The 57,671-nt window shown below is 56.3% G+C and carries 48 protein-coding genes and 1 tRNA gene (2 of these 49 cut by a window edge); 18 read left to right on the top strand and 31 right to left on the bottom strand.

Features of this window, described 5'->3' with window-relative positions; all coding sequences use genetic code 11:
• The 5 genes from B5D61_RS09185 to B5D61_RS09165 all read right to left on the bottom strand — a co-directional run.
• On the bottom strand, positions 1-125 hold the start of the coding sequence (locus B5D61_RS09185; RefSeq protein ID WP_078813047.1) for a GAF domain-containing protein. The gene continues 922 nt to the left of window position 1, outside the view; only the first 125 of its 1,047 coding nucleotides appear in the window; the start codon lies at positions 123-125; its stop codon lies beyond the left edge, outside the window.
• Complete coding sequence (locus B5D61_RS09180; RefSeq protein ID WP_078813046.1) at positions 122-574, bottom strand: response regulator; 453 nt, start codon at positions 572-574, stop codon at positions 122-124. Before B5D61_RS09180 ends, B5D61_RS09185 begins: the two co-directional genes overlap by 4 nt.
• 21 nt (positions 575-595) lie before the next feature.
• A complete protein-coding gene (locus B5D61_RS09175; RefSeq protein ID WP_176159322.1) occupies positions 596-2,527 on the bottom strand; it encodes a sensor histidine kinase in 1,932 nt (643 codons plus the stop codon).
• 206 nt (positions 2,528-2,733) lie between these two features.
• Entirely contained in the window at positions 2,734-4,488 is a 1,755-nt protein-coding gene (locus B5D61_RS09170) for a response regulator (RefSeq protein ID WP_078813044.1), read from the bottom strand.
• Positions 4,489-4,657: 169 nt separating this feature from the next.
• A complete protein-coding gene (locus B5D61_RS09165; RefSeq protein WP_217698949.1) occupies positions 4,658-6,634 on the bottom strand; it encodes an alpha-1,4-glucan--maltose-1-phosphate maltosyltransferase in 1,977 nt (658 codons plus the stop codon).
• 147 nt (positions 6,635-6,781) lie between these two features.
• Between B5D61_RS09165 and B5D61_RS25655 the strand changes: the two genes are divergently transcribed.
• The 3 genes from B5D61_RS25655 (at position 6,782) to lysA (ending at position 8,829) form a co-directional block, all read left to right on the top strand.
• Positions 6,782-6,994, top strand: coding sequence for a hypothetical protein (locus B5D61_RS25655; protein WP_139373156.1), 213 nt, complete (start codon positions 6,782-6,784; stop codon positions 6,992-6,994).
• On the top strand, positions 6,991-7,455 hold the full coding sequence (locus B5D61_RS09160) for a hypothetical protein (protein ID WP_078813043.1): 465 nt from the start codon (positions 6,991-6,993) through the stop codon (positions 7,453-7,455). Before B5D61_RS25655 ends, B5D61_RS09160 begins: the two co-directional genes overlap by 4 nt.
• 93 nt (positions 7,456-7,548) lie before the next feature.
• Positions 7,549-8,829: a diaminopimelate decarboxylase gene (gene lysA / locus B5D61_RS09155; RefSeq protein WP_078813042.1), complete on the top strand. Its 1,281-nt coding sequence runs from the start codon at positions 7,549-7,551 to the stop codon at positions 8,827-8,829.
• A gap of 132 nt (positions 8,830-8,961) precedes the next feature.
• Here lysA and B5D61_RS09150 read toward each other — a convergent pair whose 3' ends face one another.
• The 4 genes from B5D61_RS09150 to B5D61_RS09130 all read right to left on the bottom strand — a co-directional run bounded on the left by B5D61_RS09150 (position 8,962) and on the right by B5D61_RS09130 (position 12,860).
• Positions 8,962-10,110 carry a 6-phosphofructokinase gene (locus B5D61_RS09150; protein ID WP_078813041.1) on the bottom strand — a complete coding sequence of 383 codons (1,149 nt, stop codon included), beginning with the start codon at positions 10,108-10,110 and terminating at the stop codon, positions 8,962-8,964.
• Between the two features lie 216 nt (positions 10,111-10,326).
• A complete protein-coding gene (locus B5D61_RS26815) occupies positions 10,327-11,853 on the bottom strand; it encodes a histidinol-phosphatase HisJ family protein (RefSeq protein WP_245846514.1) in 1,527 nt (508 codons plus the stop codon).
• A gap of 3 nt (positions 11,854-11,856) precedes the next feature.
• Entirely contained in the window at positions 11,857-12,774 is a 918-nt protein-coding gene (locus tag B5D61_RS09135; protein ID WP_078813039.1) for a hypothetical protein, read from the bottom strand.
• An 11-nt stretch (positions 12,775-12,785) separates the two neighbouring features.
• Positions 12,786-12,860, bottom strand: a tRNA-Thr gene (locus B5D61_RS09130).
• 148 nt (positions 12,861-13,008) lie between these two features.
• On the opposite strand from B5D61_RS09130, the gene B5D61_RS09125 reads away from it, so the two are divergent.
• On the top strand, positions 13,009-13,218 hold the full coding sequence (locus tag B5D61_RS09125) for a DUF4032 domain-containing protein (RefSeq protein ID WP_078813038.1): 210 nt from the start codon (positions 13,009-13,011) through the stop codon (positions 13,216-13,218).
• A gap of 105 nt (positions 13,219-13,323) precedes the next feature.
• Positions 13,324-14,775 carry a sulfatase gene (locus tag B5D61_RS09120; protein ID WP_078813037.1) on the top strand — a complete coding sequence of 484 codons (1,452 nt, stop codon included), beginning with the start codon at positions 13,324-13,326 and terminating at the stop codon, positions 14,773-14,775.
• Positions 14,776-14,901: 126 nt separating this feature from the next.
• Here the strand turns inward: B5D61_RS09120 and B5D61_RS09115 are convergent, their stop codons facing one another.
• On the bottom strand, positions 14,902-16,953 hold the full coding sequence (locus B5D61_RS09115; RefSeq protein WP_078813036.1) for a sodium-translocating pyrophosphatase: 2,052 nt from the start codon (positions 16,951-16,953) through the stop codon (positions 14,902-14,904).
• A gap of 265 nt (positions 16,954-17,218) precedes the next feature.
• On the opposite strand from B5D61_RS09115, the gene B5D61_RS09110 reads away from it, so the two are divergent.
• Positions 17,219-17,659 (top strand): DUF5069 domain-containing protein, encoded by a 441-nt coding sequence (locus B5D61_RS09110; protein ID WP_078813035.1) that lies wholly within the window; start codon positions 17,219-17,221, stop codon positions 17,657-17,659.
• Positions 17,660-17,733: 74 nt separating this feature from the next.
• Here the strand turns inward: B5D61_RS09110 and B5D61_RS09105 are convergent, their stop codons facing one another.
• From B5D61_RS09105 to B5D61_RS25650, 12 genes are all read right to left on the bottom strand, one after another.
• Positions 17,734-18,510 (bottom strand): 3-keto-disaccharide hydrolase, encoded by a 777-nt coding sequence (locus tag B5D61_RS09105; RefSeq protein ID WP_217698948.1) that lies wholly within the window; start codon positions 18,508-18,510, stop codon positions 17,734-17,736.
• Positions 18,511-18,573: 63 nt separating this feature from the next.
• On the bottom strand, positions 18,574-19,638 hold the full coding sequence (locus B5D61_RS09100; protein WP_078813033.1) for a PA0069 family radical SAM protein: 1,065 nt from the start codon (positions 19,636-19,638) through the stop codon (positions 18,574-18,576).
• A gap of 41 nt (positions 19,639-19,679) precedes the next feature.
• Entirely contained in the window at positions 19,680-20,906 is a 1,227-nt protein-coding gene (locus B5D61_RS09095) for a type II secretion system F family protein (protein ID WP_078813032.1), read from the bottom strand.
• A gap of 15 nt (positions 20,907-20,921) precedes the next feature.
• A complete protein-coding gene (locus B5D61_RS09090; RefSeq protein ID WP_078813031.1) occupies positions 20,922-21,401 on the bottom strand; it encodes a type IV pilus modification PilV family protein in 480 nt (159 codons plus the stop codon).
• The gene (locus B5D61_RS09085; protein WP_078813030.1) at positions 21,401-22,951 is read right to left on the bottom strand and encodes a hypothetical protein; all 1,551 of its coding nucleotides are present in this window, start codon (positions 22,949-22,951) and stop codon (positions 21,401-21,403) included. The genes B5D61_RS09090 and B5D61_RS09085 overlap by 1 nt, the downstream gene beginning before the upstream one ends.
• A gap of 60 nt (positions 22,952-23,011) precedes the next feature.
• Positions 23,012-24,013 carry a hypothetical protein gene (locus B5D61_RS09080; RefSeq protein WP_078813029.1) on the bottom strand — a complete coding sequence of 334 codons (1,002 nt, stop codon included), beginning with the start codon at positions 24,011-24,013 and terminating at the stop codon, positions 23,012-23,014.
• Positions 24,010-24,741: a hypothetical protein gene (locus B5D61_RS09075; protein ID WP_078813028.1), complete on the bottom strand. Its 732-nt coding sequence runs from the start codon at positions 24,739-24,741 to the stop codon at positions 24,010-24,012. Before B5D61_RS09075 ends, B5D61_RS09080 begins: the two co-directional genes overlap by 4 nt.
• An 8-nt stretch (positions 24,742-24,749) precedes the next feature.
• Positions 24,750-25,328: a hypothetical protein gene (locus B5D61_RS09070; RefSeq protein ID WP_078813027.1), complete on the bottom strand. Its 579-nt coding sequence runs from the start codon at positions 25,326-25,328 to the stop codon at positions 24,750-24,752.
• 14 nt (positions 25,329-25,342) lie between these two features.
• Positions 25,343-25,894 carry a hypothetical protein gene (locus B5D61_RS09065; RefSeq protein ID WP_078813026.1) on the bottom strand — a complete coding sequence of 184 codons (552 nt, stop codon included), beginning with the start codon at positions 25,892-25,894 and terminating at the stop codon, positions 25,343-25,345.
• A 20-nt stretch (positions 25,895-25,914) separates the two neighbouring features.
• A complete protein-coding gene (locus B5D61_RS09060) occupies positions 25,915-26,784 on the bottom strand; it encodes a hypothetical protein (protein WP_078813025.1) in 870 nt (289 codons plus the stop codon).
• Positions 26,771-27,835, bottom strand: a complete 1,065-nt coding sequence (locus B5D61_RS09055) for a type IV pilus twitching motility protein PilT (RefSeq protein ID WP_078813024.1) — start codon at positions 27,833-27,835, stop codon at positions 26,771-26,773. The genes B5D61_RS09060 and B5D61_RS09055 overlap by 14 nt, the downstream gene beginning before the upstream one ends.
• Positions 27,836-27,849: 14 nt before the next feature.
• Complete coding sequence (locus tag B5D61_RS25650; protein WP_176159320.1) at positions 27,850-29,472, bottom strand: choice-of-anchor K domain-containing protein; 1,623 nt, start codon at positions 29,470-29,472, stop codon at positions 27,850-27,852.
• Positions 29,473-29,725: 253 nt separating this feature from the next.
• On the opposite strand from B5D61_RS25650, the gene B5D61_RS09040 reads away from it, so the two are divergent.
• On the top strand, positions 29,726-31,750 hold the full coding sequence (locus tag B5D61_RS09040) for a type II secretion system protein GspD (RefSeq protein WP_078813021.1): 2,025 nt from the start codon (positions 29,726-29,728) through the stop codon (positions 31,748-31,750).
• A 66-nt stretch (positions 31,751-31,816) separates the two neighbouring features.
• On the opposite strand, the gene B5D61_RS25645 is transcribed toward B5D61_RS09040, so the two are convergent.
• The gene (locus tag B5D61_RS25645) at positions 31,817-32,392 is read right to left on the bottom strand and encodes a hypothetical protein (protein ID WP_139373154.1); all 576 of its coding nucleotides are present in this window, start codon (positions 32,390-32,392) and stop codon (positions 31,817-31,819) included.
• Between the two features lie 258 nt (positions 32,393-32,650).
• Between B5D61_RS25645 and B5D61_RS09030 the strand changes: the two genes are divergently transcribed.
• The 3 genes from B5D61_RS09030 to B5D61_RS09020 all read left to right on the top strand — a co-directional run bounded on the left by B5D61_RS09030 (position 32,651) and on the right by B5D61_RS09020 (position 35,990).
• Positions 32,651-33,130 (top strand): peptidylprolyl isomerase, encoded by a 480-nt coding sequence (locus tag B5D61_RS09030; protein ID WP_217698961.1) that lies wholly within the window; start codon positions 32,651-32,653, stop codon positions 33,128-33,130.
• Positions 33,131-33,282: 152 nt separating this feature from the next.
• Positions 33,283-34,698: a Gfo/Idh/MocA family protein gene (locus B5D61_RS09025; protein ID WP_078813018.1), complete on the top strand. Its 1,416-nt coding sequence runs from the start codon at positions 33,283-33,285 to the stop codon at positions 34,696-34,698.
• Positions 34,674-35,990 (top strand): hypothetical protein, encoded by a 1,317-nt coding sequence (locus tag B5D61_RS09020; RefSeq protein WP_078813017.1) that lies wholly within the window; start codon positions 34,674-34,676, stop codon positions 35,988-35,990. Before B5D61_RS09025 ends, B5D61_RS09020 begins: the two co-directional genes overlap by 25 nt.
• 102 nt (positions 35,991-36,092) lie before the next feature.
• Here B5D61_RS09020 and B5D61_RS09015 read toward each other — a convergent pair whose 3' ends face one another.
• Positions 36,093-36,587, bottom strand: a complete 495-nt coding sequence (locus B5D61_RS09015) for a hypothetical protein (RefSeq protein ID WP_078813016.1) — start codon at positions 36,585-36,587, stop codon at positions 36,093-36,095.
• Positions 36,588-36,663: 76 nt separating this feature from the next.
• Positions 36,664-37,365 (bottom strand): YwaF family protein, encoded by a 702-nt coding sequence (locus B5D61_RS09010; protein ID WP_078813015.1) that lies wholly within the window; start codon positions 37,363-37,365, stop codon positions 36,664-36,666.
• Between the two features lie 146 nt (positions 37,366-37,511).
• On the opposite strand from B5D61_RS09010, the gene B5D61_RS09005 reads away from it, so the two are divergent.
• From B5D61_RS09005 to B5D61_RS08990, 4 genes are all read left to right on the top strand, one after another.
• Complete coding sequence (locus B5D61_RS09005; RefSeq protein ID WP_078813014.1) at positions 37,512-39,308, top strand: DUF3592 domain-containing protein; 1,797 nt, start codon at positions 37,512-37,514, stop codon at positions 39,306-39,308.
• A gap of 31 nt (positions 39,309-39,339) precedes the next feature.
• Positions 39,340-40,494 (top strand): M20 family metallopeptidase, encoded by a 1,155-nt coding sequence (locus B5D61_RS09000; RefSeq protein ID WP_078813013.1) that lies wholly within the window; start codon positions 39,340-39,342, stop codon positions 40,492-40,494.
• The gene (locus B5D61_RS08995; RefSeq protein ID WP_139373153.1) at positions 40,491-41,000 is read left to right on the top strand and encodes a hypothetical protein; all 510 of its coding nucleotides are present in this window, start codon (positions 40,491-40,493) and stop codon (positions 40,998-41,000) included. The genes B5D61_RS09000 and B5D61_RS08995 overlap by 4 nt, the downstream gene beginning before the upstream one ends.
• Positions 41,001-41,130: 130 nt before the next feature.
• Positions 41,131-43,476, top strand: a complete 2,346-nt coding sequence (locus B5D61_RS08990; protein ID WP_245846513.1) for an FAD-dependent oxidoreductase — start codon at positions 41,131-41,133, stop codon at positions 43,474-43,476.
• 173 nt (positions 43,477-43,649) lie between these two features.
• Here B5D61_RS08990 and B5D61_RS08985 read toward each other — a convergent pair whose 3' ends face one another.
• Entirely contained in the window at positions 43,650-46,079 is a 2,430-nt protein-coding gene (locus tag B5D61_RS08985) for a hypothetical protein (RefSeq protein ID WP_139373152.1), read from the bottom strand.
• Positions 46,080-46,267: 188 nt separating this feature from the next.
• Entirely contained in the window at positions 46,268-47,464 is a 1,197-nt protein-coding gene (locus tag B5D61_RS08980; protein WP_078813009.1) for a DegT/DnrJ/EryC1/StrS family aminotransferase, read from the bottom strand.
• 171 nt (positions 47,465-47,635) lie between these two features.
• On the opposite strand from B5D61_RS08980, the gene B5D61_RS08975 reads away from it, so the two are divergent.
• Together B5D61_RS08975 and rpiB are read left to right on the top strand one after the other, a co-directional pair.
• Positions 47,636-48,148: a low molecular weight protein arginine phosphatase gene (locus B5D61_RS08975; protein WP_176159319.1), complete on the top strand. Its 513-nt coding sequence runs from the start codon at positions 47,636-47,638 to the stop codon at positions 48,146-48,148.
• Positions 48,149-48,277: 129 nt separating this feature from the next.
• On the top strand, positions 48,278-49,987 hold the full coding sequence (gene rpiB, locus B5D61_RS08970; RefSeq protein ID WP_078813007.1) for a ribose 5-phosphate isomerase B: 1,710 nt from the start codon (positions 48,278-48,280) through the stop codon (positions 49,985-49,987).
• Between the two features lie 118 nt (positions 49,988-50,105).
• Here rpiB and B5D61_RS08965 read toward each other — a convergent pair whose 3' ends face one another.
• Positions 50,106-51,167, bottom strand: coding sequence for a zinc-binding metallopeptidase family protein (locus tag B5D61_RS08965; RefSeq protein ID WP_078813006.1), 1,062 nt, complete (start codon positions 51,165-51,167; stop codon positions 50,106-50,108).
• Between the two features lie 360 nt (positions 51,168-51,527).
• Between B5D61_RS08965 and B5D61_RS08960 the strand changes: the two genes are divergently transcribed.
• Positions 51,528-51,848 carry an RNA recognition motif domain-containing protein gene (locus tag B5D61_RS08960; protein ID WP_078813005.1) on the top strand — a complete coding sequence of 107 codons (321 nt, stop codon included), beginning with the start codon at positions 51,528-51,530 and terminating at the stop codon, positions 51,846-51,848.
• 80 nt (positions 51,849-51,928) lie between these two features.
• Positions 51,929-52,501 carry a sterol desaturase family protein gene (locus B5D61_RS08955; RefSeq protein ID WP_078813004.1) on the top strand — a complete coding sequence of 191 codons (573 nt, stop codon included), beginning with the start codon at positions 51,929-51,931 and terminating at the stop codon, positions 52,499-52,501.
• Positions 52,502-52,591: 90 nt separating this feature from the next.
• On the opposite strand, the gene ppk1 is transcribed toward B5D61_RS08955, so the two are convergent.
• The 3 genes from ppk1 to B5D61_RS08940 all read right to left on the bottom strand — a co-directional run.
• A complete protein-coding gene (gene ppk1, locus B5D61_RS08950) occupies positions 52,592-54,721 on the bottom strand; it encodes a polyphosphate kinase 1 (protein ID WP_078813003.1) in 2,130 nt (709 codons plus the stop codon).
• Positions 54,722-54,814: 93 nt separating this feature from the next.
• Positions 54,815-56,122, bottom strand: coding sequence for a glutamate--tRNA ligase (locus B5D61_RS08945; RefSeq protein WP_078813002.1), 1,308 nt, complete (start codon positions 56,120-56,122; stop codon positions 54,815-54,817).
• Between the two features lie 153 nt (positions 56,123-56,275).
• On the bottom strand, positions 56,276-57,671 hold the 3' portion of the coding sequence (locus tag B5D61_RS08940; RefSeq protein WP_078813001.1) for a vWA domain-containing protein. 608 nt of this gene lie beyond the right edge of the window; the window shows 1,396 of its 2,004 coding nt (coding positions 609-2,004); its start codon lies beyond the right edge, outside the window; it ends in the stop codon at positions 56,276-56,278.

Raw genomic sequence — 57,671 nt, 5'->3', positions numbered from 1 at the left:
TGCAGATCGAGGGCAGCCATCACCTGCTTGGCCACGCACTCGTAACCATGCCGCTCAAGACGCTGGAGGATCAATTGTGCATCATCATCTGAGTCTTCAGCCAGAAGAACGCGCAGAGGTTTCATGAGGTAAGCGGTTTGACAGGTGGTGATTCATTGAGCAGTAGCCAGTAAAGCCCGAGCTGACGAGTCGCCTCGACGAATTGGGCAAAGTCCACCGGCTTACGCACATAGCTATTGCAACCCAGAGAATAACTTTCGAGCAAGTCCCTTTCTTCGCGAGAAGATGTAAGAACCACCACGGGCAGCATGCGCGTCTGCTCCTCCGAGCGGATGCGTTTCAGCACCTCCAGCCCATCCACCCGTGGCAACTTCAAATCCAGCAGGATAATCGCGGGCACCACATGACGTTGTGCAAACGACTCTGGGCCATCACCGAATAAATACTCCAGAGCCTCCACCCCGTCGCGAGCGACCACGACTTCGTTCAGGATGTTATTCTTCGCCAGAGCCATGAGGGTCAGCTCTTCATCATCAGGATTGTCTTCAACCAGGAGAATGACTTTCGGGTGCATGAATTTCGGAAGTAAAAAGAGTTATACCACAAAGTAGAATGTCGAGCCTACATTTAACTTGGCATCCGCCCAAACACGCCCGCCATGACGACGAACCACGCGCTGAACAGTCGCTAGGCCGATGCCCGTTCCAGGATACTCCACCATGGAATGCAATCTCTGAAAGGCACCGAAGAGTTTCGAGGCATAACGCATGTCAAAACCCACGCCGTTGTCCCTCACATAACAGACCTGCTCGCTTTCAGTTCCTATCTGAGCGCCCAATTCGATCAACGCATCCGCCTTCTTGGAAGTAAATTTCCAGGCATTTTCCAACAAGTTTTCCAACAAGATGCGCATCAGAGCCGCGTCTGCATGCACTGTGACTTCTGGACTGATCTTCCACTTGATCTGCCGATCAGGCTCGCGCTGTTTCAATTGCGTGAGGATAGACTCGGCCATGTCACTGAGGTTCACTTTTTGAAGGTTCATTTCCGCCCGAGTCAGGCGGGATAACTTCAGCAGATCATCAATCAAATTTCCCATTCGGTCTGCGGCCCGCCTTACCCGCATAAGGTAACCTCGAGCAGTGTCATCCAAAGACGCGTCCGCATGCTCCTCCAGGGCCTGGGCAAATCCCGCAATGCCTCGCAGAGGTGCACGGAGATCATGCGAAACGGAATAGCTGAAGGCTTCCAATTCTTGATTCGTTGCGTCTAACTGCGCAGCTCTTTCTTCGAGCATGCGGTTCAGGCGGCGGATCTTTTCTTCCGCTTCTTTTTGTTCGGTGATGTCACGGGCAGTGGCATAGATCAGGCCGGTTTCCTCGAGATTACGCCCCTTCCACCACAGCCACTTCCAGGAACCGTCCTTGCAGAGATAGCGGTTCTCAAAATGATCCGAGGACTGCCCGCCGCTTACCTGCCCCGTCTCAGCCCGAGTGCGCTCCAGATCCTCGGGATGCACGAACTCGACAAAGGGCCGGGAGAGTAGCTCCTCCTCAGTATAGCCAAGTGTTTGGCTGAAAGCGGGATTGATCCGCTTGAAATAACCATCCTTGCTGGCGATGCACAGCATGTCGAGCGAGACGGTAAAAAAACCCTCAAGTTCTTTCTCGACCCGGATCCTTTGCTTGTGGGACCGGTGCAAGGATCGAGCACTCCACCAGATGAGACTGCTGACCATGGAGATCGTGGTAATAGTATAAAGGGTGGTGCCCATCTCGGCCTCAAAGTAGCCATGCCGCTCCCCTGCTAAGCGTGCCCAACCGAGCACGACCAAAACGGGAACCAATAGCGGGAAAAGATGCCTGACCAACGAGCCTCCCGGACTGTCGCTAATAATGAATGCCATCCAACCTCTCTCCGGTCTGACACACAGGAGGCCAACCGCCAGCACTTGAAACAACACGGCCGTGTGTAAGGCCATGGGAATGAAAGCTCCAAACTCATAGAGCCAAGTGACCCTGTAGAGATAGCCTAAAAGGGCGAGGAGCGAGATGGCCAGCACGGATGCCCCGCAGATCTCTGCGGGGCGAAAACCGCTGCGGGTGCGGAGATTCACAAGGGCTAAACCCGTTCCAAGAAAAGCAAACCCCAAAGCGGCATTCGGGGACATGCGGTTGTCTTGGCCGGATTGGTCATTCACCAGCTTGTCAGAAAACAGGATTTGATCCAATCCCCAAGACCAATCGAAGACATACCCGATCAAGCGGAGCCCCCCGATGATCAGAACGATGACCGCTGGAATCTCCGCCCACAAATTGTAACGTCCCAGTCCACTTTTTCTCTGTATTTCAAGGGAAACGGCCGCCAACAAAAAGGCAATGGCCGTAAGTGGATTCATCGAGACCAACCCGGGGAATACACGCTTCAACGATTCAATATCCAACGCCCAACCTACAAGCACGAGGCCAGCCGTCAGGATAGCGAGGCCGCTCGCTGCTGGCGAGATGCCCGGTAACAACGTGCGCATGGACCATGTCTGCCGCCTCGCCATGAGGAATACCAACAAGATAATTGCCTGCGGTCAAGACTTATGACCTAAATATTTGATAAAGACCAAGGTTTCTTACCTCAGATTATCTTTGATGTTTAAATTTATCAAACTGCTCAGGCCACCTGAAGAGCCCTTCATGGTTCAGGCGGCATGAGTTAAGTGATTGTATCCCCAACGTGCAATCAGCTTAAGCCATGGCTACGATGAGACATCAAAGCGCGGTTGGCCACAGCCAGGAGATCGTTCATCCCAAAAGGCTTGGGCAGGTAATTGGTCCCTACCTCCAATTCCGCAAACTGATGCACTGCACGGTGTCCGCTGGTGTAAATGACAGGCACGGAACCATCCTGCTCTTGGATGGCATGCCCCAACGCCACTCCATTGGCACCGCCGGGCATATTGATGTCGGTAATGAGCAGTTTGATGGAACTGCGATGCTTACACCACTGCTGCCATGCCTCGTCCGCGCTTTTTGCTGTCAGCACACGATGTTTCTCTGTCGCCAAAACTTGGCTCATGATCATGCAAATTGTGTCATCGTCATCCACCACCAATACGGTGGACGGCGGCACTTCTCCAGAGATGATCTCAGGGATAGGTGGGGAAGAGTGGGGAGCCGATTCTGCGACATCCCCTTCTTCCTGATGATCGGATGCCAAGGGGAATAACAACTGATAAAGCCTAACCATCCCAGGCAATAGAGTCACATTGAGCCCACCACCTGCAGCCTGGATCGTGCGCTGAATCCAGGCGAGTCGGTCATCGGCGGCACGCTGAACCGAAGGCGGTAGGGTGACGACCACCTGACTCGGATCTGTCACAGAGACTTCGTCGGATGGATTCGGGTCCTCAATGGTGAGCATGACATAGTCGCCATGAGCTGCTTCGGGAAACAATCGCGCAAATTTGCAGCCGGTCTGGTGGGAGATCTTGCTGGTGGAAATCTGGAGGCGGCCCCCGTCCGGCATACCATTGCGAGCATGCAAAGCAACGTTGATGATGAGTTGACTGATCGTCGAGGGATCCGCCCAAACTTTGGGCAGGTCGGCCGAATGACTGACCTCAAGGGTAAAGTGATCCCCTAACGTTTTATTCAGCAGCATGACTTCTTCCTTTAACGAAGCCGTCAAATCCACTGCCGCCGGAGAACTGCCTTCATCGGGAGTAAACGAGACCAGTTTGCGAGACAAGGTCGAAGCACTGCGGGCCGTCTCCATCACCTGAGTCAGGAGATTGAGTACGCCAGGCACCTCGCCAGCCTGCTTCATCGCCATGTCCATCTGGCTTTGAATCACGGTCAAAACGTTATTAAACTCATGGGCAATGCCTGCCGCCAGACTGCCTACGATCTCCAGATGCATCGGCGGAGCTTCCACGGGAACATCCGGCGCGAGATGCCCGCCTAAAGCAGCAGCCCCCGTTTCAGCGGCCTTATTAGCCGCAGGGTCAGCCAATCGACGCTGCGCATGCCAAGACATGAGCATGATTTTAACGATCTGGAAAATCTGCGGCAGAGTGCCGGGCATCTGCACGAAAGTGAGCCGGGGGCTGTGCGTGATCTGTTCCAAAAGTGTGGCCGAGAGTGACGCTCCTTCTCCCAACAAAACGATGACGCCGAGGGTGCCATCCGCGTGATACAGCGCATTGATCAACTGCTCTGCCGTGCTCTCCGTCCCTGGCTGTACATCCACAATCACCACCGCCACGGGTGTGTCGGCTTGAAAACTCCGCAGGACAATGTTCAGCACATTGTGCTCAAGGGGGTGAAAAACGAAACGCTGCCGTGGAAGCACGAAGAGCCCACCACTGTCCGTCACGCCCTCCGTCTGACCGATATGCTGGAGAGGCTGCAAAAGACGCGTGGTGCTCTCAGCGGCTGACGCGATCAGCACCTGGTATTTGGCGGGTAGCTTGCCGAGTGGCTGGGAGGTATGCATGCGAAAAAGCTAAGTTCATTATTTTTCCACACAAATAGAATTTTCATAATTACCAGGATATTTATCCTGACCCTATCTGTCATCCCACCAGAGGTTGGATACATGGTTTTACTTAGCTATTTCACTAATCAGGTGCCAATCCCCGCCTATTTTGTCCAGCAAGTCTCGCTTATTGCGGTTCCACCTTGAACACGTGCAGACTCGTTCCTGTAGGATGCAGCGAAACGTAGTTGTGGGAGCCCTGCCAAATGTAAACCGTGCCGTGCATCAGATCTCGCACACGGTAAGGCTGATCCGAGGATAACCCGAGCGCTGCCAGATCCAGATGCACCATGCCCGAGACCATATCATGGCCGTTCAGACTCACGACACAGAGCATCCGGTTGCTGAAATCTGGCGTGCATTTGCTGTAGCACATCATCTGGTCGTGATCCGCTCCGTGGAAGACGAGATTGTCATACAGATGCATGGCCGGATTATCCCGGCGGATGGAATTCAACCGAGCGATGAATCCTTTGATATTACCAGGAGCATCGTAGTCGCGCTGACGAAGTTGGAACTTTTCAGAGTCCAGATACTCCTCTTTCCCTGGAAGCGGCTCGTTTTCACAGATTTCATAGCCGGCATACATGCCCCAGGTGCTGGAAAGAGTTGCCGCCAGAGCAGCACGCAACCGGAAGATGCTCGCCGGGGCATTTTGCAGGTAGTAGGGGTGAATATCAGGTGTATTCGGCCAGAAGTTGCCTCGGTAAAACCAGCGCATCTCTCCCTGAGTCAGCTCCTTAGCGTAGTCTGTCAGGCTCCACTTATCCTCACGCCACGTGAAATAGGTGTAGCTCTGGGTGAACCCCACCTTACCCAGCACCTGCATCATCTTGGGTTTGGTGAAGGCTTCGGCCAAGAAGATCACCTCAGGATGCTTGCGCTGCACAGTGGAGATCAACTCTTCCCAGAAGGAAACCGGCTTCGTGTGGGGGTTATCGACACGGAAGACCTTCACTCCTTTGTCCACCCAGAAAAGCACCACGTCGATCAGTTCCTTCCAGAGGTTTTTCCAGTCTGCACAGTGGAAATTCAGGGGATAGATGTCCTGATACTTCTTCGGCGGATTTTCCGCATAGCGGATACTGCCATCAGGGCGCTGATAAAACCACTCGGGGTGATCCTTCACGTAGGGATGGTCAGGGGAGCAATTGATGGCAAAGTCCATGGCGATCTCCAGACCGCGATGGTTAGCTTCCTTCACCAGCCAGACGAAATCCTCAATCGTGCCGAGAGCGGGTTCCACAGCCCGGTGCCCCCCCGCTGGCCCACCGATGGCCCAAGGACTACCGACATCATTTTCATCGGCTATGAGGGTATTGTTCTTCCCTTTCCGCGCAGTGATCCCGATGGGATGAATCGGTGGGAAATAGATGGTATCAAAGCCCATCGCTTTGGCATCATCCAGCCGAGGCAAACAATCACGAAAAGTGCTGTGCTTATCCGCGCGCCCTTCCGCTCCACGTGGGAAGAACTCATACCACGCCGAGAACCGGGCTCGCTCCCGTTCCACAATGACTTTCAAAGGCTCAGAAGTGGTTGAGAGGCTGCGATCCGCATAGGCGTCCATCAGCTTCTGAAGATCTTCAGACAACAAAACCTCCATCACTTCCTGAGGAGGGAGCTTTTCCAGAAGCTCCGCCACTTCTTCGAGCTGACTCGCTGCATCAGCAGCGCCTGGACGCGCACGCAAAGCAGCTTCCTTCAGCAGGCGAGCCCCTTCGAGGGCTTCGATCGGCACATCTGGATCCGCAGCCTGCACACGCACCGCAAAGGTCTTCTTCCAGCCCCGGAAAGTATCGGCCCAAGCCTCAACGGTATATTCCCAGCGGCCAATGCTATCGAACTGGCACAGGCCCTGCCAGCGATCATTGTCCGTCGGGGTCATCCGGCTTTCATACCAGCGTCGGGTGCCGAGCTGACGCCACTTCAGCACGGCCGACATCACCACATGTCCATCCGTAAAGATGTCACACCATAGCTGTAGAGGCTCACCGACGATACGTTTGATCGGATGACGGCCCCCTTCGATGCAGGGATAGAAATTCTCGATGACGACAGTAGGAGCGTGAGCGGCTGTGGCGGGCATGAATCCTGCGAACATGAACAGGAAGCTCTCAGATGCAAACATCGGCTGAGTAGCTTTCCCACCGCACCTGCGGCCATCATTTTTGTCATGGACATCCTCAGCGTCTGTCATTAGTTTGATCCACCAGCTGTTTTTCCCTCTCCAGGAATAAGCCACACTCCTATGAACACACGCTTCGCTTCCCCTCGGTTTGCGTCATTGAAACAAGCCGTCCAAGTTGTGCTCGGTTGCCTGATCGCGGGGGCATTGATGGGCGAGCGTGAGCAATTCACCGAATCATGGCAGCGAGCCTTGGCCGCAGGTGCAGCCGCGATTTGTGTGGTGCTAGTGGGTCAAAAACTGCGAGAGAATAGAGCCGAGCGCAGCAGGTCATGAATCAGCTTCTGGAGCAACTCCCGGTGATCATCCCCTTGGCCACATTGTGGGCTGAGGAGCAAGAGAAGCATATCTTGGAACACGGTCACCTATTGTCCGACGAGCAGATCCAAGACGCCTACCTGATCGGAGTGAGCTGCCCTGAAAAAATCCGGCTCTTGCCAGTCTCCACCATCCCCAAGCCTGACAATCCTTTCCTTGACAGTGCAGGTAGGAGCGTCGGTCTGATTTCCGCTCACTCGACCGGCCTCACCGCAGGTCACGGCATCTACATCCGAGAGGACTGCTGGGGCAGCCGACAGCTTCTCGCACACGAATTCGCTCATGTTTGCCAGTATGAGAGGCTCGGGGGTATCGAACCCTTCCTGGAGGAATACTTGAAGCAGTGCATCGAAAACGGCTACGCGGCCGCTCCCTTCGAGCGAGAGGCCTTGGAAGCGGAAACCAAGGTGACGGATTAAAGCCGGTCCAGAACCAGCGCTTTCCAGGATCTGCCCACACAGAGCACTTGCGTATAACGACGGGGCAGACTATCCCACAGGCTCATTTTTTTCATGACCCCGACGACCGACCTCCTCCCTGCCCTGGCACAAAAAGTGGGCACACCGTTCTGGATTTACGATGCGGAACTGCTGCGCAAACGGATCGCGGACATCCAATACATCACCAGCACGCCCGGGGTGCACGCGCGCTTCGCCATGAAGTCCTGCCCCGCCACCAAGGTGCTGAAGGAAATGCACGCCGCAGGGATCGGCATTGATGCCGTCTCCGGCAATGAAGTGCTGCGCGCTCTGGCCGCAGGTTATCCTGGAGGACAAGAGCCCGCTCAGGTGTGCCTCACCTGCGATGTCTTCCGCGACAACGCTCTCGACGTCGTTCTCAAGCACAATGTCCTGCCGAACATCGGCAGCCCAGGACAGATTCAGGACTTGGCCAAAGCAGGCTACAAAGGCGGCATCTCCATCCGTCTGAATCCAGGCTTCGGCCATGGTCACGTCAATGCTTGCGATACAGGTGGCCCCAGCTCTAAGCATGGCATCTGGTTTGAAGACTTTACTAAAATTGCGGAGCAGGCCAAAGCAGCAGGCTTCCCCATCTACATGCTGCACGCGCACATCGGCAGTGGTCCGCAGTTTGATGAGTTGGTGGAAAACCTTACCCGTCTCGCCGAGGAATATGCGGAACTCGTCCCACAGCTTCCTGACCTGCGTGCAGTGAGCTTGGGCGGTGGTATCCCACACAATTACCGCGATCCTTCCGCCAAAGTCCCTCTGGATCGTCTGAAGGACTTGTTTGCCAACTGCCACGCCCTTCTCTGCAAAGCAGCGGGCCGCGAGATCCGTCTCGAGATCGAACCCGGACGCTACTATGTGGCGCCGACCTGCGATCTCGTCGCTCGTGTCACCGACATCAAAGAGACCCAGAATAACGAGAAGGGTTCTGGCGTGAAGTTCGCCATGGTGGATGCCGGCTTCGTGGATCTGGTCCGCCCCGCCATGTATGGTTCCTTTCATCGGATCACCGTCATCCCGCAGGATGGTGCTGATCGGCCTCTGGAACCTATTGTCGTCGCAGGCCCCCTTTGCGAGAGCGGCGACGTCTTCACCCGCGATGATCAGGAGCTTCTCCAGCCTCGGCAACTCCCCAGCCCCCAGGCGGGTGACCTTCTCGTGCTTCACGATGCCGGAGCTTATGGTTATGCCATGAGCAGCAATTACAACTCCATCGGCAAAGCTCCTCAACTCTGGTTAGAGAAAGATGGCACCGTCGAAATGATCTCCCGCCGTGAGACCCTGGAAGATCTGCTCAAAGCGGAATGCTCAGAGGCAGTCTAACCCCATCCTCATCCTTTCACATCCGGGTGCTAGTTCGATGCTGGCCCCGGATGTTTTTTTAGCCAAGAGCCCAAACCCCAACTCAACAATACGCCTGTCATTCCAAGAGAATGACAGGCTCTGATCAGTCCACTACCAAGATGCCAGATCGTCATGCAGACGATCCATCGCACTTGAGGTCTCGGCACGTTCAGGCATGTCTTCACAGCCGAAGGGCACGATGGTCACCTTGTTATGTTGCAGGGCAGTGATGCCGTTCTCGTTATCGTGGTTAAGGATCGATTTCCAGGCCTCTTCCGCAAAACGAGCCGCCAGAATACAATCTCCCGGAGTGGCGTGCCCCCCGCGCTGCAAGTGACCGAGCACAGAAGGACGAACTTCGAGGTCTTGGAAAGGAGCCCCTTCACGCTCAAAGTAGTTCTGGAAGGCATCTCGCAACACATAAGCTCCATTGCGGGTCTGAGGCGGATCAAACTTCACCCCTTCGGCAATGAGCACGATGGCATGACCGCGGCCACGGGTCATCGCACCTTCGATCTCCTCGGCATAAGCCGCCATCTTCTCTGCGGTAAGGGCCCCTATCTCAGGGGTAATCACCATTTCCGCTCCCGAAGCCAATGCGGCCATACGAGCAAGATCGCCGCTTTCACGCCCCATTGTTTCCAGGACCATCACACGGCGATGGCTGCGTGCTGTGTCGATGAAGTGATCCACGGCCCAGACCAACGTATGCACAGCCGTATCCACCCCCAGTGCCATTTCGGTAAACTGAAGGTCGTTATCAATCGTCGCCGGCACGCCGATGATGCGCAGATCACTCTCCTCAGCCAATAGGCGCGCGCCGGTCAGAGAGCCGTCACCACCCACCACCACCAGAGCGCGGACACCGAGGTCTTTCAGCAATTTCACCACACTGTCACGCACCTCGCGCTTGTGGAAATCCAAGCAGCGAGCGGAGCCTAAAATCGTGCCGCCTTTGCCCATGATGCCGCTGACGCTGGCGTGATCCATCTGGATGATGGACTGCTGAGAATCGATCAATCCCCGTTTGCCAGGATTGTTGGTGATTTCTTGCTTCAAACGCACCAGAGATTCGCTATCCACATTGGCCAACTTAGCTGCCCTGACGAGCCCGCGATAACCGTCTCGGATCCCCAAGACCGGGACATGATGGCGATTCAGGCCCAGGCGAACCACAGCGCGCAGAAAGGCGTTCATGCCAGGGGCATCACCGCCACTGCACAGGACGGCTACGGGGCTTTCAGGAAAAGAGGAAGTCATTTGGAAGCCTGCCTCATAGCGAGGGCGGGGCCCTCCCGCAAGCAGCGGCTACGACACTTTTTACACTTTCAAATCAACCCTAAAAACGGCCCTCGTAAGCACCCTCGCGATGGCCTGATAGCAACGTCAGTGATCAGTCACTTTCCGCTAGGTAGCCTCCGCCTTAAAAAGCTCCGGGGATACCCTGGAGCTTTTCATCGTGAGATTCGGTAGGAATCACCCATTTGCGTCAATCGCCTTGCGGATGCTGGCGAGCACATCATTGATCTTGAGATCAATCCTCTGACGCTTCTTAAAGTAACTCACGTTTTCGTAACCAGCTTCCGCCAGATTATTCAGCGCGGTGATGAAGTGTTCGCCGACTCGGACAGCTTTGTGGGAATCGCTTCCTAAGACGACAGGGATACCACGCTCCGCCATCATGCGCAGCATCTCGTTTCCAGGATTCATCTCCGGGTAGCTCTTGTTCAATCCGGACGTGTTCAACTCCATGGCCACACCGGTTTTGGCAATGCGGTCCAGCGCACCCGCCACGGTATCTTTAATGATAGCGAAGCACCAAGAATCGGGATGATAATTCTTCACCAAGTCTGGATGTGCTAAGCAATCATAAAGCCCCGTCTCTGCACTCTGAGCCAGATGCTCGAAGTAAATGCGGCGGAAGTTTTCAATCGTTCCGGTTTCAAACTTGGTTAGGTAGTCTTTCGACTGCCAATGCACGGCTCCGAGAATGTAATCAAAATCCGCGCGCTTATGCAGTTCGGAGATCCACTTTTCATGACCGGGGAAGAACTCGCTCTCCAACCCGAGACAGACATCGAGCCGCCCCGCATAAGCCTCCGCGGCGCGGCGGACGATTTCCACATAGGTATCGAACTCGCTGTTAGACATGCGCACACTGGGCCAGAAGCCATCCGGCATCGGGCAATGGCAGGTGAAGATGATGCCTTTGAGCCCTGACTTCAAAGCCTGGGCGGCATACTCTTCAGGCTCACCCCAAGCATGTTTGCATAGGGGAGTGTGCATGTGGGAATCGTAAAACAATGCGCCAGATTTATCCGCGACGGGTTTCTCGTCCGAGAGGACCGGCCGCTGGGGGGGAGGTAGCGAGACGTCGAGAGTCGCCGTCGGAGCCACCTTCTCTTTGCCTTTGGCCTTCGGCTTCTGAGCCACAGAGGCGGGAGCCGGAGGAGACTTGACTGCTGGGACTGGCGCAGGGGCGGGAGCGGCTTGAGCTTGAGCAGCCGCCGTGCTGACGACCTCTTGCTTAGCCACGGGCTCAGGTTTCTGAACGACAGCCTTTTTCACCGGTCCCTTGACCGCCACTTTCTTGACTAGCTGTTTGGTAGGCGCGGCTTTTTTAGCAGGAGCCACCTTTTTAGACGGAGTTACTTTCTTGGCGGGGATAGCCTTTTTCTCAGGGGGTGCCTGTTTCACCACGCCCTTTTTCGCAGGTGGGACTTTTCGAGCCGGACTGGTTTTCTTCCCAGGAGGGGCAGCCTTGGGAGAAGCGCTTTTCTTGGTCGGGGTGGGTGCGCTTTTTTTAGCGGCGACCTTTTTCTTCAAAGCAGCCGCTTTTTTGGCGGGGGGAGCTGACTTGGCCTTAGCAGGGGCTCCTTTTTTTGACGCCGTTTTTTTTGCCGCTGGCCTAGAAGCTGTCTTTTTCGAAGGGGGGATGGACTTGGCAGGGGCCGCTGCTTTTTTCTTGGCCACCTTGGACTTGGATGGGGGTGTCTTGCTCACTTGTTAACTCCTCCTGTCTGTTAGTATCAACCAGCCTTTACCTTCACTTCCTGCGATACAGGCCGCGTCAGATTCCGATTTGTGTTTCGAATAACACAGTCTCAGCGTTAGCGGAACTCTTTTCCATCCGCCTAACTGAAGTTGATCTAGCAAAGGCTGAAATTGTGGGTCTTTCCGGTCGAAAAAGGCCTTCAAGGCAAACTCCTGGCCGGGACAAATGAGTTCTAACCACTCATGGCTTCCATCAGCTCGGTTTTCATGCTTGGTGGCCAACACTCGGAAAAGTGTAGGCGTCTCGGGTTTTTGGCGAAGAAAATCACCCCATTCCATTTCATTGAATCTCACGAGGCTTTCCCAATCCGCCTGAATTTGGCCATCCTCCCCCTCCTCAATGATCAAGCTGACGCTGTCATCCGGACCAAAGAGGGCCTGCACGTAGCCCAAGCGGTGGCCTTTTTCCTGAACGGACACGCAAGATCCCACCCCGATTACCTTTTTGGCTGCCAAGCGATGCCGGCGATAATACTTCTGCATCAGCGGCCGAACCCGGAGAGGATCTCTGGACCAAGCTAGCTTGTCCTCGACATTTTTAGCTTCGAAAAAACCACGCAGGGCGACCTCAATGAGTGGGCGTTTGCTCTCGATGTCGGGAATGCCTTGCACCATCTCTTGAGGCTCGACGAGGGAAGAGGCCATCTTTCCCTCTGGTTGCTCGGGCTGGGCTTCCGCTGATTTCCGGTTTACATCATACTCCGGCTGCACCGGTGGGCTGCGCTCCAAACGGTGAATCAGCATGTAAAACAGCACTGCAATAGCGATCACAACGACTGCAGCACCAGAGAGTTTCTTCGCGACGAGACCCAATATGCCCTCCTGCCGACGGTTGCGGCTGGCGCGTGGCTTCTCGGAAACTGGAGTCATTGCCTGACGAGTGGAGCCGAAGGCGGGATTCGAACCCGCGACCCTCGCATTACGAATGCGATGCTCTACCACTGAGCTACTCCGGCGCGTGCTGCGTTTCGGTGAGTCAGCAAGATATAACTCGGGCCTCTGATTTGTCATTCCCTTTCTTTGCCCGGCTCAATTTTATCCCTAGTGAAGGCGTCCTTACACATTGCAAACCGCCTATGCTGCCCGAACGTATAGAAACTAGAAATGCCAATCTCCCAACCACCCAATGCCTACGCGGAATTTAAAGCGGAACTTGACCAGATCCTGCGTCACAAGTGGATCGTGAGTGAAAAGGAAGGCAAAGATGTGGGCTTCGAACGCGCCCTCAATGAATGGGCCCAGAACCACCGGGCTGAGTGGCGGCGGCATCGAAATGAGAAAATGGCTCGGGCAAAAGGTGCTGCCGCGAATTGAGACGCCACCCTGGCGTTGATCACAGCCCCGAAACATCACCAGCACCCATCAAGCTTTTGGCAATACGGCTGCCCTTTTGACGTTTGGGCTTCATTCAACCTAACGATGAAGCCGTTTTTCCTCTGTGCGCTGGCCCTCTACGCGGCCCTCTCCTCGGTCTCAGTCTCGGCAGACGAAACCAAGCCCAACATTCTTTTCATTTTGGTCGATGACTTCGGTGCTCGTGACCTCAGCGGCTACGGGTCAACTCTCTACGAAACCCCCAACATGGATAAACTGGCGGCCAGCGGCGCCAAGCTCACGCAAGCTTATGTGGCTTATCCACGCTGTGTGCCTTCACGTTATGCCATCATGACCGGGAAGTATCCGGCACGTGTCCAGGGCCTAAAAGATAGCCCGCATGTGGAGCCTGGGCGAGACAGCACTTTTGGCGCCGCTTTCCAAGCAGCCGGTTATCGCACCTTTTACTGCGGCAAGTGGCACCTGGGCGATGGTGAATCGAACCCAGACAAAGTCGGTTACGAAACCACTGTCGCAGCCGGTGCCGCCGGAGCCACGAGATCCCACTTCGCACCCTATACGAAATCAAGTACAGAGGGTGGGAGAGGCAAAGAAGAAAAGGATCCCATCGTTGGCCTCGATGATGCCCCCAAAGGTGAATATCTCACAGATCGCCTCACCAGCGAGACGATCAAATTCATCGAGAACAACGCGGATCAGCCCTTCTGTGCCGTACTGGCGCACTATGCGGTTCACACACCGATTGAAGCCAAGAAACATCTCACCAAGCGCTATCAAAGTAAGCTCGACGGTATGCCCAAGGCCGCGGCCGAATTTGAAAAAGAAAGCGCGGGGGAAAACTCCCTGGTGCAGAACAACGCCACCTATGCTGCCATGATTGAGAGTGTGGATCATGGGGTGGGACGTCTGTTAAACACCTTGGATCGGTTAGGTATCGCCGACAAGACCATCGTCATTTTGGCCAGCGATCATGGCGGACTTTCCGCTCGCGGAGGCAAACGCGAGGTGGCCACCTCAAATCGGCCGCTGCGTGCTGGAAAAGGACATCTTTACGAAGGTGGGCTACGCATTCCCCTGCTCGTCCGTTGGCCGGGCAAGACGAAAGCGGGCACTGAAATTGCCGTCCCAGTCATCACCACGGACCTTTACCCCACGCTTCTAGACATGGCAGGCCTGCCCTTGCGTCCTCAAGAGCATCTCGATGGGGTGAGCCTCACTCCCTTACTCCAAGGCGGCTCTGCTCCTGCACGCCAGACCTTCTACTGGCACAATCCGGCCCCGCGCCCGACCAGCACGGGAGACCTGTTTTCATCCGCCATTCGCGACGGTGATCTCAAGCTCGTTGAGTTTCCCGAGGAAAAACGCATCGAACTCTATGATTTGAAAACCGACGTAGAAGAGCGAACGAACCTTGCCAGCGAAAGGCCGGAAGACACTCAGCGCCTCTTGGATAAGCTTCACGCTTGGAAAAAAGAAGTGGGAGCCTCTGAAGTGAGCAAACCCAAGAAAAGCAAAGCGAAGGCGAAATCAGAGTGACCACAACGAGCCAAGGCCAGACGCCTGAAATGCCTTGGCCCTCTCTCACCAACCTCGCCACATAAGGGCATAAAAAAAGGCAGCCCTGCTCGGGCTGCCTTTCTCAAAAGAGCTTGTCGTCGCAGATTATTTGAAGAACAGCGGGATGACCAGGATGGCCAGGACGTTAACAACCTTGATCATCGGGTTCACGGCAGGGCCGGAGGTGTCTTTGTAGGGGTCACCCACAGTGTCACCTGTAACGGCTGCGGCGTGGGCAAAGCTGCCTTTGCCACCATGGTTGCCTTCTTCCACATACTTCTTAGCGTTATCCCAAGCACCGCCGGAGCTGGTCATCGCAATACCCACGAACAGACCGGTGACGATGGTGCCGATGAGCAGACCACCCAGTGCTTCTTTGCCCAGGAAAGCGACACCAACCACGAACACGATCGGCAAGAGAGCAGGCACGATCATCTGACGCAGAGCAGCCTTGGTCACGATGTCCACGCACTGACCGTATTCAGGAACGTCTTGGCCCGTCAGGATACCAGGCTTGGCAGCCACCTGGCGGCGCACTTCACGCACCACCGCACCGGCAGCGCTTCCCACAGCATCCATCCCAAAGGCCGTGAACAGGTAAGGCAGCAGACCGCCAATGAACATACCGATGATCACTTTCGGATTCATCAGGTCAAAGACCAACACCTCCAGGTTCAGGAAGGCTTTCACCTCTTCCACGTAGGAGCCGAAGAGCACCATGGCAGCGAGACCGGCGGAGGCGATGGCGTAACCTTTGGTCACGGCTTTCATCGTGTTCCCCACGGCATCCAGTTCGTCGGTGATCTTACGCACGTCTTCAGGCAGGCCGGACATCACAGCGATACCACCCGCGTTGTCGGTGATGGGACCAAAAGCATCGAGAGAAATAATGATGCCGCTCAGGCTGAGCATGGAAACCACCGCGATGGCGATGCCATATAGACCGCCCATTTCCCAGGTGCCCCAGATAGAGGCTGCAATGGCCAGCACAGGCAGCAAGGTGGCGTGGTGACCGACACTGATGCCCGCGATGATGTTGGTCGCGTGGCCAGTCTCGGAGGCTTTAGCGATACGACGCACCGGAGCATGAGCGGTGCTGGTGAAGTAGTTGGTGATCCACACCACGGCGAAGGTCATGACGATGCCGATCAATGCACAGTAAAACAGGTCATCCGCAGAGACAATCTTACCGGCCATCAGCACTGCTTCGGGGAACATGGCATCCGTTGCCCACTTGAAGAGTCCCGCAGAGACGATCCCAGCGACAACCACACCACTGACAAGAGAGGCGGTAGCTTTCTGCTTCACAAAATTCACCCACCCGATTCCGAGGAGAGAGGCGATGATGGCCAGACCGCAGAGCACGAAGGGATAAACCAACACAGCGTGGTTGTTTTCGGGCCCCGTCAGGTGGCCGACCAAGACACCACCGATCAGACTGACCGCATAGGTTTCAAACACGTCAGCAGCCATGCCCGCGCAGTCACCCACGTTATCACCCACGTTATCGGCGATGGTGGCTGGGTTACGGGGATCATCTTCGTTCAGGTTCTGCTCGATTTTGCCCACGAGGTCAGCACCTACGTCAGCGGCCTTGGTGTAGATGCCACCGCCGAGACGGGCGAAAACGGAAATCAGAGAGCTCCCCAACGCCAGACCCACCAGGGAATCAATCGCAGCTTTGGCACCCGCCATCTTTTCGACCACCAGGAAGAAACCACCGACGGAGAGCAGACCCAGAGCCACGACAAGCAAGCCCGTCACAGCACCGCCGTTGAAGGCCACCTTCAATGCCGGATGAGAACCGACGCTGGCCGCCCAAGCCGTGCGCACGTTGGCCCGCACCGCGATCATCATGCCGATGTAACCTGCGATCATGGAGCACACCGCGCCGATCACGAATCCAACGCTGGAGAGCCCGCCACGGGTCATAAAGACGATCACGAAAATGACCACCGCGATGAGACCCACTGCGCGGATCTGGCGGTTCAGGTAAGCTTTCGCTCCCTGCTGAATGGCACCGCCGATCTCGGCCATTTTTTCATTACCGGGAGAGGAGGCCAAAATTTGGCGGATGAGCAGGACGGCAAAGGCCAGGCCTACCACTGCCAGAGCAATGGAAACCAGGACGCCTTGATCGAGAAGGAGCGAGTTCATGGAGGTTGTCTGAAGAAACCGGCTGGTTGGAACCGGGGGAATAAAGGGCGCGAGTCTAGCGGTTGCGAAAAGTATGGCAACGCCTTTTCACGCCCAGAAAGCTAGCTACGGGCCCTGATCCGCATTTTTGCCTTTCCTTGCGTTCTTTATTCAGGCTTTTCTTGGATTCTTTGAGCCAACGACACCTTAACCGACGTTAAAATCCAAGCTGGCTTCGGCTGGCTTCATCACTCCGACCTTTCTCAACCTTAACTACCCCAACCCTATGAGCCAAATCGTTCCTCTCGTTTCCTCCGGCATCGCCGGCCCTCTCGGCGTGCTGCATCTCCCACGCCTCTGGCAGAAAGCCTCCCTGGCAGCCGCTGGTAAACTGCACTCCGACTACCCGGGCTGCGGCAAGGGCTACGATGGCATGACCCTGGGTCACCTCGGCATCAAGGAAGAAGATTTCCTTTCCTTCATCGCCACCAAGCCCACCTACGTGCAACTGGAAGCCTGGGTGCGTGACTATCCCGGCGTGAAGCTAACCGCAGCCGACATCTACAAACACAACCAGGCGGTCACGGGCTACATCCACACCGATGACGTGCGCAAGGGCATCCTGGAAGCCGTGGGGCTCCCTGATGATGGCGGTGTGAACCCCGGCGCGGTCGATCTAAACAATCTCGATGACTGGCAGACTTTCTGGGCCACGGAGATCAAGTAAGCCCCGCCTCTTGTTAGGCCTCTAAATCAAAACAAAAGGACGACTGCCCTCCAGTCGTCCTTTTTGTTTTTCGTTCACTTTTTCTTCGGTTTCCCGCCCTGGGGCACCACCTTCACGGCATCACTGGAGATCGAGGCCTGTTGGGCAGTCAAGAGCGGCAGATCATCTGGCAAGTCCTTCAAGAAAAAGTCCCGATACTGGATCTTCATGGCAGGTCCGACGTGCACTTGCACGGCGATGACGCCCTCCAGTGCCCGACCTTTTTCATCCAGGTCCACCACATCCACGGTCTGCACCCCATCGATCCAGTGACGGTGATGGTTTCCCTCCACCAGCACACGGTAGTCATGCCACTGGTCACCCGGGAACTCCTGCACAGGCATCTTTCCCACCACCCACGGCTGGCCTTGTGGATCAATGACCACCTTTTCTCCAGTGTGCGCTAGGATCCGGCGGCCACGCTCTTCATACAGCATGCCATTGTAGTCAGCGCGCTTGGGCACCACATCACACTGATAACCGGTCACCACCCATTCACCGAGATCAGGGCGCTCTTGACCGCGATATTGCAGACCGCTGTTGCCATCCGGAGTGACCTTCACCTTCACTCGCAGTTCGAAGTTCTTCACCTTGCCCTCTTTCCACGTGATGAAGCGATTGTAATCCAGCGTGCCATCCGCCACCCCGGTCAAGCAGCCATCCTCCACCGACCAGTATTTGTTACTGCCGCTCCAGCCGCTCAGATCTTTGCCATTGAAGATGGCTTTAAAACCTTCCGGTGGTTGGACCTCCTCCGCAGATAGGCACAGAGCAAAACACAAAAACAGCAGAGGCAAGGTGGGTCGGAACATATGCCCCATCCATACGATGAAGCCGAACGTTTGTTTCAGCAGCAAAACCCATCCTGCATATGCTCACCACAACTCCATCTGCCCACCAATCTCCCGAGGCCGACGAAAATTCGCATCGGTCACCTCGGCCCGACGATGCAGCAGTCCCTCACGCTTCAAGGAGACCTTAAAGATCTGTTCGATCTGCTGCGACCAGACTCCTACCCCTTTCAGCCGTTTCCCAAACTCAGGGTGCGAAAGCGTGCGACCTTGAGTTTCCTCAATGCGGTTGAGAACCTTGTCCTTCATCCCGGGAAAATGCTCCTGCAACCATGCGGCGAAGACATCCTTCACACTGAAAGGCAGGCGAACCACGGTGTAGCCTGCAAACATGGCCCCGGCATCCTTGGCTGCCTGCAGAATAGCTGGGATCTCGCTGTCATTGAGGCCGGGAATGATCGGTGCCACGGATACTCCCACAGGTATCCCCTGCCCTGCCAAGGCACGGATCGCCTCCAAGCGCATCTTGGGCGACGAAGCCCGCGGTTCCAGCTTACGTGCGAGATCAGCATCCAGTGAAGTGACGGAGATGTAAACCGACGTGGCCTGATGCCGGGCAAGTTCCGATAGATGATCCATGTCCCGCGTGATGAGGTGATTCTTCGTGATCATCACCACCGGATGCCGACACTCCGCCAGCACGGCTAGGCATCCGCGGGTGATTTGCAGCCGCTTTTCAGCAGGTTGATAACAATCCGTCACACCACTTAGCGACAGCCGCTCCGGTGTGTATTTGTCTCGCGCCAGTTCCTGCCGCAGCAAAGCCGGAGCATCCATCTTCACCAAGATACGCGACTCGAAATCCACACCAGCCGACCACCCCAACCATTCATGAGTCGGCCTTGCATAACAATAAGCGCAACCATGCTCGCACCCTCGATAGGGATTCAAACTGGCCTCGAACGGTAAGTCGGGGCTCTTGTGGTGACTGATGATGCTGCTGGAGTGATCGCGGAAAAACTTGGTGGCGACCTTTTCCGGTTCCTCTCCCGGATCATAACTCATCTGGAGCGCCGAGAACCGCTGTTCCGTATTCCCGAATGCTCCTCGGCCATGCGGACGATTCACGGGTAAATCATGTGTTCTCATGAACACATGATTTACCGAGCCGCCGTTTTTTCAAGTCCAACTTATTTCTTCTTCAGAATCACGTCGCCGAGGCTGAACATCGGACCATAGATCGCATAGATCAGGAAGCCCACCATGACACCGAGGATCAGCATCGTCAGAGGCTCGATCAGTTTATCGAGAGAGGCAGCCATGTTATCCAGCTCCTCTTCGTAATCGTCGGCAATCTCCGAAAGCATCTCTGTGCCGGAACCCGTTTCAGAAGCCAGCTCGATCAAACCACACAAGTTACGCCCATCCGAGCCGAGCCAATGCGATTCCATCAGGAAACCTTCATGCAAGGTGCGGCCGACGCTGATATGATCGCGCAAACGATTGAAAAACTCCTTGTAATGATAGTGCCAGGTGGCCGCTGAGGTAATTTCCAGAGCACTGGTAAGACGCACATTGGACTCCGTTAGCATGGCCATGGTGCGGAAGCCAGAAGCAGCAGCGGATTTACGCACCAAAAGCCCCACCACGGGAATCTTGAGCACCAAATCCTGCACCCACTTCAGGGACATGATTTTGCCGAAATTGGAGAACATAATGTAGAGTCCCAAAAGCGGAGCAGCGGCCATGTAAGGCTTATGCAGAAAGAGATCGGAAAGAGCGATTAGGGCTTTGGTGGCAAAGGGCAACTCAGTATTGAAGCTGGTGAACAGCTTTGACATGGCAGGCACGAGCGTGAAGCTCATGACGATCACGACAACCACCCCTAAAACGACGACGACTGCCGGGTAAATGAGCGCTCCCTTGAGCTTCTTCAATGTCTTAGACGATTTTTTCTTCGCTACCCCGATACGCTTGCACACGCGTGCGAGCTGACCAGCTTCCTCACCAGCGACGATCAGGGAGAGGATGTCCTCTGAAAACAAGTCGCGGAAGCGAGACATCGCATCACTAAACTTCTCCCCCATGGAAATGGCATAGATCACCTCAGCGATCATCCCTTTATAGCGAGCCGAGGTCACGCGATTGACCTGGAGCTTGAGACTCTTGGTCATGCTGATGTTTCGCTCCAAGCATCGCCCCAAGCCCGAAAAGAAAGCTCCGCAATCCTCCGTGCCCCCCTTGGGCGAAGTCAGTCTCTGAATCTTTTCATCCGCACCAGTGATATCCTCGATCGCCGCCGTTTCATTCGGTGCGATGCCTGAACCGATCAGGGCTTTTTCATGCGTGTCGGTATCCACCAGAGACACACTTTTGTGTCCGGTATTGACGTTGGTAATCGTGACCTTTTTGAGCATGACCGGGAGGGGGCGTTAGGGATTGGCGGCGCTGGTCCGCAGATTGATAGGCAAGAGAGGGCGATATCCATTCAGGCTAAAAGAACTACCTTGAATCTCCTTCGTTGCGTCACTGGAGACATTGACAGAGGCCTGAATAGTCGCGAGCTGCAAGGTGCCCAGGCCTTCCACGGTCGTCTTTCCCATCTCCATCAGATAGGGTTCGCCATTGATGGCTTCATTCAGCTTCGGGCTGTAGCTCTGGCGGGGCATCACCGCAGTGATGTTAGTGACTTCCTTGCTGAAGGAAGGACTCAGGCCGAGCTGCCAAAGCCGCATCGTGTTTTCCTGATAGTTGCGCGTGATGGCCGTGCGCCAAGCCAACTCTTCCTGGAGCATGAGAGAGCTCGTCAAACTCACGGCCGCCGCCATCCCCACAGACACGACAGCACCGGCGGCCAGCACTTCGATAAGAGTGTAACCTCGGCGACATAAACGTTGAAAAGAGGTTTTCATCAAGGCGGTGGTGGATCAGGCAGAAAGAAGGCCTCGAGCCAGACATCCCGTGGCAGGAGAGTGGCATAACTTAGCCCCACGATGGGCAGCGTGGGCATGGAGCCATCCGATCTGAAGATCAATCGCTCTGCTCGGGGGGCAGTCTTGATGTCTCTCCAGAAGGACCAGTTCGTCATGACGCCGCCGATCCAGTTGATCACACGGACGGTATTATCAGGCAGTCCGACAAAGACCGCATGACCTTCATTGATAAACGTCATGCGCCAGCGTGTGTCCTGCCCGAGAATGGGCGAACCTGCCCAACTCAGATCCATCTGATGCGGCTGTTCTTTTTTCTTGGAAGTCAGCGAATACTCGTCCTTCACCCCCAGGATAATGCGGCGGTTGTTATCGTGTTCGAAAGCGATGTTTTTAGCCCATTTCGAACCGGTATTCTCCAGCAGGATGATGACGGGAGACAGTGCTCCCGCAGCCTCATACTCTGCCGCAGTTGTCTGCCCCACGAAGACGATCTGATCCATCGCCGAACCATTGTTGGAGATGCGCAGGTGCTTGAGAGACGGGTTGGCTACGTTGATGTAAAGGGTTCTGAAGAGATTGTCATAACCACTCGGATAACTCGGGGGCAGAACACGCGGTTTGGCATCTCCGCTGTACTGGACCATATACCAGGGGTCAGTCTGGCTGCGGGATTTGGTAAAGACCTCGATATTGTCATACGCCTCCTCGACCATCTTATTCCACAGCGAGTTGTCTGGATAATCTTTGTTATGAACGACGTTAAGCTCACCCTCAAAAAGAGAGGGTGAAGCTTGGCTCTGAGGTCCCGTTGAGGAAGGCACCACCGGCATGTTCGACGGCAAAAGGACTTTCCCATCCAATGTTGTGCCAACGATGGGATATCGTGCAGCGGCATCATATGACTGGATGTAAAGTGACTTGCTCTGAATGGGCAGTGTGACCTTCGACGTCGTCTGCACGAACAAGGACGGTGGATGCCGCACCACCACCCGGCCATACACATTGAAACTCATGGCATTGTTATGCACGTTCAATTCGCCTGCATAGTTCGCTGGTTTCTTGTAAATGGTGATAAGGTCGCCATTCAAAATAGGGCAATGACTCTTGAGAAAGTTGTGGGCGAAAAAGCTATCCACCTTCTCCAAGGCGGGCGGCTTTAAGAAGGTCTGCCGATTCATGAAACTGGGTCCTGGGCGCAAGCCCGAGGGATTGTATGGAAAATCCGTTTTCAGCGTCTCTGGAGTATCCAGATTGACGTAGAGATTCAGGTCCTTCCATCCGCCGTTCGTGCTCAGTCCTCCCTCTTTTCCTCCGGTTAAAAGTGCTGTCTGCCCGGCGAAGTCATCATCTGGCTCGAAAGCGTGTTCCATCACGGTCTCCCATGATAGCATGCGGGAGTTTTCCAAGGCGATCCTACGCGACAAAGCATCTTCCAGCCAACTCACCTGAATGGAGCGCGTGCTCATGACCGTGACCCACCCCGCCAGAAAAAGCCCCGTCACCAACATGAGCAAGAGAGCAGCTCCCATAAGGGCGCCACGCTGGCTCGACGGAGGAAGACGAAAACGCAGTGTCATGAAAGAGAAACCTCAAAGGGTGGGAAACATCGGCACCGTGAACATGAATGAGGTGCGGCCTGCCATGTGGTTATAAGCTTGCTGAGGCAGGCTGGCGGCTGCCGTATTGGCCTGCTCACCGAGATGGCGGGCGGCGGGGTCCGGCCACCAGATGAAATAGAAGGGACGTTCAGCCGCCAGTTTGAAACGATCAATCGCCGTGGATTCACGTTGAGCGAGGCGCGTGTGTCTTTCAAAGGTCACAAACAGTGGCGTGAAACCGTCTTTGGCAAAATCGGTGGCCACACGGGCAGCAGGATTCGCTGGCGGATAAAAGACTGAGTAGTGTCCTGCCGGCACTAAGTTGTAAGTGGTGTTAGTGGGTAGCGGGTAAGGATCGGTGAAACGCTTCACACTGGCATGAAATCCCAGAGGTTGAGTGCCGCCCGTTGAGAAGCGAATGACATCGATGTCATAGATAGCTTGAACGCGCATCTTTTTGGCTTGAGCACTGAAGCTCAGAATGAAAATGCTCGCGTTTGTCGCAAGGGCGGTTGAAGTCACCCCGGGATTACGAAAATCCAAATACAGACTGGCCGATACACCTGCTACTCGAATGATGTGCTCACGGAACTTCTGAGGCGTATCCAATTCATCATCCACCTCAGGATCATAGCTAATATAAGCGGGTTTCCATGTGTTGTCATTGTTCCGAGGGAGACAATAAACGGCTGTCGCACTCAAAACATCATGATAAAACTGCTCCCGCAGCATCTCCGCACGCGCCAGACTGCCGTAACTCGGTGCCACCGGTGTGTCCTTGTAAGAAGAACTGGAGGTTCCGTAAAAATTAGTTAGCCGAGAATTCGCCAGAGGCACCTCCACCACGGAGGCTACTTGCGGTTGACTGCGCACCAGTGTGCCATAGCTGACCACCATGCCGCCAATCACGATCGCCGAAAGGGCTAGCACCGTCAGCAGCTCAATCGAACTGTAACCGAAGCGATCGACTCTGCTTGAACGGTCTCTTTTCATTTGGCCGCAGGGGCATGGTTACCGAACAACATGCGTAACACGGAGGCCTCCGGGACGTTGGCCGGCGCGGGAGGGGTAGAAGGCTTGGGCGCAGGCTTCGCCTCGGCAGGAGCTTCTTGGGGTTGTTGCACAGGCTCCGCTTTCGCCACCTGAGGTTTGGTGTCTACGGGTGCAGGTGTAAACGCCGAGACCTCAGGCCTGCGGATCGTCCCCATGCTACCGCCGGCTCCAGAGGGCCCACCGGCTGGCATTCGATAGCGGACGCTGGGGCCTCCATCCATGGGAATGACCAGGAGTTTAGGAGGCAGACCCGTGGCTCTTTTTTCCACCCAAACGAGCTCTATCGCTGAGGTGGTGATGTTTTTGACCCGCAGCTTCACCTGTTGATCAGGGATGATCTGAGGCACCTCCATCCCCGGCTCCAAACGCATGCCGCCCAGCATAACTCGCATGCCACGGGGTCCTGAGGCTGCACCACCGACTCGCATCCCTAACAACATGTCACGAACCTGATTTTCTTCCGTATCAGATTCATCGTTAACACGTCCGTCAGAGGCCGCTTCAAAGGGATTGTTTTCTTCGGGCTTGACTAGCTCTGGAGTTTTTTCGTCGGGCATGATGAGCACGTATTGCACGCGCTCGTTTTCATCGCCCGCCTCGGCTTGAGCATGCACCCTCGACTGGCAAAAACCAGCCAGCAAGGTCATGATGAAAAGAAGTCGTTTCATGAGCTAGATCAGGCTTTCTTTTTGGATTTCGTGTCCGTCGGATCAGCAGACAGGTTGATCAGAGGTGTCTCCAGAGAGACATCCAGACGTAATTGTCTAGCCGTGCTCCCCCCGGTGATACGGCAGGCTTTGACACGAGCCAAAGGCAAGCGCTTCTCCACGTCACCTAACCAATTCATCACCTTGGCATACTCATCTTCGATCACGATCGTGGTGAGGACCGCCCGGGGAATGAGTTTATTGTCACGGAAGCTTTTGATTTCAGTTTTACGAGTTCTCACCAGCGTGATCCCACGCTCACGAAGACTGAATTCAATGGCGCTTTCCACCTCTTGTTCTGTCTGTGAACGATCCACATGCGGCACCCAGGCCTGCAGGAAACGCCGGATGTCTTCGGTCTCAGCCTTCGTGCGAGCCGTGAGGATCTCTGCGGCTTGGCGTGCTCCTTCTGCGGTGATGGCATCCTGCTCAGCCAGGCTGGCGGACTTTTTCATAGCCGTCACTTTCTGGTGAACGATCTGACCAAAATAGGTGATGACACCGATGAACATCATCAGCACCACACAGGCGAGTTGCTTGGGATTCATTCGAGGGAAAAGAGTTATTGTTCCTGGCGAACCAGCGTGGATCGATATTCGATGATGTCGCCGTTCTTACTCTGCTGGGGTGAATAGGAGCGATAGTTCAGGCGGGTGATGCTGCTATCCACCAGCGCCACCTCTGTGGCTGAACCACCGTTGATACGCAGCGTCAGAGAGAGGTTGGCGGGAACCTGATCGCCACGCTCGATCGAGAGATCCGAGATACGCACCTCTGGTGGCATGGCTCGAGCAATGGCCACACTGATAGGCTGGATATTCCGTGCGCCTTCTACCCATTTGGCCACGACCTCGGCCTTGGCCGTTTCTGCGTCCAGTGCCATCTTCTCATTCATGAGCTGCTTGCTCACCCCTTCATGCTCCTTACGCACCTGCTCAAACTGCTGCTTGGCTTGTTGAGCTTTTTTATATGCCAGCCAATCCATGGTCATGAAATAAGTGCCGCCTACCAGGGCTAGGTAAAAGGCTAGAGGCACCAGCTTGAATGAATTCGGCAGCCGTTTGGAGGTATCCGTCCGTGGCGTCTTGAAGTCGTGACAAATGTATTCGGACATAGCTAAATTTTAAAGGTTGGTTAGTGGATACCGATGGCTCTCCAGAGGATGTCATCTTGTGTCATGTCCACAGCGCCGACACGTTCCAGATGCACAAAGAGGTCTGCCCGGAATTTGGCATCCTGACCTTCACTGATGAAATAGACCGGGCTGCCTTGAGGCACCTTCTGAAGCAGCGGGCTGATGATCTGGAGAGAGGTTTCCACCGCATCCGGTCCCAGACCACTTCGACAGCGCAACTCCTTCCACTGACCATCTTGCTGCACCAACACACCGATCGAACCTTCACATGCGGAGACGAGCACCATGTTGGGCGGCACGGAACCCCGTTGAGCGACATAGAGCTGATGCACCGCATACTCATTGAGGGCAAACAGCCCGCAGCAGACCCGCCCCGGACGGATGCCGATGGTCCGGAGCACATCTTCGGTCACTTTCACCATGCTCTCCTCACAAGCCAAGAGCATGCTGGCAGAGGTCTCCGGGTGGTGGCAAATGGCGTAACGTTTACCGCGATCAAACTTAGGCCCGAGCACGGCACGAGGATTCGTGCGCAGGAGATTCACGCAGTTGTCACCACGCATCATGTTATTCTCCAGGCTCATGATGAAGCGGTTGTTGATCGAGACCACACACCAGCCTCCATCGGCCATCATGCGCCACTCATCCGCCCGCTGGGGGGCGATGTCGGCAAACTCGCCCTCCATCACGCCACCATCATCGAAGCGGCCTTTTTTATTGATACCGCGCCAGCTCGTCTGGTTACGGCTCACATTGAGCAGCAGAGTCTTGCGGCCCTCGAAGCGCCGCCCCCAGGAAACACTCGCATCGTCCGCCTCCGGTTTGAAAGCGTCGAAGCTCAGAACAGATTTGATTTCATCCAACAGCATAAACGGAGGTCAGGTTTTCTCGTGAGAGGTAATCGTAAACTTCATGCTCGGCGTAGCCGGTCTTACGGGTCTGCGTCGGTCTCCAGCCATCTTGCTGGCGGAAGCTGAGGCAGCGCTCGAAGCTGATCATGCCGCGGGTAAAACCGGCTTCGAGTTCCTGCTCCAGGTTCTTAAACTCACCGCGACGGATCATGCCGCAGACGGAGTCATAGGGCAGTAGCAGCTCGTGAATTGGGAACCGCTTGCCGCGAGTCTCGTCAAAGAGCAGACGCTGGCAGAGAATCCCCCGGAAGCTATCCGCAAAGGAAAGCGTGGCGTTCTCCATACGATCACTGGGAATGAGCTTCAGATAACGCTGCACGGTCTGCGCTGCGCTGGAGGTGTGCAATGTAGCCACCACGACGTGACCGGTTTCAGCTGCTTGCAGAGCAATCTCCGCTGTTTCACCGTCACGAATCTCACCCACCAGAATCACATCTGGAGCCTGACGAAGAGCGGCCCGTAGGGATTTGCTGAAATCCAACTCGTCCGTGCCGATCTCACGCTGAGAGACGAGGGAAGGAATGCCCGGTGGATAAACGAACTCAATCGGATCCTCAAACGTGAGCACGTGCTCTTGACGGCGCTTGGCACGCTCCAAGATCATTGAGGCAATCGTGGTGGATTTACCGGAACCAGTAGCACCGCAGACCAAAAAGAGTCCGTTCTTCGCTTCCAGGAAGGCTTTGATGGCCGCAGGTGGCACCATGAGCTTGCTGATGTCGGGGATGCTCTCAGGCAGCAGCCGCATGACCCACCGCGGACGCCCCCGAGTCACCATGCGGTTCACACGATAACGGCGGTTCCCCAAAGTCAGGGCGTAGTCGACACATCCAGGTGTGAATTCGAGCGGGCGCTCGGGCTGATAGATGAAGGAATCAAAGAACAGCTTGCCATTCCGCTTGTAGGTCAGCGGCTCCCATGGGGTGATGTAAAAGTCACTCACCCCGGGATCCTTCGAGAGGTGAAGCATCCGGTAGCCGAGTTGACTTCTTTCGTTGATATCTTCCATGAATGACGTTGCGGTTAGTGATTGCTGACGAAGCGCCCTCTTAGAGCAGCGCTGGCGGAGGCCCCTTCGAACACGAGGAACTGATTTCCCTGCACGACGCCTGCACCGGGATCGAGCGTGGCCCAGCTCAATTCCAATCGGTATTCCACACCATCCACGGTGACCTTGAGATCGGTGGTGGGGTTACGCAGTTCCACGATGTCGGCACTGGAGAGGCGGTCGCTGGTATTGTCTGTGCTGATCAGCCCCAGGTTGACGTGCACCACCGCATTCTGAGCAGGCTGGGTGAGGTTCAGATTGATACTCAGTGTTACCCCATCCGCTTCACTGTTATAGAACGTGGTGCCATTGAACATGATCAACTCACCCAAATTGAACCACGTGTTAGGCACGATGGTCTCGAACTCGCCGGGAGTGAAGGTGAGCACGTTTTCCACCCCAGCATCAAGAAACTCGCCATTGCCCAGATCCAACTTGGTGTTGCCATGTTTAAAGGTGGAGCTTTCCTCACTATTCTCCACCGTGGTAACGAGGTTCGTTCCGCCCGTAGCGTTCCCCCAGGTGCTGGTGCCTGAGCCGCTGAAGCCTGTGGTTAGGCGATAATATGTGGCGGATGCATTGCCGCTGGTTTTATAAAGAGCCGTGTCCGTAGCGTAGTTACGCGCATCCAATTTATCGGACGAAGCGACGGTAATTGGGCTCCCTGTGTAAGGTGTCCAACCGCCATTATTGACCCGATACTCCAGTCGTGATCCCTGGCTGGGTGCGCCGTTGGGGCTGAGCGTGACATAGCCTGGAAAGCTGGCATAACTGAAGGTGCCTCCGGTCGGGCTGATCGTTGGCTTGGGCAGTTGAGTGACCAGCGGTGTTTCCGATCCATCGCCGCCATCACCACCATCCCCGCCGTCACCTCCGCCTCCCCCCCCATCGCCACCACCACTCCCCCCATCACCGGTGCCGGGGTTGCCAGCAGGCAACTCTTTCATAGGATCAAAAGGGCTCGATACTCCCGAGCCGCCTGTGCTGCCTGGAGTATTATAGGCGAAACCTGGTGAGCTGCTATTTCCCCACACCCAACCCCGGTTTTTCCCCGCCCCACTATTATAAGCCACCGCACGCTGAGTCGGGCGGGTTTCACTGCCAAAATCTTTGCTCCCCAGAGACGGATCCAGATAAAACTCACTCACAGCGGTGCCTCCGCCGCTCGTCAATTCGAAGCGTTGTTTCTGCGGGTCCCACTTCGCTCTTACCTTTCCGGCAGGATCCACGGAAGTCGTGACCCGAGCCGTCAGCCGGATGTCAAGCAGCCGACCTGAGGCGGGACCGGTATGCTTGGCCCAGTCAGATTGAGGTAGGGTGCGCTTCAGTTTATCCAAGACCGCTTGCGGGCTGGTAATCCCCGAGAGGGATCCGCCATCCGACGTGTAGATCGCGATCATCTGATTCAGCGTTGCCACGTCGGAAGTGATCTTGGTATCCTTAAGAGCGACATTCTGGCGGGTAATCACCCCCGTCACCACGGTCACCAACACGCCTAGGATGGCAATCAGAATGACCAACTCCATCACGGAAAAGCCGGATCGGGACCGAAGGTCCGACCTGCCGTGAGAGAAGGGATCTGGCAGTGCAACATCCATGATGTTTATGGTAAATATTTAAAGATAGCGAAATTTGTGGGTTAAATCAACCTTAAGGATGAGATTTCCCATATTTTCCATATTTTGATATTGCTGAAGTCTGAGTTGGAGGCGTCCGTTGACCATGAGCGATCCCAGCTTGTCCAGGGAGACAGATATTTTGGTATTACTGAAAATATTATCATCATGGAGATAAATAGCATTTGAGTGAATTAACCAAATCCACTATATTTTTTATAATCCCCTGTTTTCAATGCACACCTCGCGCCTCACTCTCCTGGTCCTCTTTATCGGCGCCAGCCTTGCTTTCCCACTGAGGCAGGCCCGAGCGCAGTTGGGGGGATCCCCTTTTAATTTCTCTTCCAGCCTATATGAGGCTGAGGCCTCGAAACTGCGGGATGCCCCCCCACAGCAGTATGACTTCTCGAACGCCATTCTCTCCGATGTGCTCCGCTTTTTAGCCACGGATGCGGGCATCTCTTTCTTCTCGCTGCCAAACGACAGCCCAGAAGGCTCACGCCAGATCACCTTCTCCATTCGCTCCAGCCCTTTTCGCGTGCTGGAAACTTTGTGCAAGGCTAACGAACTGGCTATCATCCCCGATAATGGCATCTGGTATATCCGTCCGGCTGACGACAAGGAACTGATCGGCAAGTCCTACCAAATTCGCTACAACTCTCTTGAAAAGGTGGATCGAGTCAGCTCGGGGTCAGGCTTGGGCCTGACTCCTGTCGGTGGTTCGGGAGGCAGTTCCGGCGGAGGCGGCGTGAATCTCCAAGGCAACCAGGAGACTTTCTCCGTACGGCGCAGCGAGATCATCAATGCGATTCGTGACCTGCTCAGCCTGCCCAAAGAAGAGTCTGAGACTGGCGGACAAGGCGGAGATGTTGCAGCCGCAGCGGCGGCTCTGGGAGGAGTCGGCGGAGATCAAACGAAAGCCCTAAACTCCAATGAACTCAGTGCTTACCGCAAGCCCAAGGTCATCTGGATGTCAGACTCCAACACCCTCTATGTGGTGGCCACCCGCTTGCAGCATCTATGGGTGGAAGGTTATCTCGAAGCTGCTGATAAACCGCAGACGCTCATCGCCATCGAAGTGAAGTTCATCGAAACCACCCGCGACCCAAAACGTGAGTTCGGGATTGATTGGACCGGCACCTTTGATACCGGTAACTTCCGCGCGGTGGACAGTGTGACCACCGAAACCGACTCCACCACTGGTCAGGAAAAAGTGATTGTGGAGTACAACAATACAGCCACGAATGGGGGGTATCGTGCGGACTTAACCAACCTGCTCACCGGGGCCAACCTCAACGCGGCTGGAGGAGGATTAGCCTGGCCTGCGCTCGGCATCCTAAGCTCACAAGACATCAATGTGAAGCTGCGCGCCATGCTCCGAGATGAAGAGACGCAAATGACCTCCTACCCACGCATGGTCACGCTGAATAACAGCGAGGTGTCCTTCCGCAGTGTGGTCAACCAACCCGTGCTGGATGGCACCGCCTCTGCCACCGTCGGTGCGGGTGCCACGACGACCTCTTCCATCGCTTATCTACCGATCGGCACCGTGCTCAACATCCTGCCCAAACGGATGAACGACGATAAAATTCTGCTGAACATGGCCGTCACCGTTTCCAGCATCATCAGTACCGAGGTGATCAATGGCAATCCCTACCCCGTCGCCTCATCGCGCATCTACAATGCGCCTGTGGAGGTGAACTCAGGTTACACCGTCGCCGTGGGCGGCTTGGATGAAGCGCGTGAGCGTGAGGGGAAAGCCGGCGTGCCTTTCCTGCACAGCATCCCACTGCTCGGCAAGGCCTTCAAATACGACAGCAAGAGCAAGAACCATAAAAACCTCATGCTCTTCATCACACCACAGATCATCGATGCGCGTGACGGCGGCTTACCACCAGAGCCTCAGTCTGTCATTCCCCAGAAGCCTAACCAATTCCAACCCAAAATCCCTCAGGTGGACCAGAACTCCGGAGCTCTGCTCGGCGGTCCGAAGTCGCTGCCCAACGCAGTCGCCTACCTGACCCGTGAGACGGATATCCTTCATCACACCATCCATGAAGGGCGCATCACCCCTGATGAGAGCCGCAAGCTGAAAGAACTCAAGATCGCCGTGGAACAGCTTGATGGACAATGTGAGGTGCTCAAGCAGCAGTATCCCAACGACTACGCCACCATCTATGAGCATCAGCAAAAGCTGAAAGGCCTGCTGGATCGCAATCAGCAAATGGCCCGGCTGTTGTTCTCCAAGAAATACTTCTGAAGAACGACAGTCAGGCCATCGCAACTCCTGCTCTCAGAAAAGTCTCCGCGAGGACCTAAACCAAGATCAACGACTGCGGCGGGTATCCCGGGAAGAGCCAGACGAAGACGACGAACGCGTCGAGGAAGCTGTGGTCACGCGAGTTGGACGTGAACTGGAGGAAGGACGCGACTCAACCCGCGGCGTGGGGCGCACGGAAGGACGTGCCGAACTGGTCGAGGGGCGAGAAATACCGCTACGAGGTGAGGCACTGATCGAAGGTCGGCTCAGGGAACGCGGTGTCGAAACAGACGGGATACGAGGTGCTGTCACGCTAGTGCTGCCGCGGGCAGAGCTTGGCCGAGCAACACGCGAGGCGTAAGAGCGGCTACCGGAAGAGGAGCGATGGCTATAGTGATCATCGTGATGATGATGGTGATAATCACGCCCGTAATAACGGTAAGGATAGCCACCGCCAAAGCCGAAGAACGAAACGGAGGAATAAGCCGGATAGGCGGGAGCGTAGCCATAATCATAGCCATCCACGTAGGCCGGGCCGCCAACGGGGGCATCGTAGTAGCCGTATTCATCATACACCGCGCAGGAACTCAATGCTGCCACGCAGGCCGCGAGCCCTGCCAAAGAAAGGAATTTGGTTTTCATGTTACTTACCTCAGACTCCGATAGCCGGACAACTATTCAAAACCAGTGCCGATCGCGCCTTTTGCAGCGGTGAGTGCATTTTGCTTGCGCACATTCTTCTTGGCAAACACGAACGCTCATGTCTCATTGCTATCCCCAACTATGAAATTCAATCTTCCGCTTCTTGCCGCTCTTGCATTGACTTTTGTCGGCTCGACCGGTCAAACCCAAGCCCAGGAAACTGCCCCCGTGAGCGAAACCAAACCCGTGAAAGTTGTGATGGAAACCTCCAAAGGTGACATCGAAATCGAACTCGACGCCGCTAAAGCCCCCGGCACCGTGGCCAACTTTGTGAAATATGTGAAAAAAGGTCACTATGATGGCCTCGTGTTTCACCGTGTGATCCCAGACTTCATGATTCAGGGGGGAGGCTTCACCCCAGACATGGAGCAGAAGGAAACCGAAGCCCCGATCCAGAACGAAGCCAAAAACGGCTTGAAAAACGTCCGTGGCTCCCTGGCCATGGCCCGCACGCCGAATCCCCACAGCGCTTCCAGCCAGTTCTTCGTGAACCTGAAGGATAACACCTTCCTCGACTATCCTGGTCAAGACGGCTGGGGCTACTGCGTCTTTGGCAAAGTGAGCAAAGGCATGGAAGTGGTGGACCAAATCGCCGCCGTGAAAACCGGTAATAAAGGCCCCCATCAAAACGTGCCTGCCGAGCCTGTCGTCATCAAGAGCGCCAAAGTGGTGGAGTAATCCCTCCCTTCCCTGCGTTTTTCTAAAGGCCAGTCATCGATGAGGTGACTGGCTTTTTTGTGCCCTCCGGCCAATCCTCGCGGATAAATTCTGGGAGGGTGCCTGACTTCACTATTGCCGCCCGTAGGCAGTGCCCACTACAATCACACTTCATGAACCCTCAGTTTTCACGCCGTCGATTCCTTGCCACCAGTGCCGCGGCGCTGGGCTTCCCAACCATCGTCCCTAACAGTGTTTTTGGAAAACCGGGACGTCCCGCACCCTCCGAGCGCATCACCGTCGGTTGCATCGGCTGGGGCACTATCGCAGGCGACTGGACACCGAGCTTTCTGAACAATGAAAAGTGTCAGGTCATCGCCGTGGCGGACCCGATGAAAGAATACGGTCATTATGGCTACGACGGTAAAGAAACCGGAGGCCGGGAAGCAGGACGTAAAATCATCGACCAGCACTACTCTCAAGCCGCTAACAAAAGCGTGAAGACCTGCACCGCCTATGTGGACTTCCGAGAGATGATGGAGAAAGAGGATTTAGATGCCGTGCAGGTCTCCACCCCCGATCACTGGCACGCCTACATGGCGGTGTATGCCGCACGGAAAGGCAAACACATCTATGGGCAAAAGCCCTTGGCTCTCACCATCGGCGAAGGACGCCTGATGTCTGACGAAGTGGCCAAAGCCGGAGTCACATGGCAGACGGGCAGCCAGCAGCGCAGTGACATCTACTTCCGCCTCGCCTGCGAGCTGGTGCGCAATGAACGACTGGGTAAGCTCAAACGTGTGCGTGTCGGCCTCCCGGGTGGTCATAGCAACTGGAATGGCATGGCCGAGCTGACGGCTCCAGCTCCGATCCCCGATGATTTCGACTATGAGCTGTGGCTAGGCCCTGCCGAGCAGATGGACTACCGTCCTGCCCTGCTCCCCCTGAACTGGCGGCATAACTTTAACTTCAGTGGAGGGATGATTACCGACTTCGGTGCCCACCACATCGACATCGCCCAGTGGGGCCTCGGCACCCAGCATACCGGTCCGCTCGAGCTACGGGAGGTCTCTGGAACCTTGAACAAAGATGCGCTCTATAACACCGCCACCGACTTCAAGTTTGAGTGTGTGTATGAAAATGGCGTCGTCATGCAGGTGGCCAGCCCAGAACACAAACTGATGCCCGAGGTGGAAGCCTCGTTGCAAAATAGTAACAGCAAGAAGCCCTTCGACCATGTCGGCATCCTTTTCGAAGGCGATGCTGGCAAGTGGATCTATGTGAATCGTGGGAAGATCAGCGCCAGTGATCCGGCCATCCTGCGTGAGAAGATCGGCCCCGATGAAATCCACCTCTATGAGAGCAAGGACCACACGGACAACTTCCTGAATTGCATCTACGATGGTAAACCGACCGCCGCTCCGGTGGAGGTCAGCCATCGCAGCATCACCATCGCCCATTTGGCCAACATCGCCCTGCGCACCGGCAGCACCGGGCTGAAGTGGAATCCACAAACCGAGAAGATCGATGGCAACGAAGCGGCTTCCAAACTGCTCTCGAAAGAATGGAGAAAACCGTGGGTGCTGTAAATTCCCTCTGCGCATGCCGCCAGCATCGGCTGAAGATGATCTCGCTGAAGATCATCTTCACAGCTTGTATTCTGGTCTTACTGTCCAGCCCCGGGCTGGGGCAGTCCTTGCAGCTTGATCCCTCACGGATTCTCGGTCAAGCCGCTCCCAAGCAGATGGACCCCGAACCTCCTGCGGAGCCCATTTTCCAAGGTTACCTCTATCTGGAGCCTAACCAAATGCGCTTCGAAGCACTCTTCGATGCGCAGACGGCGCTGAATTGGGCGCAACTCCCCAGCACTCAGTTTCTCAACGCTGATGAACAAAAAGCTCTGACAGATGCGCTGGCGGCGAAATCGGCCGACTGGTGCCGTCTCGGCATCGAGAAAGCTGGCGAGGCGAGCTTCCGTGGAGCCTCCATCATCAAGGGCAAGCCCGGTGCTACCTTGCCTCTCGAAGAAGGAGCTACAGTTCCTCTCCGCGAAGCCATGGTCGGCCTCATGTGGGAGGCACCCCTGCCGCCCATGCCCGAACAAGTCCTCATTGAATGGACCGGATACATTCACGATCAAAAACGGCTGCCCATTCGCGTCTTCTACGGCAGCCAAAGTGAAACCACGGAAGCCATTCAAGGCCTCAAAGAAGTGCGCTGGCGCAGCCGAGGCCGCCTGCCGATGCCGGCCCCTCTGGCCTCAGTGCCCAAGCTAGAGCAATCCGCCCCCTGGCGGCTGCCTGTCGCCAGCTTAATCTGGTTTAGCTGCGGGCTCGTTTTCTTCCTCCTGTTCAAGGGACGCCGCCTACCGGGTGGCACAGTCGCCTTCCTCGGGGCTTGGCTTTTGGGAGCCCTGCTCACCTGGCCCCTCTTCGTCATCGAGATCACAGGCAACACCCGGGTGCCTGATATCAAAACCGCTCACGATGCCGAGTCCATCCTGACTCCTCTTCTGCGCAATGTTTACCGGGCTTTCGATCACCGAACCGAATCGGACATCTACGATACCCTCGCCCGCAGTGTGGATGGTGAACTGCTGCGCCAGCTTTATCTGGAGACCCTGCAAGCACTGACCCTGGAAGGCCGTGAAGGAACGCGGGTCACCATCACGGAATTCAGCACGGAGGTCATGGATGTGAAACCCAACCCCGACGGCTCAGGCTTTATTGCCCACTGTCAATGGACCGCCTTAGGCACCGTGGGCCACTGGGGCCACGCCCATACACGTGTGAACCGCTACACCGCTCAAGTGGTCATCTCCCCTGTTCAATCCGAGTGGAAAGTGACCAAGCTGGATGTCAGCGAAGCACGCCGGATTTGAGCCCCGGCCGATTAAAAGCTATCTGGGTGTGCTATTCCCTTACCCACGAATGAAAAAGGCGAGAGGAAAACCTCTCGCCTGATGAAACGGATTGAAGTGCGATTACAGTTTGATCGCCTCGGTCTTCTCCATGGCCGTCGTGAGGCCTGCCCAGCCTTCCGGGCGCTGAATCTGGAACATGTGGAGATAGAGAGCCACCTGCTGTGGACCGTAGTCTTTGAGCAGGGCATCAATACCAGCTTGGGCTTTCTCTTCGCTGATTTCTTCAGGGAGTTCATCCACCTGACCTTTACCGTCGTGCGTGATACCCACCGCATCGAGGAAAGTGATCAGCATGGCACCCTGAGATTTCAGCAACCAGATCTGCAGGAGTTGTTCAGCCACAGGATCGTTGCTCTTCAGATAGAGCTGATTCAGCAGCCACTCGGCCTGCTGGGCGCGGGACTTTTCTAGGATGAACTGAGGACGCAGCTTGCGGGCCTGAGCCAGGGACTGAATCAGGGCGCGATAGGCAGGGCGCTCATCGGTCTGGATGTAAGTGAGGATCTGCTGACGCAGTTCGGGTCCGATGGCCTGGAGGATCTGTTGCGCTTTCATTCGCCGGTTCAAAAAAGTGGGTTGGAAATGGGGCGTGCTTGCTAACACGCGTGTCCGCCGGTGGCAACAGGCAATGTCATACCTCCCTGGAGGCTGGTTTCAGACGCCGGGCGATGAAGAACGGCGCGTCTAGCACGCTGTAAAACACCCCACAGAGGAGGACGAGGCTACCGATATACCACGGCCAAGGCCCCAAAGCATCCATGAGACTGGCCTGGGCGGGTTTTTGACACAGGAAGGCAAAGTTACTGTTCAGGGACAGATTCACCGCGCCCACCGCAAAGGCATAAGCAATGGTCAGGCCCACCATACGTGGCACGGCCCAGGGGCGTGGACGGCATTTCAGTGAGGTGACCAGATGCAACGCTGTCACCACCACTCCGCCATGGAGAACGAAGAACATGATGAAACGTGGATCTGGGAAATCCACATCCAGGTTGGGGGTGATGAGGCCTTGTAGCGTGCCGGCCATGCCAAAGAAATAAACGATCTCTGCGGCCAACCGATGATGGGTCAAAAGGGCGATGCCTCCGGCAATGCCTGCAATATCACACAGGTGAAATGGCAGACCTGTATCCCAAGTCAGCGTGCCTGATCGCCAGTGAGAGAAGGCAGCTAGCGGCCAATCAAGCAACAGCAGGCAGGCGAGCACGCACTCCGCGATACGGGCTGAGGCGGGGTGAAACCGCCGCAGGAGCGCGAGGATGAGAAGAATGCTTCCACAAACACCGAGGACGGCGAAATGGCTGGGACCAAAGGCATGAAAGGGAGAGGGCATGAGGAAGGGAGAACGCTGCGGTTTACAACAAGCTCAAGAGGCGGCTCTGAGTAAATGCGTAATTTTATCAGGCAAACGGATCATCATTACGTGGAAAGTCCATCGGTTGACGAACAGTCGCTGTGGTATTTCGGTCTTGATCTCTCATGTCGTACAGTCGCACATCCTCCGGAGATACGTTTCTCATTCCCTTCGGTCTCGTGTTCATCCTCGCGGGGCTCGGCGTGGGTATCTTTTACTTCAGCATGGTCTCCGGCTGGTATGCAGCCCGGTCCTGGGTGAAGGTGCCGTGCATCATTGAGTCCAGTTCTCTGGAGGATCATGTGAGTCATGACAGTGACTCTGGCACCAGTGTCACCTATTCGGCAGTGGCGACCTATCGTTATGAATTCGAGGGGCGCAGTTATCAGGGCCGTGAGGTGTCTTTGAGTTCGGGGTCGGATAACTTTGGGGATTTTCAGCAGCAAGCCGCCTCCATTTTGCAGCAGCACGAAGAGTCGGGTCAGCCGTTCCGCTGCTTTGTGAATCCTGAGCGCCCGGAAGAAGCCGTTATCTTCCGGGAAGGTCGTTGGACACTGCTTTTGTTCCTCAGTTTGTTCCCGGTCGCGTTTCCTCTGGCCGGTGGGTTTGTCATGTCCATGGGACTGAGTGAGCGGCGGCAGAAGAAGGAACGAGAGCTGGCCAAGAGCCAGCATCCTGAGGCCCCTTGGCGCTGGCAAACCCGCTGGCAGGACGAGTGGATACGACCGAAGAATGCAGGCTTCTTCAAAGGCTGGCTCATGGTCGCGATCTGGCTGACCATCGTTTGGGGCCCTATTATCTATGCCACCCTGATCGGGGGAGATGGTGAGCTTGAAGACACTTTTTCCTGGGTGGTTTTGATCCTGACGGTGCCTCTTCTTTTTATTTGGCGGGCTGCTATCCGCCGTGTGTTGGATCAGCGGCAGGGATTACCTCAAATCCACGTGCAGCCAATGCCTGCTAGCCCTGGGGCATCCCTGGACATTCAGGTGGCCATCCCACCACGGCGTTCGGTGAGTATGCGTGACCACCTGCATGCCGAAGTCCGCTGTGTGAAGCAGGTGACGACCCACTCGGGTAAAAGCACGACGACTCGTGAGGAAACTCTTTGGTCAGATACGATCTCCGCTTCCTTCAGTGATGCGGTGCGTGAAGATCGTGGCAGCCGACTGCCTCTGCGCATCGACCTTCCGGCCGAGTTGCCAGCTTCTCCGCTCGATTCCGAGGGTGGTTCTCACGGAGAGAGATACGACTGGGAGCTACGAGTGAAGATGCCCAAACTGCGTCATCCCGTGGTATTTGACCTGCCTGTTTTTGAGAGTGCTGAGACAACGGTTTCGACCGATCCATTAGCCCCCCCAAAATCCGCTCGAAAGGCTAGGCCCTCAGTGGAATCCATACTCGCTTTGGATGCCGATGAGCTGACGATGCATTTAGCCAAGCATCACATCACGGCCGTGTTTGATCGGCACAATCTACCGATGAGTTTTGACCTCAGTCCCCGGCGCTATGCCTCCGCGCGGTTGTTTTTGACGATCTTCAATACGATTTGGACCGGTGTCTTTTTCCTGCTGGTGACTCTCGATGCCCCCTTCATTTTTCCTCTCATCTGGGGTGTCACGTCGGCCTTGTTCTGGTGGGTGATCATCCGTCAGTTTGAACACCGGCACATTGATCTGGATGCCGCAGCTCTGGAGATCCGTCAGACGCTAGGCCCGTGGTCCAGCAAGAAGCGTTTTGAGCGCCGACACTTGCTGGAGTTTAGCAGCCGCATGCACATGAGCTCAGGCAGCACGAGCTACTATGAGGTCCGGGCTGACACCACCTTTGGTAAACGGGTGACTCTCATGGACGGAATTCCAAGTAAACTGGTGGCGGATAACCTGGTTCCTTTGCTTGAGCAATGGCGTAAGCAAGCTTGATCCCACGGCGGGCTTGTGGCTTGATGGGCTCATGAAAACTCTCCCAGGCAATGTCATCGAACTCTGTCAGGCTTTGGTCCGCATTCCTTCGGTGAATCCTGATGGCGATCCTGGCTGTGACCAGACGGGAGAGCTGGCCTGTGCGGGATACATTGGCGAGTTTTTACGAGCTTCTGGCGCGGCTGTTGAACTGGATGAAGTGGAACCGGGCCGCCCCAATGTGATCGGGCGTTTCCCCACCGCTCCGAGTGCGGACGGTCAGCCGAAACCGCGAATCGTCTTTGCACCCCACACGGATACGGTGAGTGTCGGCGGCATGACCATCGAACCCTTCAGCGGAGAGCTGCGGGATGGCCGGATCTGGGGCCGGGGAGCCAGTGATACCAAAGGCCCGATGGCGGCCATGCTCTGGGCGCTGCATGAGCTGCGCGAAGTGATCCCGCAGTTGCCCGTGGAGGTGCACTTCGTCGGTTTCATGTCGGAGGAATCGGCCCAGCTTGGCTCCCAACACTTTGCCCTTCATCACGGCCCGTATGACTTCGCTCTCATCGGTGAACCGACCGATCTGAAAACGGTATATAAACACAAGGGCTGTCTGTGGGCGGATGTGCATACCACGGGTGTGGCTGTCCATGGCTCCATCCCTGAAAAAGGCGTGAATGCCATTGTTAAAATGGCGGCGCTGGTGCAGGCCCTGGATACGGAATTCCGTGCCTTGCTGAAGGAACACGGTGGTCCAGATGATTTGTTAGGCCCGAGCAGCATCAACCTCGGCATGATCCGCGGCGGCACGCGTTCCAACATCGTGGCGGATCATTGTGTGCTGCGTGTAGATATGCGCACCACTCCAGGAATCAATCGTGCAGGTGGCGCTTTGGCCCTGCTCGAGGACTTTGTGAAGAGCCAAGACGCTGAGGCCTGGGTGGAGCCCCTGCCAGAGACTTTCCCTCTGGATACCGATGCGCAGAATCCCTTTGTGCAACGTCTGGTGGAATGTGGGTCGGAACTGACCGGAGCCCCGTGGTTCTGTGATGCTGCTTTCCTCGCGGCTAAAGGCACGCCATCCATCGCCATTGGCCCAGGCACCATCGCTCAAGCCCACACCAAGGATGAGCACATCAAGACGGACGACCTCGAAGCCGGGGCCGCCTTCTTCATCAAGTTCCTCAAGAGCTGGCAGTCGTGAATCACTCCCAGCAACCAGTATTGACTCAAGCCTCGCGTCTGCTGACTGGGGCCTTGCTGCTGATGCTGGTGTCTTGTGTATCACCCCGGTATGTAAAGCCGACCCCAGTCCTGCGAGAGAAGGCGGTGTATCACCCCGCTCAACCACCACCTGGGGGCACTCAGAAATGGAATCCCGCTTGGTGGATCGGCAACGCGGATGATCCGCAGCCGCCGGAGTGGTATCGCCCTGGGCAGCGTCTGCGTGGCCCGTTGTGGCAGTTCCGCAATCCACTGCACAATTTCACCTTCTACATGATCGGCATTCATGATAAGGAGTTTGTTAGGCGTGGACGCTCGCCAAGTGCGGTCTTTCATCCTGAAGGCGGCTGGAATTGGGCCGTGGCGGAGCGTGGTTTTCTGCGACTGCCCTTTGTCAGTTATCAGGGCCGGTATGTGCGCTGGTATGCTCTGTGGCGCGAGAAAGGCAACTTTGGTCTGAAATTTCAAAGGTCGCCGAAGAAGTAATCCACCGTGGGTTTCTTCTATTTCGAAGGAAGATGTTCTGTTACCGTAACAGAACTTCCTTGATTGTCATTGCCCTGGAATGGCGTTTATGACAGGCTCGGAAAATCCCAACCTTCGTATGGTATTGAACATGATGTTACGTCGAACCCTCTATGCCGCCTTGGCGGCTACTGCACTCTCTGCCCCTGCTCAGCAAGTCTGGGTGGAAGCCGAGTCTTTTGCTAATCATGGTGGCTGGATGCTGGATACCCAGTTCATCGACATCATGGGCTCTCCTTACCTGCTGGCTCATGGCATGGGAACACCTGTGAAAAATGCGGAGACTGAAGTGGCTGTGCCTGAAGCAGGCAGCTACAAAGTGTGGGTGCGCACGAAGAACTGGGTCGGCCCCTGGGACGCTCCAGGAGCACCTGGGAAATTCCAAGTGAGCGTGAACGGCAAGGTGCTGGATAAAGTGCTAGGCACCGAAGGCAAAGATTGGCTGTGGGAAGAGGTCGGCACGGTGGAGCTCAAAGATGCCGCTAAGCTGGCTCTCGTGGACAACACCGGCTTTGAAGGTCGCGTGGATGCCATCCTGCTGAGCAAAGATGCGGCTTTCACCCCGCCCGCCGATTTTGCAGCCACGAACAGTTTGCGCAAGAAGTTGTTAGGCTTGCCCGAAGTTGCCCCTGAGACCGAAGAGTATGACCTCGTCGTTGTCGGTGGTGGTTACTCCGGCATGGGCGCTGCGATCTCCGGTGCTCGCCAGGGCCTGAAAGTGGCCTTCATCCAAAACCGCCCTGTGTTGGGCGGTAACGGCTCCAGCGAGGTGCAGGTGTGGGCCATGGGCGGCACCCGTCGCGGTCTATATCCGCATCTAGGTGAGATTGTGGAAGAGTTCGCGGATCGCGCCAGCAACAGTCCTGCGGCATCCCCTGCGGAGTATAACGATCAATTGAAAGAGGATGTGGTGCGTGCGGAGAAGACCCTGGATCTTTTCCTCAACACTCACGTCTATGCCGTGGAGATGGAAAAAGGTGAGGACACCAAGATTCGCAGCGTCACCGGTCTGGATACTCGCACCGGAAAAGAGACTCGCTTCCGTGGTAAGTTCTTCAGTGATTGCACCGGCCACGGCAGTGTCGGTTTCCTCGCGGGAGCCACCATCATGCAGGAAGAAAAAGGCCGCATGGGCATGAGTAACATGTGGGTGCTGAAGAAAGTCGAGAATCCGAAAGCTTGGCCGGAAACCCCCTGGGCGCTGGATCTCAAGCTGGAAGACTTCCCCGCTCCGAAGGTGATGGAACCTGTAGGCGTGAAGAATAAGCCGAACATGCTTGGCTACGATCTCGGTTACACTCCCGTGGAAAATGCCGAGGACTATGTGCATGGTGAGTGGTTCTGGGAGAGCGGTTTCGATCAAGACCCGATCAATGGCCTGGAGCGCATTCGTGACTGGAACTTCCGTGCCGTGTATGGTGCCGTCAGCGCGCTGAAGAAGTATTCTCCCGAGCAATACAAGAACTACGACATGACCTGGCTGGCCTACGTGGGCGGCACGCGTGAGTCCCGTCGTATTGTCGGTGATTTCATTCTGCCCGGTGAGGACATGGTGAATGGCGTAATCCAGCCCGACGCCTGTGTGCCCACCACCTGGGATCAGGACCTGCATTATCCGAAAGAGCAGTATGCCGGGAAGTTCCCTGAAAATCCTTTCATCTCCCGCGCTCAATTCGGCAAACACACGGATCGTAAAAATGGTTATCCGGTGCCTTACCGCTGCTTGTATTCCAAAGACATTGCCAACCTGTTTATGGCGGGCCGTAACATTAGTGTGGATCGCTTCGCCCTCGGCAGCACACGCGTGATGCGCACCTGCGGCATGTTCGGTGAAGTGGTAGGGAAAGCCGCCTGGATCAGCGTGCGCCATCACACCACGCCACGCGGTGTCTATGAGCAGTATCTGGACATCCTAAAGGATCTCATGAGCCAGCCGGGTGCCATGCGTCGTGACAGCCTGGAAGGCGCTCTCTACCTGCCAGCCAATGCTAAGAAGCTGCCCGAAGTGGTGAATGATTCCATCGATCCGAAAAAACTGGAAGGCATCGTGATCGACGATGCAGATGCGGAGTTGACGGGCAAGTGGGCCTCGGGTGAAGGACTGAAGCCCCATGTGGGCGATCACTACAGCTACGGCCAAGATAAGGGTGCCTCGGCGAGGTTCTCCTTCGCGGTGAAAGAGAGCGGCTCCTACGAGGTGCGCGTCTATTGGCAGCCGCACGCCAACCGTGGTAAGACCGTGCCTATCACAGTCTTGGGCGCGGATGGTGAAAAGACAGTGCAAGTGGACCAGACCAAACCTGCCAGCGGCCCGAATGGCTCGGAGAGCATCGGCGTCTTCAAGTTCAACGCCGGTGAAGAAGCTTCAGTCACCTTCCGCACGGAAGGCTCCAATGGCAATGTGCACCTGGATGCCGTGCAAGTGGTGAAGCAGTAGGCGCTTTTTATCCAGTTCGTTGGTCAATTGACTCAGCCCCTCACGTTGGTTTGTGCATGGCACGGCTAGCTTGAGGGGCTTTTGTTTGGGAAGCGTTCTGCTATCGGTATCAGTCATCCGTATCTGGAGCACTGTGCTCCCTGAAGAACGCGGAACTGAAACAGTCTCCTCGGTTAGCTCCGCGTAATGCGCTTCCAGAAGAAATCCAGCTCGCGGGCCAGGACGGTCATTACCTGAGTTGGCTCCGCCTGCACGGTGCCGGTTTCAGCGTCCTTGATGATCCGCTGCATGGCATACAAGGCGGCCACGCTGCGGCTATCCAGATGCACCGCATCGAGATGTGGCTTCAACGGGTCAGGGATGGTTTCATCGGCCACCAGATTTTGCCACGCATTTTGTTCGCGATCGGATTTGAAGGTCACCAGCTTGAACTTGGCGGGAGCGACTCCATCGCGCTCGGCATCGTTATGGATATCGGTCAGGCGACCTGCCGCAAAACCTGCCAGGACACGCCAGTAAGCCGTATCAGCAAAGGAAGCGAGACCGAAGAGGAGCTCCACGCCCTGAAGTGACCACACCAACGTGTGACGGCCGGTCATGCCAGGCAGTTCATGCTCCGTAAGTCTGACGAGCGGGAAACGACGTCCCGCCAGACGCACCAGATCTCCCAAACGGGTGTAATCCAGGGCCTGAGACTCCGCCTGTGGGATCATTTGCAGACGCAAGGCCTCAAAGCGTCCCAACAAGGCATCCCCAGGGCGACTCGGAGGCACAGGCGTAGGCGCTGGAGGTTGTGGAGCCACAGGTGCTGAGCCAGATGCAGACGCGGCGACAGTCGGGGCTGTCACAGGGAGATTCAGGCGTTCCGGTGGGATATCCGCCGGGTCATCCACGATCTTGGCACGACCTCCCGGCTGCCGGAGGTGATGCAGCATCTCGCGCAGTTTCACAAAGGCGTCCGCACCCGGAGTCGGGGCATTTTTGGCTGTGCTCGAAGAAGCCTCTTCATCGCTCGGTTCTGCGGCTTGCCAATCGGTTGCGGCTGGAGGTGAGGTGACTTCCTCCCGCTCAGGAAATGGATCAGGCGCCGAAGTCGAGACTGGCGGAGGTAGCTCATCTTGAGGGAGCGCGGGTTTGGGGTCCGCCAGAGTTTCCGCCATCTGCTGAAGTTCCGTGGCGGTCTCAGCATCGAAGATGGAGGGGATCTTAGGAGCAGGCTCCTCTTCCGCGACTGTTTCCGTCATTAGAGGAGGCACAGCACTGGTCATCGGCTCCACCGCTGGGAGAGGCGGAGGCATGGATGTGGGGGGAGGAACCACCGCTGCGGCTTCTGCGACAGAGGATGATGCAGCACCGCTTGTCGGGACGGGCACGGAGTTTTGGAAGATCTCCCACTGGCGTGCGCAATGGCGCAGAAACACACGAGCGGAAACCGACCCAACCGGGCGCCCCAGGAAGTATTGGCGCACATCCACAAAGGACTCGAACTCTCGCACCTCGCTTTTAGAGACCCGCCCTTGTTCCAGGCGCAAGCGTAGGAGGGACATGGCATCCGCCTCACGCAATCCGCGCAGCAGCATCTGGCTGGCAGTCAGACGATCCTCCAAGGCACTCGGCAAGTGTTGACCAAAAGTCGCCTGCCAGACATCCTGATTCAGGCTGAGCAAGACATGCAGCCCCTGACTATCCACGAGGTCCATCAGCATGGCCGCGATGGTGACTCCGGCATCGGGATTGCGGTAGTAACCGTCCAGGTGATCCACCAGCAGCACCACAGGCCGCCAGATGGAAAGCAGCCGCAGCCATAGAGGTGACCCAGTGCAGCTATCCTTGGCCGTAAGGTCCAGCATGGCAGCCAGTCCCTCGGTGCCTCCAGCAAAGGCTTGACCGATCATCAGCGAAAGCCATTCATCCGCCACCTCGGGACGCAGCGGCAGCTCGCGCGTGACACGTCGGGCCAAGATCGGCCGCAGACCACTCGAGTGCTTGCGTAGCCACTCCCCGATCATGTGTGCGCTACCTTCCTTCTGAAAAACCTCCACGGGTGAGCCCTTCAAAACGCGCAGGGCCTGCTCGGGGTTGGCACTGGGCACGAGTCCCTCCTTGATCAAATCATGCAGCAGATGCGCCACCAGCCCGGCACACAACTCACGTAGGCGGGACCAGTTTTCAGCTTCTCCCTTGGCCAGATGAAGAGACTCCAGGCTGCGGCGGCTCGTGGTGCTGAGATTTAGCGTATCTCCCGTGCGGAAGGCCAGCGGCACCATGATGACCTGCGGCCCTGCGGCGGCCACAACGCGCCCCAGCAAATGAGTTTTGCCATAACCTGCACGAGGAGCCGTCAGCAGCATCAAGGGCCTGCCGGTACGGTTTTCCACCGATTCGAGAAGCTGATCCAGAACGTCTTCATTGAGCGCACCGACTGAACCGTCTTCCGTCACCCCCAGCGGGCTCGGACAGACATCCGAGGCGAAGGGATTTCCCCGCACCGGAACAAAGCCAGTTTCGGCCGGAGTAGGAGCGTTAGAAGAGTCTGGACTGCCCACGAGATTCACCTGTTCGATTTCTGCTACGCAGTAGCAACTATTGAAACTATTCTCCAATACAAAAAATTAAACAAGCGAGTTCGTTAATTTGCGAACGTTTGCAGTTTCGCAAAGTTGAGACTCTCGCTTTTGATTGAAGACCATGGTTTTTCACAACATCCAGCACCTTATTAACATACGTGCATGGACATCCATCCAGCCTTCCTGGCTGGTAAAAAAGTGAATCCGCTGAGGCTACAGCATGATTATCCTAGCTTCAGCCACTCGCCGATGGCGCTGATCACCTCGTTGCGCTGGGCTTCGGTCAGTTCGCCATAGATTGGCAGGCTGAGGACTTCCTCTGCCATGCGGTGAGAGACCTCGCAGCCCGTGAGGGAAGCGGCAGGCAGGTGGGCAAAGCACGGCTGCTGATCCAATGTCAGTGGGTAATAGATCTCGCAGCCGATGCCTGCTTTTTGTAGATGATCGCGCAGAGAATCGCGCTGACCAGCTCCGATGACGCGGAGGGTGTATTGATTCCAGATGTGTGTGTTGTGTTCGTAACCCACGGGCAGGACGATGCGGGCGTTGTTAGCCGCCAGCCAGGCATCCTGAGAGCTCAGGCACTTGCAGTGGGCCGGATTGGCCTGAACCACCCCGGAGAGTTGGGACAGAGCCTCTGTATAGTGGGCGGCATTCGTCTGGCGCTGGGTGGTGTAGTCGGCGTAGTGCTTCAGCTTCACGCTCAGCAAGGCACACTGGATCGTGTCCATGCGGAAGTTACCCCCGACATAGTGATGGTAGTATTTCGGCTTGGAGCCGTGGACGCGCAGGACTTTGGCAAATTCGGCCAGGGCATCGTCATTGGTGACGAGCATACCGCCATCACCGAAACCGCCGAGGTTTTTGCTGGGGAAGAAGCTGTAAGTGCCGAAGTCACCCATGGCTCCGCAGGCACGGCCTTTGTAGAGAGCGCCAATGGCCTGGGCCCCGTCTTCGATGACCTTCAGACCTTTCTCGGCGGCCAGGGCCAGGATCGGGTCCATATCGGCGCTTTGGCCGAAGAGGTGCACGGGGATGATCGCCTTCGTCTTGGGAGTGATCTTCGCCCGGGCGTCATTCACATCCAGGTTAAAGCACACAGGACAGATATCGGTGAAAACCGGCACGGCACCGAGGCGGGAGACGGCTCCAGCGGTGGCAAAGAAGGTGAAGGCGGGGCAGAGAACCTCGTCACCGGGCTGGATGTCCAGCGCCATGAGGGCCAGTAAGAGGGCGTCTGTGCCGGAGGAGACGGCCAGAGCATGCTTCACCCCCACCATGGCGGCGACTTCTTTTTCAAAGACCTCCATTTCCGGGCCCATGATGAATCGGCCATGCTGAAGGACGCGGTTGAAGGCGGCCTGGAGTTCAGTTTCGAGGGGGAGATTCTGGGCGTTGACGTCGAGAAGCGGGACGGACATGGAGCCGTGAACGTCAGAGGGCAAGGCGCTGTGGTCAAGGATCAAGACGCAGCCTCTGGTGAAACAAACCTGCCCAATCCTGCCTCTGCCCTTTGACAAACCGCTCAGGCGCGGCACTCTGCCATCCCGCCAGCCCGGCGGAGCGTAGTTTCACAAACCCCGCTTGCTCCTTTGAAAAACGTTCTTTTCGTCTGCACCGGTAACACCTGCCGCAGCCCGCTGGCTGAGGTGCTGTTCCGTGACCTTGTGAAAGATCGTGCGGATTATCAGGTGGGCAGCGCTGGAGTCGGCGCTTTCTCAGGGCAGGCCGCCAGCCGTAACAGCGCCATTCTGGCGAAAGAACGCGGGTTGGATCTGAGCATGCATCAAAGCCGGGCAGCCACCATTGACCTCATCGAAGCAGCCACACACATCTTCGGTATGAGCCGGAGTCATGTGGCCGCCATTTTGGCAGAGTATCCTGAGGCCGAAGATAAAGTGTATCTCGTCTCAGAATTCACGGCGGATGATCACTTGCGTGGGCGTGACCTGTGCGACCCCTTTGGCGGAGACCTTTCCGAGTATCGTGAGACCTTGCAGCATCTGGAAGCGATGCTGCCCAGCGTCCTCGCCTACATCGAGCAAACCTGGAAAGATGAAAACGCCGACGCGGAGGCCGGCCGAGGTCGTCAGCAGGGGGATTAGACCAGGGGGATCAGGGCCTACAGGCGCTTTTCCCCTTCGCTTCATCTCTCTGCGGCACCATTCATTTCCTTCATCTTTGTATTCGATCTTTTCATTTTCCAATTCATCCCCTCCAAGCCAGACATCTTCATGAGCACCACCACTGCCCCAGACCTTCCTCGATCCCTCGCCATCGGCTCCGACCATGGCGGCGTTGGTTTGAAGGATGCCGTCGTCGCACAGCTCACCCAAGACGGTTATACCGTGCAGGACTTTGGCACCCATGGCACTGCTTCCGTGGATTACCCCGACTTTGCAGAGTTGGTTAGCCAAAGCGTTCTTTCCGGTCAGGCGGATGCAGGCATTCTCGTCTGCACCACCGGCATCGGCATGAGCATCGCAGCCAACCGCCACCCCGGCATCCAGGCCAGTCTGGTCCACGATGCCGAAACCGCCGCCATCACCCGCGAGCACAATGACTCCAATGTCCTGTGCCTCGCCGCCAAAACCACCTCCGAAGCCACCGCCCAAGAAATCGTTACAGCCTGGCTCAAAACTCCCTTCGCCGGGGGTCGCCACGGACGCCGAGTCGCCAAAATGAACACCCAGCCTCAACTCCACCCCCTGACCATCCTGGAGAACTCTGACCTCGCCGTTGCCGCCATCGTGCACGCCGAGCAGAACCGCCAGCAGAACAACATCGAGCTCATCGCCAGCGAGAACTTCACCAGCAAAGCGGTGATGGCTGCACAAGGCTCCTGCCTGACCAACAAGTATGCCGAAGGTTACCCTGCCAAACGCTGGTATGGTGGTTGTGAGGAAGTGGACAAGGTGGAGCAACTCGCCATCGATCGCGTGTGTCAGCTCTTCGGTGCCAAGTATGCCAACGTGCAGCCGCACTCCGGTTCCCAGGCCAATGCCGCCGTGTATTTCAGCGTGCTTCAGCCCGGTGACAAAGTGCTGGGCATGAACCTCGCTCACGGGGGCCACTTGACTCATGGAAATCCGGCTAACTTCTCGGGCCGTTTCTACAACTTCTGCCAGTATGGCGTGAGCCAGAACGACGAGCGCATCGACTACGATGAACTCGCTGAAGTGGCTAAGCGCGAACAGCCGAAGATGATCACCGCCGGTGCCTCCGCTTACCCGCGCATCATTGATTTCAAGAAGATGAGCGAGATCGCCAAGAGCGTGGGTGCTTACCTCTTCGTGGACATGGCGCACATCGCGGGACTCGTGGCCGGTGGCCAGCATCCGAACCCGATGGAATACGCTGACTTCGTCACCTCCACCACTCACAAGTCCCTGCGTGGACCTCGCGGTGGGATCGTGCTGACTAACAGCGAAGAGTTGATCAAGAAGATCAACAGCCAGGTGTTCCCCGGCGTCCAGGGTGGCCCCCTCATGCACGTCATCGCCGCCAAGGCCGTGTGCTTTGGTGAATGCCTCAAGCCTGAATTTGCTGAATACACCCAGCAGATCGTCAAAAACGCTCAGGCTCTGGCAGCTCGCTTGGCTGAGCTGGGTTACCGCATCGTCAGCGGTGGCACGGACAATCACCTCATGCTTGTGGACCTGCGTCCGCGTGGTCTGAATGGTAAGGTCGCCAGCGAGACTCTGGACCATGCCGGCATCACGGTGAACAAGAACGGTATTCCATTCGACACCGAGAAGATCACCCTCGGCGGTGGTATCCGTATCGGCACCCCGGCTGTCACGACTCGTGGCATGAAGGAAGCCGAGATGGTGCAGATCGCCAACTGGATCGACAAGGCGCTGAACAACAAGGACAACGCAGACGTCCTGGCCAGCATCCGGGCTGAGATCGCTGCCGTGAACGAGCGCTTCCCGCTACCTTAATCGATCGGACCTATCCACCTTTAACAACGAAGCCGGAGCGGAAACGCTTCGGCTTTTTTGTTGCCTGGAATCCTGATTTTATGGATTTACGAAAGTCAGTTCTGCAGACACGTTAGCGCTATCGTCCTCCACGCCCCCACAAACCTGCAAAATAATGAACCAGGCGCAGTTTTTGAGCGATCGGTACGGAGATCACAAAGGGATATAAATGGGCTTCCCCGAAGCTATCTGCGACTTCGTTTAGAACCGTGGATACGCAGATCCAGCGCTGGACCATGGCCAGAAAGGCTTCATCTTCCTGAAGGGATGATTTGAGATGTGTTGAAAGAAATCCTGCGTGAACGGGTAGAGTCACCAGAGGCAGATTGAGATGTTGCGTCTGGATGCCCATGGCTGAGCAAGTTTCGAGGCCATCCACCATTTGCAGGTAATGACTCCAGGTCTCCGCCCAATCCTCCCAGGGATGGGAAGCTGAGTAACTGCTGATAAAGCGCTGGGACCAATCGGGTGGCGGGCCTAACCGATAATAATCACTGAGGGCGATGCCGTAATCCCTCCAATCCTGACCGAAGGTTTCACGAAAGGCCAATCGCTGAGGGTCCTGAGAAGGCAACTTCGATATAAAGCGGGCCCATAGATAATGCCCGCTCTCATGGCGGAAATGGCCGAGCAAGGTCCGGCTCCTTTCTCCAAACATCTGGCGGTTGATCTGGCGGTAAGTATCGTCGGCCTCTTCCAGATTCACCGTAATAATTCCGTTCAAATGACCGGTTGAGACGGAGGGATTCAATATGGTGCTCATGATCTCAAAAGCTAGGCCATCCACCGGACTCTCAGCTTTATTGGGAAGCGGAATCCCGAGACCCAAGAGACTATAGATCAGCCTGCGTTTTGCTGACTCCATCCTGCTCCAGAGGAGTTTATTCCGATCCCTGCTCAGGTCGGGGACGATCTGATTCATCCGACATGCGACACAGAGCCTTTCTTTCGATGTTGAGTCTAACAACCAATTGCACACGCCATGCTGGACGCCATTGCCACACCGTTTCAAAGAGGGTGCCTCCGGAAGCGGGTGCAAGGCTTGGCTAACAGGATCGTAACCCACCTCACGACGACAGCTCAGGCAACGCACGCTGCCGAAGAAGAGTGTGTTTCCACAGCCGCAAAAAAATCGTCGCATGAAGAAAACCTGTAACTCCTCAATCCATAGGCAGTCACGGACCTTAACATGCCTTAGATTGGCGTGATGTCACCCGTTCTCTCAGGCCAAACTCAAAGTGTCTCGTCAAAAGCACGGCCTCAGCCGAACACACACGTGAAATGATTAATCATTCAGTGTTAGGCCGAGTTTTGCAGGATGAAGATATTTGACATTCTGGTTGCTTCTAGAAGGGGTCGAGACGATAGGATTCACGTTCGAGCTCTTCCTGATTGATTTAGGCCATGGCAGTTCATCAGGTGAGTGTAGATTCGGTGATGAACGTAAACCCGGATCTTCGGGGCCTGCTTAAAAAGCAAAAAGGCCTCGAACTTGCAGCATATGAATACGAAAATGTTTGTGGGTAACCTCCCCTTTGAGGCCACAGAACTCGACCTCCGCGATCTGTTCAGCGAATTCGGTCAAGTGAACGAGGTGGCCATCGTCATGGATCGGGAGACCCAGCGCCCGCGTGGCTTTGCGTTTGTCACCATGGATACCACTGAAGGCATGGAAGCCGCGATCCGTGGCAACGACGGCAAGAATTGGAATGGCCGCCCGATGGCCGTCAATGAGGCCCGCCCTCGCGAAGAGCGGCCCGCCTTTTCTGGCAATCGTGGTGGTTCCAATGACCGCAACGATCGCAAATCTCGTCGGTGGTAAAAATCTCTAGCGCAAAGCCCGGCTTTCGAGGAAAGATCCGCCCCTCTTAAAAAAGCCGGGCTTCGCCCCCCACTTCGACCATGTTAATCATCTGCTTTCTATCCGCTTTTGCCGTTGCAACTGCTTACGCCTCATTCTTTGAATGGGCCATCCACAAGCATCTGATGCACAAGCCTATGTTAGGCTTCAAATATCCCTTCCGTGCACATGCGGTGGTGCATCACCAGATTTTTAAGGCGGATGAAACCTATCACCTCATTCACGACTCGGATAAAGAAACCATCCCCATGGCTTGGTGGAATGGTCCGGTTCTCATTTTGGGCGGCAGCCTGCCTTTTGCCCTAGCGGCCTGGGCCATCGGGACCTCCGCGGTTTTCTGGGGAGCCCTCGTTGCGATTGCCGCCTACTATGTGACTTACGAGCGCATTCACTGGTGCATGCATCTGCCTAAGGCCCGCCGCATGGAGGCCAATCTATTGTTTCGTCGTTTAAACGGGCATCACCTGCTGCATCACCGCTACATGCATAAAAACTTCAATGTGGTGCTGCCTCTGGCTGATCTTTGTTTTGGCACCCTGCTGCTACGTTCGAAGATCAAGTTTGCCCAAGCCATGGGTCCTTCGGTGCCGAATGTGCAGCCTAAAGAGGCCTGACGCGCTGATACGGGCAAAAACCTTGCCCGTATCTCAGTCCGGGAACGTGCGGCCAAGAATTGGCCGCATCATTTGATTCAAAGCCAATCCTCACGCCTTCGGCACGTGAGGCACGAGAACGTCCGGCGCTTGATTGCGCTGGCGCAGGCGCTTGGCGGCCTCGATGGCAAAGATCTGCTGGGACCGCTGTAGTTTGGTGCCGGAACTGGCCTGGGAAACCCAAGCGCCATCGGCTTTTAAAATGCGACCTCGGGAAGTATCCGCAAAGTGCGTTTCCATGATGCTGGTGAGGCGTTTCTTCGCCTCCTTATCCTCCACGGGGACGAGCAGCTCCACCCGTTTGGAAAGGTTGCGGTTCATGAAATCTGCACTGCTGATGAAGATGACTGGGCGGCCACCCTGGCGGAAGTGATAGATGCGGGCGTGCTCCAGGTAACGGTCAATGATGCTGATGACCGTGATGTTTTCACTCAGCCCCTTCACACCGGGGCGTAGGCAGCAGATGCCACGGACGTTCAGGCGGATTTTCACTCCAGCTTGAGAGGCCTGATAAAGCGCCTCGATCATCTGGCGATCTTCCAGCGCATTCATCTTCAGCATGATCTCCGCTTCCTCGCCCTGGCGGGCACGCTCGGTTTCACTCTCGATCATGCTGAGCAGGCGCTCACGCAGGCCGAAGGGCGCCATGGAGATGCGCTCGAAGTGAACGAAGCGGGAGCGCCCCGTGACGGTGTTGAAGAAAGCGCTGGCATCACTGCCGTAGTTTTGACGGCAGGTCAGGTAACTGATGTCGGTATAAAGCTTGGAGGTCGCTTCATTGTAGTTACCGGTGCCAAAGTGCATGTAACGCATCATGTGCCCCGCCTCCCGGCGCATGACGAGGCAGATCTTGGCGTGGGTCTTCAGGCCACGCACCCCATAGATGATCTGGGCTCCAGCGTTCAGCAATTCCTCCGCACGTTCGAGGTTACGCGCTTCATCGAAGCGGGCCTTCAACTCCACCAGCACGGTGACGTGTTTGCCCGCCTGCGCAGCGCGAATGAGGGCACTGATGATGCGACTGTTCTTCGCCGTGCGATAGAGGATCTGCTTGATGGCGATGACATCCGGATCAGCCGCGGCTTCTTCGATGAGATGCAGCACGGGATCAAAGCTTTCAAAGGGATGATGCAGCAGGATATCGCCACGCTTGATCGCCTCAAACATGCTTTCTCCGGGCTCGATCTGGGAGGACGGCTGGCTATCCCAGGGCTCCACTTTGAGCTGCTCATAACCTGACAGTCCGGCGATGACGAAGTAAGCCCGCAGATCCAGTTCCCCAGGGATCGTGTAAACCTGGGCGCTACGTGCCCCACAGAGATCGCGGATGGCTTTGATCAAATCTCGCGGTGCCCCATCCTCGATCTCGATGCGGATGGTGGGGCTCTGAAGTCGGGCTTCGAGAATATCTTCCATCTCGCTGGCCAGGTCGAAAGCGCTCTCATCATCCACGGCGATGTCAGAGTTTCGGCTCAAGCGGAAGCGTGCGCTGGAGAGCACTTTCTCCGAAGGGAAATACTGGCCGAGGAAGAGGCAGATCAGATCCTCCAGATTCACATAGGCATACTGACCACCTTCGAACTCCGGCACCTGGACATGGCGGGGGAGGTTGGAAGGTAAGGTGAAGAGCACCATGCGCCGAGTGGGCTTGCCATCCGTCTCTGACTGCACCGCACAGAGCAGGATGATCTGCAGGGCAGGCACGGCGACACGCGGGGCATCATCGTCCAGAGCGATGGGGGAGAGAACTGGGAAGACGTGCTCGGTGAAGTAGTCCTCCAGATAGGTCTTCTGGGCGGGGGTTAATTCACTCGGCGAGAGACGGCGGATGCCATTCTCTTTGAGCACAGGCAGGAGTTCCTGATTGAGGATCTCATACTGCCGGGCCACGAAGGCGCTGGCCCGCTGCTGGATCTGATCCCACTGCTGGGTCGGGGTCAGCCCGGCGTGGTCCTTCACACGGCGGCCTTGCTCGCGGAGCAGTTGCAGCGCGCCTACCCGGACCATGAAGAACTCATCCAGATTCGAGGCCGTGATGGCGAGGAATTTGACGCGTTCCAGCACAGGCAACTCCGAGCGGGCGGCTTCGTCCAAGACACGCTCATTGAACGCCAGCCAGCTCAGCTCGCGATTGATGAAGTGTTCGTCCTTGAAAGCAGAGGCTGGCTTAGGTTGGGGCATGAGAACACGATTACGGAAACGTCCACATCCTGCAAGTGACGTTCATGCAGACTGGAAATCGCAAGGGCGATTCCCAGCCCAACCAGGCGCATTTCACAGTGCCAAAGTCCGCTGGATGCGCTGCACGGTGCTCTCCTTACCGATCAGGTGAGCGATGGTGCTCACGCTAGGCCCGCGGGATTGGCCACTGAGGGCAAAACGCAGCAGGGGCATGAGCGCGCCGGGTTTCACCCCAGCACCCTTCGCGGCTTCCTCGATGGCCGTATGCACGGCGAGTTCCGTCCAGTCGGGCAGAGTGGCAAAGGCTTTCATGGCGGCTTCCAACAAGGCGGGGTTTTCCGGCTTGGCCTTCAGCTTGGTCACCACTTCATCCTCATACGGGTAGTCTTCGCGGAAGAAGTAATGCACCCAGGCAGGAATCTCGGTCAGCAGACTGACCTTTTCCTTCACACTGTAAACAGCCGCAGCCGCCACCGCTTCATCGGTGATCTTCAGACCCGCTTCATCCAGGAAGGGACGAGTGGCGGCAAACAGAGCCTCGGGGCTGAGGGCGCGCAGATACTGGGCATTGAACCAACTGCACTTCTGCATGTCGAAGCGGGCATTGGAGCTGTGGATTTCTCCAGGCTCAAACAGGGACGTGAGCGTTTCCCGGCTGAGCACTTCTGCCTCGGTGCGTGGGGTCCAGCCTAACAAACAAAGGTAGTTGAACACGGCATCGGCTAGGAAGCCGCCATTCATGTAGCTCTTCTCGATGGCACTGCCGGCATCGCGTTTGCTCATCTTTGAGCTGTCGCTGTTCAGGATCAGCGGGATGTGCGCATAGGTCGGTGGGGTGGCCCCGAAGGCGTTGAAAAGATCGATGTGCTTCCAGGTATTGGACAGATGGTCCTCACCACGGAAGACGTGGGTCATCTTCATCTCGATATCATCCACCACATTGACGAAGTGGAAGATGTAGCTGCCGTCCGGGCGGCGCAGCGTCATGTCCGGCTCTTCGGTGGGGGCAAAGGTCACGTCACCACACACCATGTCATGCACGGTGATGGCGGTGCGGCTGAATTTGAAACGCACGGCACCATTTTCCTCGACATAGGTGCGGCCCATGGCGGTCAGTTTGTCCAGATAGGCATCATAGATGTGCTTGCGCTGGCTCTGGTAGTAGGGGCCGTAGTCACCACCTTTCTCTGGACCTTCATCCCAGTCCAGGCCCAGCCACTTCAGCCCTTTGAGGATGCCTGCGGAGGCTTCCTCGGTATTGCGTGCGCCGTCGGTATCTTCAATGCGCAGAATGAAGGTGCCTCCGTGTTTGCGGGCATACAGCCAGTTGAACAAAGCCGTGCGGGCACCGCCGACGTGGAGGTCACCAGTGGGGGAAGGGGCAAAGCGAACGCGAATCATGGTCAGAAAAGTCAGGTCTAGCGGTCAAAGGTCAAGCAGGGCACGAAAGCGACGTGGTTGGCCGATGAAAGCGGGGGAAGGGCGTAAAGCAGAAACCGCGTTTTGGAAAGCGGCAGTTTTGATCTACCCTTAAGCACGACGCCCTCTGCTCCATTACTCCTCCGCGGGTTGCATGAGCTGAATGGGCTGACGAGCCAGCACGGCATTCCCCTGCCCTGAGAGATAACGGATCTCGGCTTCACCGGCACTTTTCGGTGCCTCCACTTTCAGCGGGTTGCCCCAGGAAGTGTAGCCGTATTTCTCGATCTTGTCGTCGGGAGTGCCTTTCATCACAATGGTGATGCGGTCGCCTCGGTTATCGGGCCCTTCCCAGTCGATGGCCACCTTCGTGCCTGCGGGCGAGGATGCCGGGCCTTTGAGTGTAACCTTAGATGCTTCAATAGTCAGCGATCGTGTGGCCAGGACCTTGCCGCCTTGTCCTGCGATGTAGCGAATCTCGGCTGCCCCTAAAATCATGGTCGCAGGCACCTTCACAGGGTTGCCTCGCTGGGTGTATTCGTAGTTCATCACTTCCTTGCCATTCGCTCCGGGGGAAACGATGGCGATGCGGTCGCTCTGATTGCCGGGACCGGTCCACTCGACTGAGACCTCCGCACCTGCCACCACGCGGTCTGGAGCGGTCAGAGAAACCTGTGCCTCGGTGATGGTCACTGGCCGTGTCGCCAGAGTCTTGCCACCTTGACCGGCGATATAGCGAATCTCGGCAGCACCGACGATCATGGGTGCCGTGACAGCCGCAGGATTACCACGCACGGTGTATTCGTAGTTCACCACCTCCTTGCCGTTGGGACCGGCGGAGACGATGGCGATGCGATCCGCATTATTGTTAGGCCCCGTCCAGTCGATTTTCAGACGCGCTCCCGCGACCACGGTTTCCACCGCCATCAGAGAGACCTCTGCGGGCATGATCTTCACAGGCTGGCTCTCCAGAATCTGACTGCCCTGGCCGGCGATGTAGTGAATCTCCGCCTCTCCAACAGTGAGCGGTGCAGTCACGAGGGCGGGGTTTCCGCGCACCGTGTATTCATAGTTAGCGATCGCCGTTTTATCCGCATCCTTCATGGCGATGCCAATCCGATCTCCGTGATTGTTAGGCCCGGTCCACTCCACGGGGATCTTGCCCCCCGCGATGATCTGCTCGGCTGCTTTCAAGGTGATGACCGCCTTGGTGATTTCGATCGGTGCACGTGCCAGCACTTTGCCAGAGATTCCCGTCACGTAGCGCAGTTCAGCCTGCCCAGGTTGAATGAGCGCCACCAATTGGGACGGGTTTCCACGGATGGTATAGGCGTAGTTGCCAAACGCACGATCATCCGTGCCCTGGGGCACGATGCAGATGTGGTCCCCTCGATTGTTAGGCCCGGTCCATTTCACCTCAAAAGTGCTGCCCATCACCACTGTCGCAGGGCCTTCCAGCGTGGCTTCCCCGAGCTTCTCCTCTTCAGGGGCGGGCTTGGTTTCCGCTTCCATGGCCATCGTCAGCGCATCC

The sequence above is a fragment of the Prosthecobacter debontii genome (assembly GCF_900167535.1).
GTDB classification, from domain to species: domain Bacteria; phylum Verrucomicrobiota; class Verrucomicrobiia; order Verrucomicrobiales; family Verrucomicrobiaceae; genus Prosthecobacter; species Prosthecobacter debontii.
Note: the sequence above shows the minus strand (reverse complement) of the source record. Positions and strands in the feature narration are given on the sequence as shown.

Coding starts and splice junctions, on each gene's coding strand:
- B5D61_RS09180 (WP_078813046.1), bottom strand. CDS start 574: ATGCACCCGAAAGTCATTCTCCTGGTTGAAGACAATCCTGATGATGAA.
- B5D61_RS09175 (WP_176159322.1), bottom strand. CDS start 2,527: ATGCGCACGTTGTTACCGGGCATCTCGCCAGCAGCGAGCGGCCTCGCT.
- B5D61_RS09170 (WP_078813044.1), bottom strand. CDS start 4,488: ATGCATACCTCCCAGCCACTCGGCAAGCTACCCGCCAAATACCAGGTG.
- B5D61_RS09165 (WP_217698949.1), bottom strand. CDS start 6,634: ATGTTCGCAGGATTCATGCCCGCCACAGCCGCTCACGCTCCTACTGTC.
- B5D61_RS25655 (WP_139373156.1), top strand. CDS start 6,782: ATGAACACACGCTTCGCTTCCCCTCGGTTTGCGTCATTGAAACAAGCC.
- B5D61_RS09160 (WP_078813043.1), top strand. CDS start 6,991: ATGAATCAGCTTCTGGAGCAACTCCCGGTGATCATCCCCTTGGCCACA.
- lysA (WP_078813042.1), top strand. CDS start 7,549: ATGACCCCGACGACCGACCTCCTCCCTGCCCTGGCACAAAAAGTGGGC.
- B5D61_RS09150 (WP_078813041.1), bottom strand. CDS start 10,110: ATGACTTCCTCTTTTCCTGAAAGCCCCGTAGCCGTCCTGTGCAGTGGC.
- B5D61_RS09135 (WP_078813039.1), bottom strand. CDS start 12,774: ATGACTCCAGTTTCCGAGAAGCCACGCGCCAGCCGCAACCGTCGGCAG.
- B5D61_RS09125 (WP_078813038.1), top strand. CDS start 13,009: ATGCCAATCTCCCAACCACCCAATGCCTACGCGGAATTTAAAGCGGAA.
- B5D61_RS09120 (WP_078813037.1), top strand. CDS start 13,324: ATGAAGCCGTTTTTCCTCTGTGCGCTGGCCCTCTACGCGGCCCTCTCC.
- B5D61_RS09115 (WP_078813036.1), bottom strand. CDS start 16,953: ATGAACTCGCTCCTTCTCGATCAAGGCGTCCTGGTTTCCATTGCTCTG.
- B5D61_RS09110 (WP_078813035.1), top strand. CDS start 17,219: ATGAGCCAAATCGTTCCTCTCGTTTCCTCCGGCATCGCCGGCCCTCTC.
- B5D61_RS09105 (WP_217698948.1), bottom strand. CDS start 18,510: ATGTTCCGACCCACCTTGCCTCTGCTGTTTTTGTGTTTTGCTCTGTGC.
- B5D61_RS09100 (WP_078813033.1), bottom strand. CDS start 19,638: ATGAGAACACATGATTTACCCGTGAATCGTCCGCATGGCCGAGGAGCA.
- B5D61_RS09095 (WP_078813032.1), bottom strand. CDS start 20,906: ATGCTCAAAAAGGTCACGATTACCAACGTCAATACCGGACACAAAAGT.
- B5D61_RS09090 (WP_078813031.1), bottom strand. CDS start 21,401: ATGAAAACCTCTTTTCAACGTTTATGTCGCCGAGGTTACACTCTTATC.
- B5D61_RS09085 (WP_078813030.1), bottom strand. CDS start 22,951: ATGGGAGCTGCTCTCTTGCTCATGTTGGTGACGGGGCTTTTTCTGGCG.
- B5D61_RS09080 (WP_078813029.1), bottom strand. CDS start 24,013: ATGAAAAGAGACCGTTCAAGCAGAGTCGATCGCTTCGGTTACAGTTCG.
- B5D61_RS09075 (WP_078813028.1), bottom strand. CDS start 24,741: ATGAAACGACTTCTTTTCATCATGACCTTGCTGGCTGGTTTTTGCCAG.
- B5D61_RS09070 (WP_078813027.1), bottom strand. CDS start 25,328: ATGAATCCCAAGCAACTCGCCTGTGTGGTGCTGATGATGTTCATCGGT.
- B5D61_RS09065 (WP_078813026.1), bottom strand. CDS start 25,894: ATGTCCGAATACATTTGTCACGACTTCAAGACGCCACGGACGGATACC.
- B5D61_RS09060 (WP_078813025.1), bottom strand. CDS start 26,784: ATGCTGTTGGATGAAATCAAATCTGTTCTGAGCTTCGACGCTTTCAAA.
- B5D61_RS09055 (WP_078813024.1), bottom strand. CDS start 27,835: ATGGAAGATATCAACGAAAGAAGTCAACTCGGCTACCGGATGCTTCAC.
- B5D61_RS25650 (WP_176159320.1), bottom strand. CDS start 29,472: ATGGATGTTGCACTGCCAGATCCCTTCTCTCACGGCAGGTCGGACCTT.
- B5D61_RS09040 (WP_078813021.1), top strand. CDS start 29,726: ATGCACACCTCGCGCCTCACTCTCCTGGTCCTCTTTATCGGCGCCAGC.
- B5D61_RS25645 (WP_139373154.1), bottom strand. CDS start 32,392: ATGAAAACCAAATTCCTTTCTTTGGCAGGGCTCGCGGCCTGCGTGGCA.
- B5D61_RS09030 (WP_217698961.1), top strand. CDS start 32,651: ATGGAAACCTCCAAAGGTGACATCGAAATCGAACTCGACGCCGCTAAA.
- B5D61_RS09025 (WP_078813018.1), top strand. CDS start 33,283: ATGAACCCTCAGTTTTCACGCCGTCGATTCCTTGCCACCAGTGCCGCG.
- B5D61_RS09020 (WP_078813017.1), top strand. CDS start 34,674: ATGGAGAAAACCGTGGGTGCTGTAAATTCCCTCTGCGCATGCCGCCAG.
- B5D61_RS09015 (WP_078813016.1), bottom strand. CDS start 36,587: ATGAAAGCGCAACAGATCCTCCAGGCCATCGGACCCGAACTGCGTCAG.
- B5D61_RS09010 (WP_078813015.1), bottom strand. CDS start 37,365: ATGCCCTCTCCCTTTCATGCCTTTGGTCCCAGCCATTTCGCCGTCCTC.
- B5D61_RS09005 (WP_078813014.1), top strand. CDS start 37,512: ATGTCGTACAGTCGCACATCCTCCGGAGATACGTTTCTCATTCCCTTC.
- B5D61_RS09000 (WP_078813013.1), top strand. CDS start 39,340: ATGAAAACTCTCCCAGGCAATGTCATCGAACTCTGTCAGGCTTTGGTC.
- B5D61_RS08990 (WP_245846513.1), top strand. CDS start 41,131: ATGATGTTACGTCGAACCCTCTATGCCGCCTTGGCGGCTACTGCACTC.
- B5D61_RS08980 (WP_078813009.1), bottom strand. CDS start 47,464: ATGTCCGTCCCGCTTCTCGACGTCAACGCCCAGAATCTCCCCCTCGAA.
- rpiB (WP_078813007.1), top strand. CDS start 48,278: ATGAGCACCACCACTGCCCCAGACCTTCCTCGATCCCTCGCCATCGGC.
- B5D61_RS08965 (WP_078813006.1), bottom strand. CDS start 51,167: ATGCGACGATTTTTTTGCGGCTGTGGAAACACACTCTTCTTCGGCAGC.
- B5D61_RS08960 (WP_078813005.1), top strand. CDS start 51,528: ATGAATACGAAAATGTTTGTGGGTAACCTCCCCTTTGAGGCCACAGAA.
- B5D61_RS08955 (WP_078813004.1), top strand. CDS start 51,929: ATGTTAATCATCTGCTTTCTATCCGCTTTTGCCGTTGCAACTGCTTAC.
- ppk1 (WP_078813003.1), bottom strand. CDS start 54,721: ATGCCCCAACCTAAGCCAGCCTCTGCTTTCAAGGACGAACACTTCATC.
- B5D61_RS08945 (WP_078813002.1), bottom strand. CDS start 56,122: ATGATTCGCGTTCGCTTTGCCCCTTCCCCCACTGGTGACCTCCACGTC.